The organism is Haloarcula sp. S1AR25-4 (assembly GCF_031624555.1).
Lineage (GTDB): Archaea > Halobacteriota > Halobacteria > Halobacteriales > Haloarculaceae > Haloarcula > Haloarcula pellucida.
The window spans coordinates 160,867-215,675 of record NZ_JAMQOR010000001.1 but is presented as its reverse complement, the minus strand read 5'-3'; the positions used below and the strand labels follow the sequence as shown (position 1 = coordinate 215,675).

Sequence of the window (54,809 nt, the reverse complement as noted above, 5' to 3'; positions counted from 1 at the left end):
CCGATACCCCGCTGGCCAAGCTATTTGTGACGCCCGCCGGAAGGACTTGCTAATGCGTCTCAGTCGCGTGGCGACGTGGCTCTGTGTCCTCGTCGCCGGCGCCCTCCTGTTTACGGCCCCCGCGGCCGCACAGTCGCTAAACCGGGCGGCTATCGACGACTTGAACGAGCAACTGCTGTACGTCGCGTTACCGCTGACGCTGTTCGTCGAACTGACGCTCGTGTACGCTATCTACCGGTTCCGGAACAACGACACCCCGAAGCCGACCATCGACGACCCCGCACTGGAGATAACGTGGACGGCGGCGACGGGTGCGATTCTCGTCTTCGTCGGTCTCTCCGCGTTCTTCGTGCTGTCGAACCCCTACATCACGCCCGCGGCCGCCGGTCCGACCGAACCGGGCGGCGAACTCCAGAACGACATGGAAGTAGAAGTACTCGCCTACCAGTGGGGGTGGGAGTTTCACTACCCCGACTCGAACGTCACCACGCAGTCCCGTCTCGTCATCCCGAAAGACACGGACGTGCGGTTCACGCTCAGGTCGGCCGACGTCATCCACTCGTTTTACGTCCCGGACCTCGGCATCAAACAGGACGTCTTCCCCGGACAGGCGACGGTCGCGCGGACGAACGCGACACGGACCGGAGCCTACCGGCTCTACTGCGCCGAACTGTGCGGTTCCGGTCACAGCCGGATGCACGCCACCGTCCTCGTGTTGAACCAGTCCGAGTACGACGAGTGGGTGGCCGACCGTCGCTCTGGCAACGCCACGGCGTCGGTGAGCGGCACGGATACCCAGACCGCACGCGTCGCCGCCCGCCCCTGAGTCACTGCAGATAGCCCAGTTGTCGGAGGTGTTCGTCGGTGTCCGTCTCGGCTTCGCGTTCCGGCGGTACAAGCGTCGGTTCGAACGTCCGCTCGTCTACGGCCGTCGTCTCCGCCCACGGCACGCGCCTGACTTCCGGGACGGGCACGGCATAGCGGTGCATGTACATCCCCCACTCGCCGTAGGCGTTGCCGTGGTCGGCGCTCAGCACCACCCGGTTGGCGTCTAGGTTCTCTAGCAGCAGTTCGACCTCGTCGAGCACCCAGCGGAGGTTGTCGAGGTACGCGTCCCAGACCCTCTCGTAGTCGCCGCCGTTCTTGAGGTACTCGAATGGTTCGCCCTCCCACGGTTCGAGCGTCTCGCGACCCTCCGCGATGGCCCGTGCGGTGAACGGGTGGTGTGGCTGTTCGTAGTGGACGACGAGGCGCTCAGGGTCTCGCTCTCGTCCGACACTGATGGCGCGTTCCGTCACCGGTCGGGGGAGCGTCAGTCCGACCGGCGGCGGGTCGGCGTACTTCCAGGGCTGGTCGACGTAGTCGAAGTCCTCCGGACGTAGCGTCTGCCAGTTCGTAAACGAGATGCCACGGCCGGTCTCGGGGAACTCCCGGTTCCGCAGGACGCGTTCGGTGAACGCGTTCGCCGAGACGAGCGCCGTCTGCTCGACGTCCGAACGGTAGCGCTCGGTGAACGTCTGGGCGATCCACTCCGCAGAGGCCGACCCCACCGACCAGATGGCGTCGACGTCCTCGACGAAGTCGTACTCCGGGGCCACCTCACGGAGCGCGTCTACCCGGCACGTATCGAGGATGACGAGCGCGTCCCAGTCCCGTTCGTAGACGTTCGTCCCGACGGGATATCGGGACAGGACCGACATGGCGGCCCCGACGTACTGGTAGTAGGCCCATTTGAGTGGTGATGGCACACGGCGAACTCCGCACAGGCGGAGCATTGTAAATCACAGAAAACATCACCTAAGCCGAACTTATCGGCGTACATTCTCTCGAAGGCAATTCCGTGCCGTGGTGAACGGCATCTCCGGGCTCTCGCGTCGTAAGGTACCTGTAAGACCGCCAGCAAGGCACCCGCGTACCCAGCCCCGAGACGTGTCACAACCCACATTATCGCGAGCCACCTACGTCGTCACATGATAGCTGTTCGTGAGCGTGTCCCTGCATTGACCGGGCTGTTGACCGTCGTCTCGCTGGCCCTCGTGTTCGGTGCGGTCCTCGGCGCGATTCCGCAGACGGTCCTCCCGCGCGCGCCCGACGCGGTCCTCGCAGCCATCCCCCACGTCAACGCGGCCGTGAGTGCGACGGCCATCGTCACCATCCTCGCGGGTATCAGTGCGATTCGGAACGGACGGGTCCGTCGACACCGCCGGCTGATGCTCTCGACGTTCGGGCTGTTCGTCACGTTCCTCGTCCTCTATCTGTACCGGATTACGCTGGAGGGGCCGACGGACTTCACTGGCCCGGCCGTCGTCGAGTCGTACGTCTACTTCCCGGTGCTGGCTATCCACATCCTGCTCGCCATCGTCGCTATCCCGGCCGTCTACTACGTCCTCCTGCTGGCCGCGAGCTATCCGGTGTCGGAACTCGGCCGGACGAACCACCCGCGGGCCGGCAAACTGGCCGCGGGACTGTGGCTCGTCTCCTTCTCGCTCGGTATCGTCGTCTACGCGATGCTGTATCTCGTGTGGTGAGTGAACACTCGTCGATAGCTAGCGAACGACGCGTTACCGCTCGGGACGCCGCCCGAGCAGTATCGCACTCACCGTTCGCAAAACCGGAGACCGGGGCGCCGGCCGCTTTCTTCGTCAGTCGTCCGCGACCGTCGGTTCTTCGCCGATTTCGGGACGAGTGACCTCTCGGTCGGTCTCTTCGCCCTCGATGTCGTAGGGGTACTCGCCGGTCACACAGCCCAGACAGAGGTCGGCTTTGCTCGTCTGCAGGGTCTCGGCGATAGCGTCGATAGAGAGATACGACAGAGAGTCGGCTTCGATTTCGTCGCAGATCTCCTCGACGGACTGATCGCCGGCGATGAGTTCCTCGCGGGAGGCCATGTCGATGCCCATGTAACACGGCGCGACGATGGCCGGCGCGCCGATGCGGACGTTGACCTCCTCGGCGCCGGCGTCTTTCAGCAACTGGATAAGTTGGGTCGAGGTGGTCCCACGGACGATGGAGTCGTCGATGATGGTGACCTTCTTGCCCTCGATGGTCGACTTGATGGGGTTGAGTTTCAGGCGGACGGCCCGCTCTCGCTCGTCCTGTGTCGGCATGATGAACGTGCGGCCGACGTAGCGGTTCTTCATCAGGCCCTCGGCGAACTCGATGTCCGAACCGGCGTCCTGTGCGGCCTCGGCGTACCCGGAGGCGAACGCACGCCCGGAGTCGGGTACCGGGAGGACGACGTCGGATTCGACGCCGGACTCTTTCCAGAGTTTGCGGCCCAGTTCACGCCGGACTTCGTACACCAGACTGCCGTCGATGGTCGAGTCCGGGCGCGCGAAGTAGACGTGTTCGAAGAAGCAGTGGGCCGTGTTCGCCTGTTCGACGAGTTGGTAGGTGTCGTAGCCGGTGCCGTCGGGGTGGAGGACGACCAGTTCGCCCGGCTCGACGTCCCGGATGAGTTCCCCGTCCAGCGTGTCGATAGCTGCCGACTCCGAGGTGAGGACGTACCCATCGTCCAGTTCACCGATACAGAGCGGTCGGTTGCCCTGCGGGTCACGGACGCCGAGTACCGTCTCGTCGTGCATGATGGTCAGCGAGTACGACCCGTGAATGCGCTCCATCGTCCGCTTGACCGCGCGGACGAGGTCCTCCTCTAAGAGGTTGCGCGCGAGGTCGTGGGCGATGACCTCGGTGTCGCCGTCGCTCGTGAAGGCGTGGCCGAGGTCGGCCAGTTCGTCGCCTATCTCGTCGGCGTTGACGAGGTTCCCGTTGTGAGAGAGGCCCAGCGACCCGGACTTGAACGAGACGGAGAACGGTTGGGCACAGCAGGTGTTGACGCTGCCTGCCGTCGGGTAGCGAACGTGACCGATACCGTTCGACCCGTTGAGCGATTCGAGGTCTCCGGGGCCGAAGGCGTCGCCGACGAGTCCCATCTCGACGTGGCTGTGTTGCTGGAAGCCGTCGTGGGTGACGATGCCGGCCGACTCCTGGCCGCGGTGCTGGAGGGCGTACAGGGAGTAGTAGAGGGGGCGGGCGGCGTCACGGTCCTCGAGAGAGATGCCGACGACGCCGCACTTCTCGTGCATTGTAGTTGAGGGTTATTCGCCGGCTTTCGACTGCCACTCGTAGTCTCGTCGCTTGGCGGATTTACCGAATCCGCACGACGAACAGACCTTCTTCTTGGTGTGATACGACTTCTCGCCACACCGACGACACTTCGTGTGTGTCGTGGTGTTCTTCTTACCCTGGCTCGGGGTTCCTGCACCAGTCATGGGTTAATCGAGACGACGTTATCCCCGCGTATAATCGTTGTGTCTTCGTCTTCGATGACGAGGTTCATGTGCTGGTCGTACCCAGTCAGCGTCCCCTCGAATATCTCGCCGCCCTTGAGTTGTACAGTGACCTCCTCGCCGAGCGAGGCTTCGAGAACGTCAAGCGGTCGTCCACTCATGTTCGGTTGGGATAGTGACTGCCGCTTAAACGTACCGCTTGCGCGGCCTCAAACGGGACACGTGCTAGACAGAAGCGCGCGATAGCGGACAGACCTGTCTACGCGAGGTCACTTTCCGGCGAGTCGTTCGGGGGTTCCCCGGCCGTGTCCGCCTCGACGGGTTCGTGGTCGGGTCGGTCGCCCGGGACCGCCGACGTCGTCGCCGTCCGCTCGCCGGCGACGAGTGTCGGCAGCACCAGACGGGCGAAGTGAAAGACCAAGACGAGCACCAGCGGACCGAGGAAGAGACCGTACCATCCAAAGAGCAGTGGGCCGAGGATGTAAGCGATCATCACGAGTCCGACGTGGAGGTTCCGGCCCGAGACGTACGGTCGGAGGAGGAGGTCCGGGACGATATCGACGAGCACGACGGTCAGGACGACAAACGCCGTCGGGAACCAGAGCGGTTCGTCCGCGACGACGGCGCGCGCGAACAGACCGACGGCGACGGGGGCGTACACGAGTTTCATGCCGACGACCGGGATCAGACTCGCAGCGCCGGCGAGGACGCCTACGAGCGCCGGGTACGGGATGCCGGTCGCCGGCGCGAAGGCGTTCAGCACCGTGTAGACGACGACGGCGACGATGGCGACGACGAACGCGTTGAGGATGTTCCCGAAGTAGACGCTCCCGAGGTCTTCGTCGACGGCGCGGACGTACGCGTCGAAGGTGCCTGTGCCGTTCCCGAACGTACCCCGAAGCCACCGGCCGAGCCGCGGCCCGTCACGGAGGAGGTAGAACGCGACGGCGAGCGCCAGAAACAGGTTGACGAGCGCCGTCCCGACCAGCGGGAGGTACGCCAGTACGCCCTCGGCGAGCAACTGTCCGGCGTCGATCACGTCCGGGTTCCGGAGCAACATCTCCGGGTCCTGTACGACCGCCGAAACGTCAAGATAGGGGTCGATACGGTCAGCTAGCGGTCCCAGATCGACCGTCTGTGCGAGACGGCCAAGTTCCTGTGCGGCGACGGCGAGCGTGTAGCCCACGAGGAGAACCACTGGCACGGCGAGCACACAGAGGGCCGTCGCCGCGGCGACCGTGGAACGGAGTCGTGGCTGCAAGCGTCGGTAGGCCGGCCGTGCCACGTAGTAGAGGAACACGCCGAGGACGAACGTGCCGACGTAACTTGCGAGCACCCACGCCACGACGGCGGCCGCGACGAACCCGGCGACCCACCACGCCGCCCGGCTCCGCGAGAGCGGCACGTCCATGCTATGGTTCGGACCTCCTCGCCGTCGGGAGACGCGTCGCTGGCGAACGGACGGGGCGACAGGAAGCGGCGCCGGTCATACGTCGATATCGCCGATGCCAGCGGTTCGTTATAGCCCGGGTACCGGTCTGTCACCGGGGTAAGGGTCGGTTATACTGTCGGCTGTACGTTCGTGACGATGGTCGTCACCCGGAGTGGCGAATCCGTTCGAACTGGTACAGCCGGCAGTATCAGACCTCGACGCTGAACGGTGCGTGGTCGTCGGCGCGGACCGCGAATCCGGCGAGCAGGTCCGCGACGCCGTCTAAGTCCTCGGGGTCGATGACTTCGACGGGCGTGTGCATGTATCGGTTCGGCAGGCCGACGTTGGCCGCCGGGATACCGCCCCGGGCGGTGAAGAACGCGTCGGCGTCCGTGCCCGTCCTGATGCCCGCGGCCTGCAACTGGACGGCTACCTCCTCGTCGGCACCGGCCTCGCGAAGCGCCTCGACGACGACGGGGTGGTTGGCGCTCCCGCGAGCGACGACCGGCCCGCCGCCGAGTTCGATGCCGTTCGAGCGCTTCCCGGGCGAGTCCGGGGCGTCCGTCGCGTGGGTAACGTCGACGGCGAGGACGGCGTCCGGGTCGAGGTCGAAGCCGACCATCTTCGCGCCCTGTAGCCCGACCTCCTCCTGTACCGTCGAGACGGCGTGCACGGTGGCGTCGACGCCGCGCTCCGCGGCCCGGCGCAGGCCCTCCGCGGCGGCCCAGATTCCGATTCGGTTGTCCATCCCGCGGGCGGCCAGCCGACCGTTTTCGAGTTCGCTGAGGGTCTGCTGAAACGTCACCGGATCCCCGCGGTCGACCAGTTCTTCGAGTTCGTCGCCGTCCTCGGCACCCACGTCGACGTGCTGCTCTGCCACCTCGGGGACGCTCTCGTCGTCGGGGTCTCGGAGGTGGATAGCCGTCTGCCCCACGACGCCGGACAGTGGCCCGTCGGCGGTGTGGACCGTGACGTGTTGCCCGCGAGAGACCGTCTTGTCGGAGCCGCCGATGCGCTCGATGCGGAGGAACCCGTCGTCGGTCACGTCGCGGACGATGAACCCGATCTCGTCGCCGTGACCCGCCAGCGCGACCGACGTGTCGTTGCCGTAGAGGGTGGCGACGGCGTTCCCGTAGTCGTCGGTGCGTACCTCGTCGACGAACTCGCGCACGTACTCTACCCACACCCGCTGACTGTCGGCTTCGTAGCCGGATGGGGCCGGTGTGGTCAGTAGCGATTCGAGGAAGGTCCGTCGTCGGTCGTCCATACCCGGCCTATGCCGCCATCTGTGAAGAATTACGGGGCCGCCACAACCGATAAGAGCCGGGCCGGCGAAGTATCAGCATGGCGAAATTCACCCTCCTCGAACTGCATCTGGACGGCGCCGAGTTCACTGCGAACGCACCCGGCGTCGGAAACGGCGAGACTGCCGAGACGGCCGCCGACGAAAGCGAGGCGAGCGACTCCGGTGGTCGGGGCGGGGTACTCGCACTGGTCGTCCTCCTCGCCCTCGTCGGCGTGGCCGTGGCCGGCAAGAAACTGCTCGGCGGGAGCGACGACGAGGACCTGCCGTCCGTCGATATGGACGACGAATAGGGTCGAGGACACCCCCGCAGGTGGGGAGAAGGACTATGCCGCCCCGTCCCCTCCTTCGGGTATGGGATTATATCATAGCGTTCGCGCCGTCGCCGGCGCTTCTGGCGACGGTCCGATAGACTGGACCGCCGTCGCCGAGGCCGCGAAGTCGGCGACGGATCCCGGCGACCTCGACGTATCCGCCACGGAGCGACAGGGGTACGCGACGGACGTCCGGGACGCCCGGGATCGCGTCCGGGAAGTCGGGCAACTCGACTTCGACCTCCCCGAAACAGTCGAGATTCAGCACCGACACCACTGGATAGACGCCAACGTCGCCACCTTCGAACGAGTGATGGCGCCTATCGAACAGCAGGCGGAGTTCATCCCCGGCGTCGCCCGCGTGGTCAACACCGGGTCGATGGCGTTCGCGCTCTCCTTTCTCGGAAACAACGTCCTCGGGCAGTACGACCCCCTCTTGCTCGCCGACGGCGACGACCACGCCCTGTACTTCGTCCGGCCGAACATCCGGAAGGTCGCCGACCAACTCGACGTGGACCACGACCGGTTCCGCCGCTGGATAGCGTTCCACGAGGTGACACACGCCGCCGAGTTCGGGGCCGCGCCGTGGCTCTCCGACCACATGGAGGAGACGATGGAGGAGGCCATCGACCGCCTCACGGACGGCAATCTGGACCGCGATTCGCTGGGCGAACTCGACACGACGATGACCGCCGTCGAGGGGTACGCGGAGTTGCTGATGGACCGGGCCTTCGACGACGAGTACGACGACCTGCGGCGGAAGGTCGACGAGCGACGACAGGGTCGTGGCCCGGTCGCCGAACTCGTCCGGCGGGTGCTGGGCCTCGGCATGAAACGACAGCAGTACGAACGCGGGAAGGCGTTCTTCGAGGCCGTGGCCGACGCCCGAGGCGTCGCGGCCACCGGCCGGGTGTGGGACTCCCCGGAGACGCTCCCGACCGACGACGAGATAGCGACCCCGTCGCTGTGGATAGAGCGCGTCGACCCGTAAGCGTCCCACAGGCTGACGAGCGAGAGTCCCACCGCGATACCACGGCTTACCGCCCGAAATCCCACCATTACATAGTCACCACTTCGAGTAAGCGAGGCCCGGATGCACCTCGTCAGTCGTCTCGCGTCCGGAATCGCTGGGGACACCCCGGTGGCGAGCGGTCAGTCTCGGCTGGAGGTCGACATCGTCGAGTCGGTTCGCGAAGTGTGTCGCGACGAGTGGAACCACGTCGTCGAACACGCGAGTCGCGGCAGCGTCTTCCACCGCTACGAGTGGCTCGACGCCGTCGAGGCCGGCCTCGACCGCACGCCCCGACACCTCGTCGTCAGGAAAGACGACAACCTCGTCGGCCTCTTTCCGAACTTCGTCGCGCCCCTCGACGGGGCGGACCGGGCCCCGTTCCGGCGGCTGACCTCCGTCGACCCCGGGTTCGGCGGGCCGGTGATGACCACGGATACGGACGCCGTACTCGCGGAACTGCTCGACGCGGTACCCGACATGCTGTCGCCCCGCACCATCGTCCACGAGATACGGGCGCTGGACCCAAGTTACGTCCGGTACAACACGGCGTTGCAGGCCCACGACTACGTCCCAAACCGGCGACGCTGTCGGTTCTTGGTGCACCTCACACGGGGGTACGACGACGTCCTCGCTGGGATGAGTCGGTCACGACGCCGGGGCATCGAACGGGGACGCGAAACAGACCGACTGGAGATCGTCGAAGAACCGGTGACGTGGGACACGCTCGAGCGATACTACCGGACCTACGAGCAGGTGATGGCTCGTATCGGCACTGACCCGTTCCCGTTCCGGTTCTTCGAGGAGTTGCTGGACATGGACGACCGGTTGCTCCTCGTGACCGCACGCGTCGACGGGAAGTACGCGGGCGGACTGCTGGAGATAGTGGACGAGGAACAGTCGTCGGTCCACGGCTACCTCTCTGCCGTTCCGGAACGGTACTTCGAGCACCACACGTCCGAGCGCCTCTACGATTACGTCATCCGATGGGGCATCGCGAACGGGTACGACACCTACGACCTCGGGACGACGAAACCAGACTACGAGAACGGCGTGTTCCGGTACAAGGAGGGGTTCGGCGGACAGGCGATTCCGACGCTCGTCTGGGAACGCGGCGTCAGTCCCGTCTGGGATGTCTTCGCCGCCGGTCGTTCACTGTACCTCAAACACGTGGGATGACGTCGCTACTCGCGATTCGAGCGCCGTCCGTCGCCGTCCGTCGCCCGCGTGAGGCCGTCTTCGTCCGATTCGGAGCGCCGTCGCTGTGTTCGGACACCGGGTTTCGGCCCGCGGTCGGTCGTATCCTCGTAGGGAGTCTCGGCGATGCTGTCGGGGAACGTGAACTCCGCGAGGAGGCGCCCGACGGCGGTCGTGCCGACAGCGACGCCGACGACGAGCGGCAGTTCCGCACCACCCCAGAGCGTGACCAGCGCCATCGACCCGCCCACCAGCACCGCGAAGCCGATTTTCAGTCGCTTGAGGAACTTCTCGCGGTCCGTTCTGGTAATCGAAGGACCGACCATCAGCGGCCCCGTTTCCTGTCGCTTTCGTCTCGGTGTGTCATCAGTAGAATCCTCGTTCGACGTCTTCCTCGATGACGTCCTCGAACTCCGTATCGAGCAGTTCCTCGGCCTCCTCGAAGGTATCGGTCAGCGAGTCCATCCGCTCCGGGCGGTCGTACTGGTCGAACTCCATCGGGCCGTAGGCCGGCGAGTCGACGGCGTCGAGGACGTCTTCGAGCATGGCGCGCGGCGTCGTCGGCGCGTCGGCGTGCGTCTCGAGGACGGTTTCGAGGTTCTTCGCCTTCTCCTCGGCGTCGTCCTCGTCCTCGGGGGCTTGCTGGACGCCGAACAGCCCGGTCCCGTCCTCGGGGAAGAGGGGGTCGATGTCCTCGTCGATACGGCGGGCTACCCGCGTCCCGACGCCCTGCACCTCGAAGGGGTTCTTCGCGTACGTCTTTAGCTGGTAGACCCCGGAGGAGGGGTGGCCGATGTACAGGTCCTCGCCGATACCGTTCGCGCGGTCGCCGCCGACGGCGCGCCACCCGCCGGGGTCGGCGTTGCTGTCCATCACGTCCTCGATGATGTCCTGCCAGTCACGAACGCGCATTGTCGGTCGGTGGTTGGTCCCGCGTCAGAATGAAGGCATCGGTCTCCGCGATACGCCGCCGGTCACGACCCGACGGGAGAGAGCCGAACCCCTTTACGCAAACACCCGGAGCTAGCAGTATGGAGAGCGAGTCGAACGTCCTCGGTGGCGACCTCGAGAGCTGTTCGCAGGACCCGGTGACCGGGTTCATGCGGGACGGCTACTGCTACCCGCTGCAACGTGACCCCGGTCGACACGAGATCTGTGCGGTGATGACCGAGGCGTTTCTGGAGTACAGCAAGGCGGCCGGCAACGACCTCGTCACGCCGCGCCCCGAACTGAACTTCCCGGGCCTCGAACCGGGCGACCGATGGTGTGTCTGCGTCCCGCGCTGGATCGAGGCCCACGAGGACGGCTACGCGCCGCCGGTCGTGCTGGCGGCCACGAGCGAAGACGTCCTCGAAGACGTCTCACTGGAGACGCTGCGGCGTTACAGTCACGAGAACGAGACGGAGGTCTGAAACGCGAGCTATCGCCACTCGGAGAGCGACGCGGCGGCGCTCGTCGGAACCGACAGCCACGCCTCGTCGGTCGTGACGTCGGCGACGACGAGGCGACGCTGGCCGTCCGTCTCGTCGACGGCGGCGACGACCTGTGGCGTATCGACCGGACGACTCTCGACCGACTCGGTTTCTGCGCTCATATCTGATCGTTCCCTCTCCGAATAAATGAATGTAGCGAAACTACATTGATAAGAAGACATTCGAGTGGAGCTGTCGCAGATAGTGCCCACTTCTTGCCGTCATCTACGTCAGAATGAAAAATTCACTCTGCACGACAGTATCGTCGGTTCGGCTGAGAGACGGCGGGGACCGTGCCCGACACCCACGAGTCAGCGCTCGGGTCGCCGTCGTCGCAAAGCGGAGTGACCGACAGCGTTTTTCCGGGCCCCGCCCTGACTCAGGCCGTGCAACTTCGCGGCCCCGTCGTCGAGGTGAGCGACCCGAAGACCGTGAACACGCAGTACGGCGAGAGCGACCTCTGTGAGGTGACGCTCCGCCCGGACCGCGGGGCCGGCGTCCCGACGACGGTCACGCTCTGGGGGAAGTGGACCGAGACGGCCGACGTCCTCGAACCGGGGATGGAACTGGCCGTCTACGACCCCGACGAACGGCAGTATCAGGGCGAGACGCAGTACTCCGTCGGGAGCGACGCCACCGTCGTCGTCGAACCGGACTTCCTCGTCGACGTGACGGACGTCCGGGCCTGGGTGCAGTGTCCACGGATGTACTACCTCCGAAAACTGGACGGGGCCGACCTCGCGTATCCGCTCGTGAAAGGGACCGTCGTCCACGAGGTGTTCGGTGACCTCCTCCGGGGCCGGGACGTCGAGGCGGCCATCGACGACCAAATCGAAGCCGCCGGGCTGGACATCGGCTTGCTCGGCCGAGAGGCCGACGAGGTGGCCGGCGACGTGCGCGACCACGCGAAGGCCATCGAAGGATGGCTCCAGCAAGGGACGCTGACGGACGAGGACAGCGCGGCGACAGCCGCTGACAGCTCTGAGCGGGACTTCAGTCCCGCGGAGAGCGAGTGGCGCTCCGAGATGACGCTCATCTCCGAGCGCTACGGGATGAAAGGGCGGGCCGACGCCGTCCGCCGCGGGATGCCGGTCGAACTCAAGACCGGGAAGAACACGAAGCGAGAGCCGCGCTTTCAGGACAAGATTCAGGCGACGGCGTACGCGCTGATGCTCGGCGAACGGGCGGCGAACTCGCTGGACGCGAGCGCCGTGATGGCCGGTGACGGCGGGACGACGACGCCTATCGAAGCCGCCCCCGACACCGGGACGCTGCTGTATACGAAAAACGCCGCCGTCGACCGGAGCGAGGAGAGCGGCGACCTCTCGCCGGCCAAGGAGTTCTCCATCGGGTCAGGTCTGCTGAACTACGTGATTCGGACCCGCAACGCCATCGCGGCGATGGAACACGACACCGGCGTGCCGACGGGCTACGAGGCCAACGCCAAGTGCGAGTACTGCTTCGAGCAGGACACCTGTATGGCCGTCTCCGGCCGTCTCGACCAAGAATCGAAGGCCGGACAGGTCGGCGTCGCCATCCCCGAAGCAGAGCGGGACTACTTCGAGCGGTTCTATACGGCCATCGAGGCCGAGCGACGGGCGGTCCACCGCGAGTACGCGAAACTCTGGGAGCAGACCGCCGAGGAACGCGCCGCTGACGACCGGGCGCTCGTCGACCTCGAACCGGTGGGACGGACGGAACTCGACAGCGGTCGCTGGGAACTCCGAGCGAGGGGTACCGGGGCCGTCTCGAAGATTCGGGAAGGCGACCTCGTGATGGCCAGCGACGGCGACCCGGTGACCGGGGACGCGGAACTGGCGCGGGTCGAACGGATTGGCGAGGCGCGAACCGCCTCGGAAGACGCGAACGGGGAAACCGTGAGCAGCGGCGAGGAGATAGTCGTCACCGCCGACGAACCGCTGGACCTGCGCCGTCTCGACATCTACCCTTCGGAACTGACCACCGACCGCCTCCAGAACGCACTCCACGACGCCCTGCTCACGCAACCGCCCGAGCAGAAGGACGTGCTGTTCGGACGACGGGACCCCGAGTTCGAGACGGTCGCGGAGACGTTCATCGACAACAACGAGGCCCAGAACGAGGCCGTCCAGTTGGCGGTCGGTGCCGAGGACTTCGCGCTGGTCCACGGCCCGCCGGGAACCGGGAAGACCTACACGCTCGCGCGGATGGTCCGGGCACTGGTCGACCGTGGCGACCGGGTCCTGCTGTCGGCCTTTACCAACCGCGCCGTCGACAACGCCATCGAGGCACTCGAAGAGCAGGGATTCACCGATATCGTCCGCGTCGGTACCGAGAGCGGCGTGCGCGAGGACATGCAGAACTACCGGCTAGAGCAGTCCGGCGACCCGGGTGAGTGTGCGGCGACACTCCAGAACGCGCAGGTGGTCGCGGCGACGACGGCCACCTGCGGTGGGACGGCCATGCAGAGCCAGTCGTTCGACGTGGCCGTCGTCGACGAGGCCGGCCAGTTGACCGAACCCGGGACGCTGGCGGCGACGACGCTCGCCGACCGGTTCGCCCTCGTCGGGGACCACCAGCAACTCCCGCCCGTCGTCCAGTCCGAGGACGCCACCCTCTCGACGTCGCTGTTCCAGCGCCTCATCGAGACGCATCCCGACGCCGGGGTGATGCTGGACCGGCAGTACCGGATGGCCCAGCACATTCAGGCCTTCGCCTCTAGAGAGTTCTACGACGGCCAGTTGCGCCCGGCGACCGGCGAGGTCGCGGGCCAGCGAATCGACGACCTCCCGGGCGTCTCGATGGACGCCCTGCCCGAGCACCTCCGAGACAGAGTCTCGTTCGTCGATCCCGGCGGGACCCAGACGGGTAACACCAACCCCGTCGAGGCCGACGCCGTCGCCGAGGTGGTAGCGGCGTATCGCGAGGCCGGCGTCCCTGCAGCGGACGTCGGCGTCATCGCGCCGTTCCGGGCGCAGGTCGCCGAACTCGACCGCCGACTGCCCGACGTGGCCGTCGACACCGTCGACCGCTTCCAGGGGTCGAGCAAAGAGGTCATCGTCGTCTCCTTCGTCGCGACGGAGACGCTGGAGGGGCCGATATTCGAGGACTACCGACGCATCAACGTCGCGATGACGCGGGCGAAAAAGGCCCTCGTGCTCGTGGGCGACGCCGACGCTCTCGGGACGGACGAGGTGTACGGGCGACTCGTCGAGTGGGCGGAGAGCTAGTGCGACCTTGCATAGGTAGCGCCGTGTTTTAAACCCCGTCGGCCGTGAATATAACGTATGACGGACTGCCCCGACTGTGGCTTCCCGCTGGCGGCCGAACAAGACCTATCCGATGGGACGCTGTTCTCCTGTAAGCAGTGTGGCACGCGACACATCGAGTGAGGCCGGCGTTCGGGGCGGTCGGCCGGTCGTAGCCGTACGGCGGCACGGAGACGGCCGGTTTCCGTGACCCCTACTCGTTGTCGCTGGCAGTGAGACGAGCGCGCTTTCGGGCCAGCAAGTCCGTGTACAGTCGTCTCCGGAGTTCGGCCCGGAGGTCGCTTGCCGTCGCCTCGTCGACGTCGTAGACGGTCGCGGACCCGCCGAAGATGCTCGCCGTGCTGGCGGTATCCGCGGTGACCGTCGCGAGGTCACGACGACGCTGGAACGGCGACCGACCGACGAACACCGTCTGGACACGGTAGTACGGCACGATCCGCGTCGTCTGTGACCAGAACCCCGAGCGCGTGGCCAGAACGTCGTCGTCCAGCACGAACCCACGATGGCGCCACCGGAAGTGGGCCGCCGGGGGGACGAGGACGAACAGACCGAGCAAGACCCACCAGAAGCCAGTCCCCAGACCGAACGTGTCGACGGCGTAGCCGACGCCGGTGAGGACGGCGGCGACGAACGCGAAGCGGAACGCGTACCGCCGACGTGCGCGGGTCGGCGGTCGCTCGAACTCGAAGGTTCCGAACGGCTCGATGTCGCGTGCGAGTTCGTACACCTCCTCGCGGGGAGCCATCGGCACGGCGACGCCCTGTGCGGACTGCTGGTTCCCGCCGCTGTAGCCCGCCGTCTCGACGACGAGGGTGGCCAGTCCGAACCGGCGCATCAGGACGTTCTCCTTGACCGTCACCGTCTGGACCTTCGACAGCGGGATGGTGCCGCTGTACCGCCGAACCAGACCACGCTGATACCGCAAGTCGTCGCCCTCCCGGAACAGGCGGAAGTCGTAGTACTCGACGACCGTGAGCACGACGCTGACCAGCAGCGCCGTCAGCAGGAACTGAACGAGCGTCAGCAGGGCGAGGGCGACCAGTCTCGGCGGCCCGAACGTCTCCAGCACCGACGGCGTCAGCGCCGGTTCGGCACCGACCAGCGTGAGGTTGAACCGGACAACGGCGGCGACGAGGTCACCGCCCAGCGGCAGGCCGGCGAGCGTCAGCACCGGCGCGGCCGGTCGGACAGAGACGACGGCGTAGGTCAGCAGGTCGCGCCACGAGAAGGCAAACAGGTCTGTCACCTCGTCGTGCTCGGTCGGCCCCGAACCGGCGGGCTCGTCCGTCGACGTCTCGGTCGTCGCCGCGTCTCGCTCGTCGCTATCGCGGCCGTAGCGCTGGACGAGGCGGCGGAGTCGGTCGGCCTCCTCGGGGGCGACGGCGTCCAGCGAGGCCTCGGTGGTGCTCCCGCCGGCCGTCTCGAAGTCGACGACGGTCAGCCCCAGCAATCGATTCACGACGCCCTGCCGGAGGTCGACGTTCTGAATCCGCCCGAGCGGTATCTCGCGCGACTGGCGGGCGAACACGCCCGACTCGACGGCCAGCGTGCCGCCGGTAATCGCATAGCGGAACCGGTAGTACCGAACCAGCGCGAACCCGCCCGTGACCGTCGCGCCGAGTGGAGCGAGCGCGGGGCCGACCCACGACGGCAGGCCGATCGTCCCGGCCAGCGCCGTCCCGACGAAGAAGCCGAAGACGGCGCCCTGTACCACCGCACGGCCGACGCGCCGGACCGCACTTCTGGGATGCAGTCGTCTCATACTGCGTCGGTGGCCTCGCTCTCGCTGGCGAGGTCACGGAGACGCTCTCGTAGTTCCGTCGCTCGCTCCGGGCGGAGGCCGGGGATGGTGATGTCCGCGCCGCGCGACCCGGCGGTGTAGACGACGACGCTGGCGAGGCCCGCCGTCCGCTCTATCGGACCGCGGGTCGTGTCGACGTGCTGGACCCTGACGTAGGGGACCGACGTATCCCTGCGGGTCAACACGCCGCGAACGAGAAACAGCGCGTCGTCCTGCAACCCGAAGCGCCAGATTCGATGTGCGAACGCCGCGTGTACGGTGCCGAGAACGACCAGTAGCGCCCATCCGACGGCCGCCAGTTCCAGCGGTAACGAGAAGAACAACCGGTCTACCAGTACCACGAGTCCCAGCAGTACGGACGCGGAGACGACTGTCCGGCCAGCCCACAGCAGTCTGACTCGCGGGTGCAACGACTCCATACTGCCACCGTAGGGCGAGACGTGGATTAAGTGTGGGGCCACGCAGGGACCGACCTGCTGAGGTCTGGGAGACGACGGCACCCGCGATATACCACGGCTGACACCTCGCTACAGAACGGCGTCGACGTCTCACCGGGGCGATAGAACACTCGCCAGTCACCGGAGCGCTACCGGTGACGACAATGCTACGTATTCGACAATTACCGTGACACCGTCTGCAGGGCCTGAGAGTACTCGTTGCTACCGATACCTTCGAGACCTATAACTATGTGACAGCGTCGTGTCTTCACGTTCGGGCGACACGCGTCGCCCAGATTCAGATGCCCGACCAACAGCCAGAGACAGGATTGACACGGCGCGATGCGCTCAAGCGGGGCGTAGCGACGAGTGCCGTACTCGCGGGAGGGGTCATCGCCGGGGGGCGGGCCTTCTCAGCGCGGACGGCAGCGCATCCGAAACCACAGAACCACGAGGTAGTGTGGGGCGACGATATCGACTTTCTCGATGGGGTGGTCCAGACGTACGCGACGACGAACCCACAGGGGAACCTCTCGTCGCTCGGTGTCTACATGGACGCCGACGCACTGGCGGCGTTCGACGAGGACGCACTGGACGCACATCTTGCGCTCCCCGCGTCGGTGGAGACACATCAGTTCACGTTCGTGGGCTTCCACTACAATCCGGAAGGTCATCCACCGCCGGACGTCTACACCGTCCCTCACTACGACTTTCATTTCTACACGGTTCCAGAAGAGATGGTCGAGACCATCGTCACCGGCCCGGCGACGTTCGACATTCCGGACGCACAGATGCCGACGGACTACCAGCGCCTGCCGGTGATAGATGCCGATGGCGACGGCGAACCCGACACGCCGCTCGTCGAGGGCGAGATGGGCGAACACCTCGTCGACACGACTGGGGCCGAGTTCCGGCCCGACGGGTCGTTCACACACACGAACATCTACGGCGCGTACGACACGGACGGCGACGGCACCGGGCAGTTGACCTTCGTCGAACCGATGGTGACGACAGAGTTCATCGACGGTCTCGACGAAGAGCAGGTCGTTCAGATGAAGACACCGGAAGTGTACCCCGTCGCGGATGTCTACCCGACAACCTACGTCATGCAACCGGGAGGTCGCGACGACCTGTACGTCTCTATCGAGGCGTTCACCGAGTTCGACGGCGCGGACGAGTGAGTCGCAGTCGGCTACCGACGCCACCTCTATCGGAGGGGCCGACCCGTCTCACACCCGTTCGTTGACGTCTTCGGCGACCCGCTCACCGGGGCGACGCAGGTGACCGCTCTCCACCTCGTAGACGTACCCCGTCACCGTCACGTCGTCGGGAATCAACTCGTGGTTCCGCAGGTACTCGATCTGTGCCGCACAGGCTTCGTCGATGTCGTCAGTCATGCGTACCCACTCCGCCACCGAGTGGTCGCCGAGGTTCAGGTCGGGGAGCGACGGGTCTATGTCGACGTCGTCTAGGTCCCCGCCTGCGGCGGCCTCTAGTCCCGCGACCACGTCCTCGTCACTGGCGCTCATCATCCCGCAGTCGGTGTGGTTGACGACGATAATCTCGGTCGTCTCGAAGAACTGCGTCGTCAGCGCCGCCGACCGGACGACGTCGTCCGTCACCTTCCCGCCGGCGTTCCGATATATCTGTGCGTCCCCGAGCGAGAGTCCGAGGGCCTCCTCGACCGGGATTCGCTCGTCCATGCAGGCGACGACGAGCAGTTGCTTGTCCGTCGGGATGCCTTTCCGTCGACGCCGCGCCCAGTCGTCGCGGGCGTCGACGTCGGCGTCGACGGACTCGTGGACGTGTCCGGGTTCCGGTTCCGCTCGGTCCTCACCGTGTGTGTGATGTGGCATTAGTCAGCACTACGGTAGCTGACGCCACCCGTCTTATCATTTGGGCAACTAGTACCGGCATCTACGACGCTCATACTGGTGGCTGTAACAAACTGAAGTAATTCGCCACCCCGAGGTGGCGAATATCTTTACGAACTTACAGCCACCAGTATCAGTCGTCCGTCGCGACAGACCGGTCGGCGTCGTCGCCCTCTATCTCTTCGAGGACGCGCCGATGGAACTCTTCGAGGACGGCTGACTCGTCTTCGGCGAGGACGACGTCGCTGGCCATCAGCGTCGCGAGTCCGAACGCGCGGGGCGACGGCGAATCGACCCGCGTCGAGACCACGTCGACGGCACCGCGTTCGACGTCTGTCAATACGTCCTCGATGCCCGCGACGTTGAGTTTGTCCGCCAGAATCTCCCGGTAGGTCTCCTCAACGACGGCGAAGTCGCCGAGGTCTTCGGCGAACCCGAGGAGCATCTCCGAGGACACCTGCTGTTCGCTGGCGGACTTCTCGTAGCCCTTGTACCGCTTCAGAATCATCAGCGAGCGCGTGGCGTTGATGCGGAAGTACCGCTGTAGCAGGTCGGTCCCCTCGAGGCTCGCTCGCAGGTCCTCGCGCACGTCGTCGGGGTCGATACCTTCGAGGACGCGCTGGATGTCGACCTTGCGGTTCAGCGGCATCGAGAGGGTGAAGCCGTTGTCGGCGACGGCCACCTGCACGTTGGCGTTGGCCGCTTGTGCCACGCGGTAGGCGAGCAGGCGCGAGAGCCCGTCGTTGAACCGCCGCCCGTAGTTCGAGTGGACGTAGTAGCGCCGTTCGTACTCGTCGTGGTCCATCGCCTCCTCTATCACCAGCCGCTCGTCCGTGGCGACGCTCTCTGCCCCGGCGTAGGCCACCTGCTCGCGAAACATCCGCGCGATGGCGCGGACGCTGTTCTCGTCGAGGGGGAAGTCCCGGAGCCAGTTTCGCACCTCGGACATCCCGCCGCGTTCGAGTTTGCCGAGCAACTCCCGCTGGAAGGTGAGTATCTCACCGCCGAGGTCGTACGACAGCGGCAGGCGCTCGGAGAACCACGAGGGCACCGTCGGCCGCGCGCTCGTCGGGTCGACGTACACCTTCGACCCCCGGCGATAGCGGTACTCGTAGTTCGACCCGCCGAGGACGAACACGTCGCCTTGCTCCAGTGTGTCCAGATACGCCTCGTCTAACTGACCCACCCACTCGTCGCCGCCCCGGACGAAGACGTCACAGGTGAACGAATCGGGGATGGTCCCGATGTTGGTCATGTAGATGACTCGGGCGAGACGGCCGCGCTTGCCGACGAGCGGTTCGCCCACGGCGTATTCCTCGTAGTGGTACTCCCCGTCCGGCGGGTCGTTCGTGTCCCGCCAAATCTTCGCATAGACGTTCCGGTCCGCCATCCCAGGGTAGTCCGCAGTGAGATAGCGACAGAGCTGTTCCCACGACTCGTCCGTGTAGTTTCGGTAGGGGTAGGCCCGCCGGAGCGTATCTTTGAGGTCCTGTTCCGGGCGAACCTGGTTGATTGCCATCCCGTAGACGTGCTGTGTCGCCACGTCCTGTGCGTTCTCGGGGATGAACACCCGGTCGACGAAGCCGTCCTCGGCTTTCTGTAGCATCACCGCACACTCGACGAGTTCGTCCCGGTCCAGCGCGACCACGCGGCCCTCGACTGTCTGTCCGAGTTGGTGGCCCGCGCGGCCGACTCGCTGGAGGAGCGAGGCCACCGATTTGGGAGAGCCTACCTGTACGACGAGGTCGATGTACGGCATGTCGATGCCCAGTTCCAGACTCGTCGAGGTGGTCACCACGTCCAGTTCGCCGTCTTTCAGCGCCTGCTCGATGGCCTGTCGTTTCTCCTTCGACAGGGACCCGTGGTGACACCCGGAGTTGTCCTCGTCGTAGTCGCCGAAGTTCTCTCGGAGGTTCTGGAGGACGCGTTCGGCCCCCGAGCGCGTGTTCGTAAAGACGAGCGTGTTCGTGTGGTCCTGAATCTGCTCGTGGAGTTCGCGGTAGAAGCGCTCGGTGACGACGTCGCCGGGCGTGTCGATGAGGTCGTCCGTCGGCGTCGTCAGTTCCACGTCGAAGTCCCGCGCGAACCGGGTGTCGACGATTTCGTAGGGCCGTGGCTCACCGCCCGGTTCCTCGCGGCCGACGAGGAACTCCGCGACGGTGTCCAGCGGTTCGACCGTCGCCGAACAGCCGATTCGGGTCGGCGACCCCTCGGCCATCGCTTCGAGTCGTTCCAGCGACACGGAGAGGTGGGTCCCCCGCTTGTTCTCGGCGAGGCTGTGAATCTCGTCGACGACGACGTACTCGACCGTCTCCAGTTTCGCCTTGAACTTCGGGGAGTTGAGCAGGATGGCGAGCGTCTCCGGCGTCGTGTTCAGGATGTGGGGCGTCGTCGAAAGCATCGCCTGTCGCTCGCTGTCGCTCGTATCGCCGTGCCGGATGGCGTGGCGGATCTCCACGTCCTCGCCCTTCTCGTCGAGTTTCTCGGTGATGCCCGCTAGCGGCACCTCCAGATTCCGGTGGATGTCGTTGGCCAGTGACTTCAGCGGTGAGACGTACAGACAGTAGACGGAGTTGTCCAGTTCGTCCTCGCGGGCCTTCGCGAACAGTTCGTTGATGATGCCCGTAAAGGAGGCGAGCGTCTTACCCGACCCCGTCGGCGCACAGATGAGGGCGTTCTCGCCGCCGTGGATGAGCGGGATAGCCTCCTTCTGTGGCGGGGTGAAGAAGCCGCCGTTACCGGGGACGAACTCGCCGAACTGCTCGACCCACCAGTCCTGTACGACGGGCGCGAGACAGTCCAGTACGTCCGCGTCGTCGATGGCGACCGCACCCGGGTCGAAGTCGGGGTCGGTCGCCGCGAGGCGCTCTCGTCCACCCATTGTCGGCTCTGGTGATTCGGTAGGACTGCGGGGGGAAGTGGGTTCCGCCACGATAGCTAGACACCGGGGTTAAGATCGGATTAGTCCCGCCGGCCGAACAGTCAAATCCACACCGGAGTCTCCACGAGATTCATTACGCTGGGATTCAGTGAGTCGTACATGTCCCTGCTGCCCTCGCGTGGTCCCGACGCGAGCGCGTCACAGGACGGGGAACTCCAGATCGTCGGTGTCGACGACGACGTCTCCGCTGTCCTGGACGCGCTCTCTTCTGAGACGGCCCGCGAGATACTCAACGCCGTCTACGACGACCCGGGAACGCCCTCCGAACTCGCCGACCGACTGGGGATGTCTATCCAGAAGGTCTCCTACCACCTCGAAAAGCTCGAAAACGAGGAACTCATCGCCGTCGCCGGGACCCAGTACTCCGAGAAGGGCCAAGAGATGAAGGTGTACGAACCGCCCGAGGACCCCCTCGTGCTGTTCGTCGGCACGCGAGACCGGAAGCGGTCGCTCAAGTCGCTCGTCAAGCGCCTGATGCCCGCCGTCGGTATCCTGACCGCCGCCAGTCTCGTCCTCCAGATACTGCTCGGCAACGTCCCGTTCCCGTTCGGGATGGGCGCCTCGGGGGACGGTGCCGAGTCAAGCGGGGCGGACGGCGGGTACTCGGTGTCCTCACAGGGCGGGAACGCGACCGAGACGCCGACGGCTGTCTCGACAGAGACGGAGGTCGAGACGACCGCTGGCGGCGACGGCGGCGGTATCAGCATCGCCGAAGCGACGGAGACGCCGACTCCGGCCCCCACCGAGGTGGCGACAGAGGAACCGGCTTCCCTCGATATGGCGACGGAGGTGGCGACGACGGCGGCCGGCGGCGGGTTCGAGATCGAACCGGGACTGGCGTTCTTTCTCGGCGGCCTCCTCGTCGTCGCTATCGTCGCGGTGACGCTCGCCTACGCCGACTACTGACCGGATTCCGGTCGCTCAAAACTCGTTTTGAGCCTCAGATGGACTTTTTATATACCCGGTACAAGCCTAAATTGCGCCGTCGCGGGGCGACCCGGTTCACCCGATTCCGCCCTGATCCGGTGGCACGCTCCCCTGTCACCGCCCCACCGGTCCCCGTTGGCGGCCATCCGCTGCCCACCCCTCCGCTGACGCGGCCCTGAGCGGTCCCCATACCCTCCCCCACTCAACCGCAGTCCGCCCACCCCGCTGACGACACCAATACCTTTGCTTCTCCGAGCGGTGGTCCCGCGTATGCGACTGACGTTTCTCGGCACCGGCAGCGCTATGCCGACCGGTCACCGCGCCCAGTCTGGCTATCTCGTCGAGAGCGACGGCGACGCTCTGTTGATCGACTGCGGTAGCGGCGTCCTCAATGCGCTCGCCCGCACGGACCGTGGGTACGAGGGCGTCGACACCGTCCTGCTCACTCACCACCACCTAGACCACGTCTCGGACCTCGACGTCCTGCTGAAAGCCCGGTGGCTGGCCGGCGAGACCGACCTGACGATAGCCGGCCCGCCCGGGACCCGGTCGCTCGTCGAGGACCTCCTCTCGGTCCACGAGTACATGCAGGACCGCCTCGATTTGACGCTCCGGGACGTCGACGGCCCCGTCTCGCTCGCCGGGTTCGACCTCGACCACTTCGAGACGAGGCACTCGATGCAGTGTTTCGCCTATCGGGTGACGCCCACCGCTGACGGCCCGACCATAGCGTTCAGCGGCGACTCGGAGGCGTTCATCGACCTCGTCGAGTTCGCCGACGGCGCGGCCGTGTTCGTCCACGACTGCTCGTTTCCCGACGACGTCGACGTCTCGAACCACCCGACGCCGGCGGCACTCGGCGATGCACTCGCCGGAGCAGACGCCGACATCGGCCGCGTCTATCTCACGCACCTCTATCCGCATACGGAGGGACGACACGAGGAGATGCTGTCGTCGCTCGGCGAGGCGTACGACGGCGACGTGCGGTTCGCGGAGGACGGCCTCTCGATAACGGTCGACGAGCGGTGACTCAGACGCGCTGGAGTGTGACCCGGAAGTCCGCCCCGCCCATCTCGCTCTCGCCGACGCGTACGCTCCCCCCGTAGGACTCGGTCAGCGCGCGGACGAAGCCGAGACCGAACCCGCTCCCGGAACTGTCCGGCCCCTTCGCCCCCATCTCGAAGATGCGCTCGCGGATGTCCTCCGGGACGCCGCTGCCGTCGTCCGCGAACCCGACGACGACTTGCTCGGTCCCGAGTTCCTCTTCGTAGACGCGCATCCGCACGTCACCATCGTTGTGGACGGCAGCATTCGAGACGAGATTCGCAAACACCGAGTCGAGCAGTTCCCCGCCGTACACTCGGTAGTCGAACGCCTCCGAGTCGAAGTCGACCGACAGATTCTCGTAGTTCCCCGCAACTTCGGTGACCGTCGTCCCGAGTAACGCTCCGAGGTCACGCGGTTCCGGTTCGTCCTGTGCTTCGAGCGTCGAGACGAGGCTCCCGACGCGTTCGATGAGGTCCGCGGAACTCCGGGCCGCCCGCTGTATCTTCTCGACGTACTCCTCGGTCTGCCCGTCGACGTCCGCCGCGACGGCGTCTGCGAATCCCGCGATGACCTGCAAGTCGTTACCGAGGTCGTGGCGCAGGAGGCGGTCGTACATCTCTATCATCTCCTTTCGCGTCTCTAGGTCCTGCCGTGCGCGTTCGAGATGTTCTCGGGAGCGAATGTTGCTGATGGCCGTCCCGGCGTGGGAGGCCAGAATCTCCAGCGGGCGACTCTGTTCTTCGCCGAAGGACTCGACGGACGTAGAGCGAGTCACCAGTATCGCCGTCACTTCCCCGCCGACCTGCGTCGGGACGGCGAGCGTGGCGGTCACGTCGGAGTCGGTGGTCATGCCAGCCTCGTCACCGGTGGCGATGACAGTCTCGCCGGCCTCCAGCGCTCGGACCGCGACGGCGCTCGGCTGATCGCCCGCCGCCAACCGGGGGTTCGTGCTGTGGACCACGCGCGGGTCACCGTCACGAACCTCGACGAAGGTCGAGTAAGAGAACTGAAAGAGCAGCGACATCGCTTCCAGTGTCAGCGAGACCACCTCTTCGACGGTCTCACACCGATTGAGCGCCTGACCGTACTTGTTCAAGTCGGCCACCTGTCGCGCGAAGTCCGGTTGTTCTTCGAATACCATCCAAGCCACTCCCGCGGAGTGTATACCCGTTACAGGGTAGGACAGGGAAAAACCGTTTCGGGCGATTACAAGATACGATACTCCGAGCCGATGACGGACGACCCGCAGTCACGACGCAGTGTCAGTCGAGGCGGTAGCGAAGGAGTGCGGCGATACCGCCGAGGTTCGACAGTTGCTGTCCGGGTGCGAACTCCGCGGAGAAGACGGTCACCGACCCGCCTTTCTGCTCGGTGGTCTCGATGATGTGGTCGACGTCGACGTCCCAGTCGCCCTCGCCCGACCGTTCTTCGCGCAGTCGGTCGTCGAGTACCAACAGCGTCTCGATGGCGCCGAAGTCGGCGGCTTTGGCCACTTCGTCGGGGCCGTAGGCCACCTCACTTCCCTCACCGATGCGGGCCATGAGTTCGTCGATGAGGTCGGCCTCCTCGGCGATTCGGGTCTGTTGCTGGACGTCCTCGACGGCGCCACGTTTCAGGACTTCGTGGACGCCACGGTCACCGACAGCGGCGGTGTCGACGACGGTAATCTGCGCTGCGATGTCCGGAATCTCCTCCTCGAAGTAGTCCAGCGCGTCCTGTTTCGTGAATCCCGGTCCGGCGAGGATGTAGGCGTCCACGTCCTGCCGTTTGAGGACGGCGGCGAGTTCGGCGAACAGTTCGTCGCGGGGCCGGGCGTAGTCGCCTTTCCCCGTCGTCGACGTGATGGACGCTCGCTCTTCGGTGCCGTACTGTGCGACGGTGTGGACGTGGGCCTCGCCTTCCTCGACGGTGGCGATAGCCACGTCGGGGTTCTCGGTGGCTTCGACGGCTTCCTCCAGTCGGTCGTTCTGGTCCGGTTTCCAACGCTTCTCGACGGTCAGTTCGGTGTGTTCCTCGACGTTCAGCGTGTGGTGAAAGCCCAGTTGGTCCTCCCGGGAACAGTCGACGATTTCGCCGCCGATTCGGAGGCGGTTCGCGAACTTCGCGAACTCGACGTCGGTGACCTCGATTTTCAACCACATCGGTTCGCGCTCCCCGCCCTTGTCACGGAGGGTGTCGTCGTTGCGCTGGATGCGGCGCGTGGTGTCACCGGAGACGTGGTCGCCGGGTTCGACGACGTGCGAGAGGTGCCAGAGGTCGTCGAGCGTCTCGGGGACCACCTCGACGCGTTCGCGACCCTCGCCGGTGGCCTGCCGGCTTTTGATCTGCATACCGAGTGGTGGGCCGCCCGTCCACAAGTGCCCTGCTATTCACACTGCGGGCTGGCCGGTAGTCGCGTCCTCGTCCGTCTCGCTCGCGATGTCGACGTCGGCGACGCCGGCCCCGATGGCGTAAGCGCCGGCGACGTTGCCATAGAACACGACGAACGGTACCAGTAGTGCGCCGACGCCGGTGGCCGCGACGGCGCCAGCGAGTAGCTGTGCGAGGACGCCGATGGCGACGAAGACGAGCCATCCGATCGCGTAGCGCCGGTCGCCCGCGACGGACCGGAGGTCACCGGGCGAGAACGCCGCGCCGAACCGACCCGTCCGGGCGTAGGCGGCGACGCCCGCCGGAAGGAGGTACAGTGCGGCGAGCAACAGCACCAGCGTCACGGACAGCACCAGCAACGCGACCAGAACGCCCCCGGCGGCGAGCAGTCCGGTTCGTGGCCCGGTCCCGCCCTCGACGATGGTGACGGGAACGAGGAACAGGAACGCCGCGACGGCGATGGCAATCACGGGGACCAGCAGGTACACGAGCGAGATGACGAAAGCGACGACACCGTCTACGAGGAGGTCGCCCCACTCGTCGAACACGGGTGGGGCTTCGGTGTTGCCCGCCGCCACCTGTCGAACGACGCGGACGAGGTAGCCGTACACGAACAGGAGCGGGACGAACAGGAACCCCAGCAGACTCAACACGCCCCCGACGAGTAGCGTCTCGACTTTCTTCTCGCCGTTCCACGGAAATCTGAGTGCGTCTTCGAACATGGGTATCACCGTCACCGCCTCCGTCAGCGGCGCGAACGAGAACGCTCGTCGTCGGCCCGGCGTGGCAGTAACGAACGGAAGTACGCCTGCCGAAGGGATAAAGACGGGCTGAAAAGACACTACGAGTAGCCTGCCAGATTCGGACACGCTCGATAGCTACTGGTCGTCACTTGGACACTGACTGTCACAGAAAATCCGTTCTACCGCGCCTCGACCGCTCAGGCTGCGGGTTGGCTGGCCGGGGCGTCGGGCCCCTCCTCGACGGCGGGCATCTCCCGGACCGCCGAGCCGATCGCGTGGGCCCCCGCGACGTTCGCGTAGAACGTGATGAAGGGGGCGAGGATGGCACCGATGACCACGACGTTCAACAGGCCGATGACGATGCCGCTCAGGAGACCGATACCGACGGCGACGAGCCACCCGGTGGCGTAGGTTCGGCTGAAGGCCATCGGGCGGAGTTCGGCGGGCGAGAACGCCGCGCCGAGACGGTCGGTGCGGACCCACGCGACGACGGCCGCCGGAATCACGTATGCGACGAGCAACGAGACGGCGGCCACGAGGAGCGCCGTCACGACGGCGATGAGACCGATCGCCAGCCCCGTCCCGCCGTTGCTCCCGCCGATGCCGGCGGTGACGCCGGTGGCGAACAGCGCCACGATCGCGATGACCGTGGGCAGCAGCGCGTAGACGAACCCGATAGCGAACGCCTTCAGTCCGTCGACGAGCATCTCACCCCAGTCGTCGAACTCCGGGGGTTCCTCTACGCCGCCGAGTACCTGCCGGAGCGTCCGGACGACGTATCCCAGCACCAGGAAGGTGGGGACCACGAGGAAACTGACGAACAGTAGTAGCCCGCCGATGGCGATGTTCTTGACCGCGCTGTCGCTGTTTCGTGGGTAGTTTAGGGCTTCTTGAAACATTGAGGCTCCAGATACACGGCCGAGGACCGCCGATCGTGGCCTCTGTCTGTATCTACGTATAATACGACCAACAAGTATATAAGCCTGCGTGAGCCGTGCTACTCGTCGACCATCCGACTCCCGCCCGGCGGGAGGAACTCCTGAATCTTGTCCGGGCTGGCGACTTTCCGGACGAACGTCTCGTCGGCGAAGCGGTCCTTGAACTCCCGGTAGAGGCGCTTGGCGATGTCGTTCTGGGCGTACTGTCCGGGTTCGACGGTGATGCTCGTCGCCGCGTTCGGTCGGATTGCGGCGGGCGGGCCGCCGATGACCTGTGTTTGGTCCTCACAGGTGATGCCGACGGCGACGCCGACCGGCGTGTCCTCGAAGTAGGTCCGGTCACCGCGGACGGCGAACCCGCCCTTCTCCAGATACTCGCCGCTCTCGGGGGTCTTCGACACCTGTTCTGGGTCGACCATGTACACGTCGCCCGCGAACTTCCCGTCCTTCCAGACCGAGGAGTACGAGACGGCGAACTGCGCCGCTTCCTCGAGCGAGGATTCGGGGAAGTCGACCTCTTGAGCGGGTTCGCTCGGCCCCGTCGCCTTCAGCACCGTGACCGGGCCACCGTGGGCCTGTGCGTGGAAGAACTTGTCACCCCGCTCGCAGTACTTCTGGACGAGTTCCTCGTTGTCGTCGGCGTCCCGGCCGCCGATGACGAGGTAGCCGTCGGAGGTGTGGAACCAGCGGAACTGCTCGTACCACTGCTCGTTGTTGCGGATGGGGATAGAGGGTTCCGAGAGCCAGTCGGTGGGTTCGTCGTCGTCCGCCTCGTCCGGTTCCGGGGCCGCGTCGGTGTCCTCGGCCTCCCACTCCTCGCGGCGCTGTTTCACGGCTTCGAGGTCCTCGCGCGTGTCCTCGATGGCCGCCATCGCGCCCTCCTTCTTGCCCTCGATGCGCTTGGCCTCCTGATACAGTTCGTCCGCGTTCTTCTCGACGCCCTGACTGGCGTCGACGGTGACGCGGGTGCCGTCGACGTCGAGCGTGACGGTCCCCTCGCTCCCGTCGACGCCGACGACGGCTTCCGCCGCCGCGATACCGCGTTCCGCTCCCTCCTCGAACGTGGCCTCGATTTCGTCCCACGGCACGTCGTCCTCGCGGGCCTGCTGGACCGTCGAGATGACCTCGTCGACGAGGTCGTAGCGGGCGTACAGCAGTTCGGCCTTCTCGCGTTCGGCCTCGGCGTCGGCCTCGAAGTCCTCGATAGCGCCCTGCTGTTGCTGGATGATGTGCTCGTACTTCGAAATCTCCGCCTCGAAATCGGGGCGCTGGGTCTCGCCGCCCTCGACCTCTTGCTCCCGCTGGAAGTTGAAGAAGTAGTCGTCCAGCGCGTCGTTGAACGAGTCGAACGGCTCGCTGTACCGGTGGTCGTACTCTTCGAGCGGGATGGGCGTGACGTCGACGCGCTGGCGGTTCTCGTTGGCGGTTTCACCGCCGCCGTTTCGTTGCTCCGCTGGAGCAACGCTCTCCTCTGTGTCCTCGGCACCGTCGGGCGTGTCGTAGTACACCCGAGGATCGAGGTCACCGGTCCGCAGTCGCTCGCCGAGGTCCGTGACGATTTCGTAGAGGCGTTCGAGTTGCTCGTCGGTCACCTCATCGACGGGGACGTTGTAGTCGATGTTCGCCCGCGTACACAGTTCCTCGCCGTAGAGGCCGCCGAAGTTGAGTTGCGTCGCCAGCGTCCGAACGATGTCCGAGTCGGACTCCCGGATCCGGGCGACGAACCCCTCGTAGTCGACGGTCAGGGGGTTGAACCGCGCCGACGGGAACTCGTAGGGCGTCCCGGGCGCGACGGTGCGTGACTTCAGGCGTACCGTCTCCAGACAGTCGATGACCTCGCCGTACTCGTCTAACACCGCGACGTTGCCGTCGCCGAACAGTTCCGCGACGATGGTCGTCGACCCGTCCTCGCGGTCGAACTCCAGTTCGACGATGCGGTCGAACTCGAACTGCTCGACGCGGACGAGGTCCGCCCCGGAGAGGCGGTTCCGGAGCATCATCGCGAAGTCCGGCGGCCGGCCCGGGGCGTCCGGAACGTGTTCGGCCGCCGCGACGTGGGCGCGTTTGACGTCACCGACTTCGATGATGAACTCCACCCGCCCGCGGTCGAAGTCCCGCATCTTCAGTCTGACAAGGTCGTCCTCGGCGTAGAGATACGCCTTGTCGAGTTTCGCGCCCTCGTAGTCGGCGAGTTCGCCCTCGAGGGCCGCGAGGTCGACGCTCGTCAGTTCCCGCTTCGTGTCCATGTCGGTGGCTGTCGGCGGCGACGCAAAGGCCTGTCGGGACCGGCGGACGACGGGGACCCCGTGACAATCTGGCCGACAGACGGCGAGCGTCCGAAACCGATCACAGCCACCCAGTCGATGGCCGGATATGGACGAGCCGCGGTCGGAACCTCTCGCTCGACGGCGTGGGCTGTCCGGGCGTCCCGGAGTTGCAGGGGGACGTGAGCCGTGTCTGTGGACCGCCCAGCGGGACGGACTCCGGGTTCGGTATCGTCACGAATCCGACCGAGGACGACCCCGGAATCCTCAGTCTGCCGCGTGCCTCGCTCACGTTTCGGTTCTTCAGGGACCAGCAGACGACGCTCTCGGGCCTGAAGCCACCGTGGTCACTCCAAAAGTACGTCGACGGACGGTGGCACACGGTCAGACGACGACCATCCGCACGGAAGACGGGTTCCTCGCGACCGGCGGCCGTAGCCAGCGCACGTGGCGACTCACCGTGGACAACGACGTCACGGCGCGGCTGGACCCCAGAGCCGATACCGGCGGCGTCCGACTCGACGGCTCGGTCACTCGTGTTCCCGTCGCCGGTCTCGGCGGCGGCGTCTACGCCTTCGTCGTCGCCGGGTGGGCAGACGAGGGAGAGGCGCGCCGACCGATAGCCGTCGGGGCACGGTTCCGCCTCCGCGGCCCGCCGCTCGCGCTCTCACACACCGAGGCCGTCGAACGAGTGGACCATAGCGGGGCTACCGTCACGGTCGACGCCGACCCCGGTCTCGGCGACCCGGTGACCTACGTCCTCTCGTGCACACGACGAGCGGCCGATGCCCGGCAGATGCTCCCCGAGGAGGCGGTCACGAACCCCCCGGTTCGCAACCTCCTCGCCGCGTACGACCCGGCCGTCGAAGAAGTCGTCCTCCACACCCGCCGGCACCCGGCGTATCCGAACCCCGTTCTCGGCCCGGTCACGATGCGTGACACCGGGTTCGAGATACGTATCCGGGGCGAGACGACCGCCGGCGAGTGAAAACGACACGCGTCGCTACGCGGTGTCCTCGGCGATTGCCTCGCCAGTTTCCAGTCCGCTCCGTACTGCCGCGTGGAGGCGCGGTTCGTCGGCTACCCAGTCGCCGGCGAAGTAGAGGTCGTGATCGGTGGCTCCCCGCAGCGCCTCGTGGTCGACGGTGGCCTCCGGTTGGGCGTACCGCCAGTGCTGATAGTCCGTCCAGTCGGGGTCGGTGAGTCGGTCGTCGTCCAGCAGGTGCGCGGTACGCTCGGCGATGGCCGAGAGCATCTGGTCGGGACGCTCGTCGTAGTTGGCGACCGACCACGGCTCGTTCATCTGGACCACCAGCAGCGACTCGCCGTCGGGGACGTGACCGTCCTTGCACTCCTCGCGGGCGACCCACCCGACGTCGTGGTCCTTGTCGGTGTTGACCGCGCCGTACCACGGGACGTCGAGTTCGAACGGGTAGTGGAAGACCCCCGTGACGACGGTGCGGTACGGCACCGACGCGATGGCCTGTCGGAAGTCCCGGCAGTCGTCGTGGTCCCACCGTGCCTGTCCGAGCAAGTCTGCCGTCTGCGGGGCCGGCGGGGTGAGGAGGACGGCGTCGAACTCACCACGGTCTGTCTCCTCGTCGTCGACGATTCGCCACCCGTCGTCCGCTCGGTCGAGCGTCTCGACGCGGACGCCGTTGTGGACGGTCGCGTCCGTCTCGGCGAACAGGCGCTTCGCGAGTTGCGTGATGCCGGCCTCGTAGGTCCACTTGCGTTCGTCTGCCTCCCGACCCTCGTCGATGCCGCCGGTTCGCTCGAAAGTGTAAATCGGTGCCTCGACGTCGACGAGACCGTCGGACGGGAGCGCCTCGGTCACCAGTTCGGTGACGCGGTCGTCGGCGTCCTTGAGGTAGTTCGCCCCGTACTCGTAGGTGCAGTCGTCCTTCCGCCGGGTGGCCGCCCGACCACAGACGCCGCGACTCTTCTCGAAGACGGTCACGTCCACCGGCGCGTCCCGGAGTGCGTAGGTCGCCGCGGCCCCGGCCGCTCCGGCACCGACGACAGCCAACCGCGCTATCATACTCGGACGGAGGGCCGACGCGAGTAAATAACCATCCCCACACAGGTCAGGTGTTCGTCGTCGCGGGGTTAAACCCGGCTGGCGAGCGTCCGGAGCGCGTCGTCGCCACCGACTGTCAGCGGGTCGCCGTGACCCATCGCCGCGATTTCGAACGGGGGGATTCGCGCCGAGAGGTCGGCGATGCTCCGCCGGAGACGATTCATGTCGTAGGAATCGCCCCAGAACGGGGTCGTCAGGTCGCCGTCGTCCTCCCAGACGAGATCACCGAGAAACGCCGCCGAGGCGTCCGCGTGGTGATAGACGACGTGTCCCGGGTTGTGACCCGGCGTGTGGTACGCGGTGAACCCGCCGATGGCGTCACCGTCGGCTACCGGTTCCAACACGAGGTCCGGCAGGGGAAAGAGTCGTCTGCTGGCCCGGTGGAACAGTCCCTTGTGGTGGAGCAGTTCGGGGTCGACGTGGCCTTCGAGCAGTGCGAGGTCGTCAGTTCCGACCGACACCGGCCCGTCGAACTCGGGGACGAGTCGGTTCAGACCGCCGACGTGGTCGAGATCGTAGTGGGTCAACAGGACCCGGTCGAGGTCCGCAGGGCCGTAGCCGACTGCCGCCAGTTCGTCCACGATGGTTGGTTCGTTCCACCACAGGCCCGTATCGACCAGCGTGAGGGCGTCACTCTCACCGTCGAAGGCACTCTCGTCGACGAGATAGGCGTTCGAAGCGAGCGGCGGAAACAGGCCGAGTTCCAGCAGCCACACGCCCTCACTGAGACGACGAACCATGAGGTAGACAGGGTCCGAACCGGCAAAACGGTGCGGAATCGTGTGAGTGTCTGCCTACCGAGAGGGTCGGTACCAGAGCCACCCAGCCCCCCGTACTCGGCGTCGACCGGGCCAGTGGCGTCCGATAAGGCCACCTTATCGGCAGCGTGCCAACGATAGCCGCTGATTGTTTATTGGACCGTGGTTTGTGACCGCACACCACATGCCCGACGAACTCACGGCCGGGTCGCTCTCCCGGCGCGACGTCCTGCGGGCCTCGGGAGGTGTGTTCGGTCTCTCGGGGGGCGGCACGAGCGCCGGCCCAGCCATCTCGTTTAGGCCCGACTGTCCCGACGCCACGACGCGGCCAGCGATGCGTGACTGCGAGGACGCGACCACGGCCGGGTGTGCGGACGAGCACCCGCGGACGAAAGAACTTCGAGACGAGGCCACGAGGGCGCTAGAGCGCGACTTCTCGACAGTCGGCGCGCTGCTCGAAGACGGCTTCGTCCCGTACTTCGACCTGCTGACCGACGGCGATTCCGGTGGCTGGTCACACTGGCTGAACCCACGCTACATCGGTGACGAGTCGATACTCGACGCCGGTCGGCCGGCCGCTATCATGGTCGACAACAAGTGGTGGCGCCCCCTCGGGGTGATGTTCGTGGCGACGCGAGACGGTGAGCAACTCGACGACCCGCCGTCTGTCTACGGCGGGGCCGACGAGGACGCCGACGCGCGCTGTTCGCCGTGGCACCACCACGTCGGCCTCCCGGGGCGATACGCGTGGTGGAAGTACCAGCAGGTGTGGGGCGACGGGGCCGAGACGGGCCTCCGACTGCCCTGCCGGACGCCCTGTATGATGCACGTCTGGACGCTCCCGAACCCGAACGGCGTCTACGCCCACGGTCCGCCGCCGCAGGGGAGTCGCGGCGGTCCGCCCGCGGAACCGGCGGGGTTCGAGACGTCGGCCACTCCCGGCGAGGACGAACTCGGCGTCGACGTGCTGGCCGAGGAACTACTGAACAGCACCGTCGCAGAACGGTCCCGACGACGAGACTCGTGACTCAGCCGTCGAGGAACTGCCGCCAGTCCCCGCCCTCGGCCAGTTCTTTCAGCGCCTCGGCGTGGTAGTCGACGAGCCGTTCGAGTCGCCAGCGAGCGACCGGCGCCCCGAGACGGCCGAAGGGGGCAAGTGGCACCGTAAACGTCACGTCGTCGATCATCACGGTCCCGCCGTCGACGGGCGTCTCCAAAGACAAGCTAACACCGTCTCTCAGAGCGTTTCAACTACGGCGAGAGTTATATCGAAATCCGGACCGAGATGCTCTCAAGCGCGCTGTTCGGGCGACGCTGTGAAATCAACGATGTGCTACACATGAGCGAATGCGACACGGTCTAATTGAGCGGCCTTGTTGAAAGCCTCAAGCGATGATCGGGTTCAGCAGCCGTGCTGAATAGAAGTCGCGTATCTTACAGGAACAGGAGATGTCGATTGGGAGTCTCTGCGTTGAGCGATGCAGGGAAGTCCCCGCTATCCGCTTGCCGACTTCACTAATCAAAACCAGCCGACAACCCTTACGCTAGCGGGCTAGCATCGTCACCGAACCCACACCCATACGTCTCTATGACTTCCGTAATGGTGACCTCATACGCATCGTACCACTCCGTCCACCGCTGTTTCGCGCGTTTGTGGTCCGCATCCACTCCAAACGACTCTAGCGCGTCCAACGACTCCCAGTAATAGACGACAAGAACCGCCTCACTATCTGGTGCATGCCACGTCTGCTTGCCCAGATATCCCTCTGTGTCCTCGGCAGCCGCTTGTATCGCGTCATTCAACTCATGAAACTCCGTATCGTACGCACCCGGAATAAGACGGAACGTTACTAAATACATCTGAATCACTCACCCACCCTCACGAACAAGACGCTTCTCCTCAAAGCCTACCCCGGTTAGCGATCAACAACCAGCTGGTTCTCGCCGAGGCGAGGTTTGGATTCTGGCCACCCTCGCCGGGAACTTCACGCCTATCCTTCGCAACTGAGAACGTTCCAATGAACACCCCTCTAAACCGGGTCCGAGTAGGTCCCGTGGTGAGCATCCGATGACAAGACACAATGGCCAGTCCGACAGGAATCGATTCGGAACCATCGCAGTCGGCGCAGCTGACACCGAGACGCATCCGCACAGAGATGGAACGAACGACGTCGTCCCGCCGATCCACCTCTCGACCACGTTCGAGTGGGCCAGCGGAGAGGACGGCAATGAACACGACTACTCACGCGAAAGCAATCCGACGCGGGCAGCCCTCGAAGCGCAGTTAGCCCGCCTTGAAGGCGGTGAGCACGGATTGGCGTTCGCCTCCGGAATGGCTGCCACATCGACGACGATGCTGTCGCTAGTCCCCCCGGAAGGCCACGTCGTCTCTTCGGACACCATCTATAGCGGAACCGAAAAACTGCTCACGGATCACATGGCCGGACATCTCGACGTTGACATCGACTTCGTTGACGCCCGCGACCCCGACAACGTCGCCGATGCCGTCACTGCAGGAACGGACTTGATCTGGGCAGAAACACCGTCGAACCCCTTGATCAGGTTGTGTGATATCCAGGCGATAGCCGACATCGCCGATGACCACGATACCCCGTTCGGCGTGGACAGTACCTTTGCGAGTCCGTACTACCAAGCCCCACTCGAACTGGGTGCTGACGTCGTCGTTCACAGCACCACCAAGTATCTCAACGGGCACTCAGACTCGATCGGCGGTGCCGTTATCACCGACGACAGTGAGGTTTCCGAGCAATTGGCGTTCGCGCAGCGGGTTGGGCTTGGGAATATGCTTTCGCCGTTCGACTGCTACCTCGTTGCGCGAGGTATCAAGACGCTGCCCGCGCGGATGGAACATCATGAAAAGAACGCGATGGAGGTCGCCCGGTTCCTCGAACGCCACGAGCGGGTCGCTAGTGTTCACTACCCGGGTCTTGAGAGCCACCCGCAACACGAGCTCGCGAGTGAGCAGATGTCGGGATACAGCGGGATGCTGTCCTTCGAGTTCGATGGGACACTCATCGAACTCGAGGCGTTCGTCGAGGGACTTAAGGTATTCACGCCGGGCGCGAGTCTCGGTGGGGTCGAGAGCCTTGTTGAGGTGCCGTCACTAATGATCCCCGACGAGTTCAGTCGTAGTGAGGCTTCAGCGGAAATTCCCGAGACGTTGGTCCGGGTATCTGTTGGCCTCGAAGACGCCGATGACCTCTGCGAGGATCTTCGGACGGCGCTACCGTAAGCAGAACCCGGTTCATCGTAGCCTGTCCACCAACCTGAGTAGCATAGCAAATAAAATCAGTATCCAGTAGGTTCACTATCAAAGAGAGACGTGTAGAATCCTGATTAGCTTTTAGTTGCGAATACAGCACCCCTTCGTATCGGATAGACGTCTTCGTCATTCGCTGACTCACGGCGCTTCACGCCGTTCGTCTGCCGCGGTCGCGAGCGACCGCGCGCCGCTCGCCCCGTCCTCACTCCAACCGCTTCGAGACGTAGGGGCCGTCTTGCACGTAGTCGAGTTTGTCCCGGTAGTACTCCCGGACGCCGATACCCGAGATGACGGCTATCTTCGAGAAGCCGGCGTTGCGGGCCAGTTCCTCGGCCTTGCGGAGGAGTCGCTTGCCGTACCCTTTGTGCTGGTGGTCGTCGTCGCCCGCCGACTGCCCGAGGCCGACGGCGTTCCCGTAGACGTGGAGTTCGCGGACGAGCGCGGCGTCCTCTAGCTCGCGGCGCACTGGGTCCGCCGCCGCGGACGGCGACGAGCGGCCGTCCGCGTGGGAGGGAAACCGCAGGCGACAGAAGCCCACGAGGACGTCGTTCTCGAAGTCCTCGAAGGAGACGAAGTGTTCCGTGCCGCCACAGGCCTCGTAGGTCATCACGTCGAGTTCCACGTTTTCGGCCACCTCGTCGCTGTGGCCGGCCTCCCGACAGCGGATGCACTCGCAGGTCCAGTCGTGGTTCTCCATCTCTTTCCAGGCCAACTGGCGGAGGTTCGACTTCCAGACGCCGCCTTCGATGAAGTCCGCCGGGATGTCGCGCTGGACCCGTTGGAGGCGGGTGTAGCGCGGAATCATGTCCTTGATTTCGGCGACGAGTTCGGCGGCCTCCTCGTTGTCCAGCGGGTCGAACTCCTCTTTCTGCCACCAGTCGTAGGTGACCGTCCCGGGGACGACCAGCGTCGGGTAGATCTTGAGGTAGTCGGGCTTCCAGCGCGATTCCGAGAAGATGCGCCGGAAGTCCTCCAGACACATCTCCTTGCTCATTCCGGGCTGGCCGGGCATCATGTGGAAGCCGACCTTGAACGCCGAGTCCCGGAGGCGGCGGTTCGCGTCGATGCTCGCCTGCACGCCGTGGCCGCGGTGCATCTCGCGGTTGATGCGCTCGAACGTGGTCTGGACGCCCACCTCGACTTTCGTCCCGCCGAGGCGAAGCATCCGGTCTATCTGTTCGGGGTCACACCAGTCGGGCTTGGTCTCGAAGGTGGTGGCGACGTTGCGCACGTCGGCGGTCTCGTTCTCGGCGATGACGTCCTCCAGATAGCTGAACTCGTAGTCGTCCTCGGCGAAGCTCACGTCCTCGGCTGGCTGGGGGTCGGCGTCGACGTCGAAGTCGTTCATCGCCTCTAAGGCCCGCTTGACGAACCACTCCTGGTAGTCGTGGCTCCGGGCGGTCATCGTCCCGCCCATGATGATGAGTTCGGCCTTATCGACCGGGTGGCCGATTTCGCGAAGTTGGTTCAGGCGCAGGGTGACCTGTCCGTACGGGTCGTAGTCGTTCTGCTCGCCGCGAGCGGCGGCCGGTTCGTGGCCGGTGTAGGACTGGGCCGAGGAGAACTCCGAGTCCGGGCCGCCGGGACAGTAGAGACACTTCCCGTGGGGACACCGCTCGGGCGAGGTCATGATGGCGATAGGCGAGACGCCCGACGCCGTGCGGACCGGTTTGCGCTGGAGCACCTCCTCTAGAACCTCGCGGTGTTCCTGTGGTGCGTAGTCCAGCAGTTCGGAGTTCTGCGGTACTTTCGGGGCCGAGAACTCCCGGCAGACGTCTATCTTCGCCGACTCGACCTCGTCGCGTTCGACCTCGCCGGCGAGGATGCGGTCGACCAGCTCCGCACACACCTGCTGGAAGGCCTCTGTCTCCTCGGGGTCCGGCGTCTCGGTGCTCATCGCTGTTGTCCGTTTTCGTCGTCTCGCGCGAATAAGCGTGTCGCTCGGGCGTGGGCGGTCCGCGCACGTCCACGTGGGTTTGAAGCAGCCCGAAACCGTACACTGGTGGTATGACCACGGAGGCCACAGAGTCCGAAAGCGCCGAGCGACCGACGTTCCGCGGCTGTGTGTTCTGTTACTCCGCCGAGTGGGCCTACTACGGAGCGAAGAAAGCCGTCGGAGCGGTTTCCGGTCACTCTTCCCAGTAGGCCATCTCGGCGTGCAGGTCCAGATACGTCGAGATGCTCCGTTCGTCGCTGTCGCCGCCGGGGGCCGCGCCGGCGTACAGCCCCACCATGTCCTTGTCGGGATAGACGGTGATGTCCGGTTCCGCCATCGTCGAGACCATCAACAGACGGAGTCCCTCGTCGCCAGCCTCGATTTCGTGCGCTGACTCTTCGCCGGCCGGGAGCGCGACGTAATCGCCGGGTTCGAGGGCGTGTGCCTCCGCGTCGGGACCGAGCCACAACGTTCCCGACCCCTCCCGTACGAACATCGCCTCCTCGTTGCCCTCGTGATAGTGACGAAGCCACAGCCGTTTGCCGGGGGCGACGTCGTACAGACTCGCGCCGATGTCCTCGCCCCCGGCCGGGGGCGCGAGTTGCTTGCGTCTGAACGCTCGCTTCCCGTGGTCGTAATCGGTCCAGTCGATGTCGTCGACGTTGACGGGGCCAAGAGACATATCGTCACCTCGTATCGCCCCGATAAAAAGTTGGCGTCGTTACAGGTCGTCGCTGAGCGTCGACAGCGTCGCGTCGAGGACGGCAGACTGCTCGCCGGCCAGATACCGGATGGAGCCCTCGCGGACACTCCGAGTCGCGACGCCGCCTTCCGGCACCGCCTCCGCGACGGCGTCGGCCAGTTCGTGGAGGTCCACGTCGGCGTCGGTACGGACGTACAGCGTGTCCGTCGCGACGCCCACGACGGCGTCGACCTCGGCGCGGATCTCGCGGTGGAGTTCGTCGAGCAGGAGCGTCTCCGGTGGGAACTCGTACTGATGCGAGAAGGCGTCGGTGTCGAGGACGGCTATCTCGCTGTCCGCGACGGTCTGGACGTCGATGTTCGCGCGGGCCGTCGAGACTTCCGTGTCGACCTTCTCGCGGAACTGCTCGGCGACGTGGCCGGCGAGGCCGCCCACGTCGTCCTCGTCGTCACCGAACACGAGGTCCGTGATGAGTTCGCGCTTGTCCTCGTAGGACTGGTAGTACGCCTCCAGCGCGACGGCCTCGCGCAGTTGCGTGACCGCCGTCTCGTCGTAGCCGGCCTCGCTGGCGGCGTCGAGGTAGGACTGCGGCGTGTCCTCCCAGACGCTCACGGCGGGCAGGTGGCGCAGGTCGTCGCGCACGTCGTCGTTGACGTGTGCGGCGACGTTCGCGGCCAGCGCCGTCGCAGTCGTCTCGGGCGCGTCGGCAAGACTCGGTGAGACGACCGCGTCCACGGCGTCGGTCACGGCGCCGTCGACGTCGATGTCGTCGATGACGACGGTCGGCGCACCGTAGACGTTCAGCAGTTCGAAGCCGTCGAGGCTCTCGCGGGTGCCGCCGGCGGCGACGAAGACGAACAGCGGCAGCGTCTCGTCGTGACGAGCCCGGTTGTCGAGCATCGTCGTGGTGTCTTTCGTCGCGTCGTCCATGTCGTAGACGCCGCCTTCGAGCGGCCGGCGGTCGAAGTAGTGGTACTGGGCGTCGGACCGTCGGTGCTGGTCGGTGACCAGCGGGAGGGCCGCGCGTTCGAGCGCGCTCCCGGCGAGGTAGCCGTCGGCCGTGTTCGCGTGGCGGACGATGACCGGGCGGTCGGTGAGGACGGCCTTCCGGACGTGGGTCGCCACCTCGACGAGGTCCTCGGAGAGGGCATCGACCGTCGAGTCGTCCGTCAGGGGGTCGACAGCCTCGGGTCGGGCCTCGTCGTCCAGCGCGTCTGCGAGTCGCTGCTCGACGGCGTCGCGCTCGTCCGCTTCGAGGACGGTGAGGGCTGCCGTCTCGACCTGAATCTCCCCGCGTCGGCGGCGAACCTCGCCCTCGAATCGGGCCACGTCGCCCTCCTCGACGTCGGGGTAGGCGCGGACGCCCGCCTCGACGAAGGCCGCACAGTCGACCGTGCCGGTCTCGTCCTGCAGTTCGAAGACGGTCGGTCCGGACGTCTGGCGGATGCCGACGACTTCGCCCTCCAGTCGGACGTCGTCACCGACGTGGTCGTCGAGGGTGCCGACGGCGACGACCGACAGGGCCTCGGTTGCTGCTTCCTCGGCGGCCGCTGTGGCGTCCTGTTCGTCGGCCTCGACGACGGCGGTTGCCCCGCCGGTCGACGCGGCGCTCGTCCCGTCGCTCGTTGCGTCGTCGCTCCCCTGTCCGACCGTGCCGCCCGCACCGTTCACGCGGTCGGCGTCGCCGGTCTGACTGACAGCACCGGCAGACGTCTCGTCAGCATCGACAGCCGCTTCAGCCGAATCATCGGCGGGCTCGTCGACGTCTTCGGAGGTCGCTTCGGGGGACTGAGGCGACTCCTCGTCCCCGTCAGCGTTTCCCGACTGCTCTGGGGCTTCGGTCGTCTCCTCGTCTTCGTCTTCGAGGAGCGTCGAGTGCCCCACGTCGGGGTCGTCGACGAGGACGCCGCGGAACTCGCGCTCGGACTGGCGGATGGACCAGCCGAGGTCCACGTTGCCGTTGTCACGGACGTTCTTGACCTGCACGAACACTTCGTCGCCCGAGTCCCAGTCGAGGGAGTCGAGGCGGCGGTCCAGTTCGCTCCGGTGGAGGAGGCCGGTGACGCTGTCACCGATGTCGACGAAGACGCCGAACTCGGCGAAGCCGTCGACGCTGCCGCGGTAGTATCGACCGACCGATAGCTGGTCGGGACTGGTGCCTCTGAACTCGAATACGGCATCCTCCTCGTGGAGGTCACAGATGCGTCCGTCGACGGACGTGCCGCAAATGATACACGAACCCATTGCCCGGACGAAGCGCTTCGGGCCTAAAACTGTTGTCGAATTACGCGCGAGGGTGAGGCCGACTCTCAGTCGAACAGCTCGCTCTCGGATTCGAGCAGTTCGAGCCCCTCAGCGACCGCTCTGGCCTGTTCGGGGAACAGCGCGACCTCTATCTCGCTGCCCTGTTCGTCCTCGAAGGCGAGTTTCACGCGCTTGTCACCGTACTCGCGAACGTCGACGCCCTCGACGTCGTACATCTTGATCGTCGCCTGCTTGTTCGACGGGCCGACGTTCTTGAACGCGCCGTCTTTCAGTTCGAGCATGAACTGCTCGATGTCGAGACTGAGCATGCCGACACTGCGCGGTGCAGACGCCTAAAACCCCGCACTACCGAGGAGCCAAATCGCCGCGTCGAACCCGCGAAACCCGTAGCCAAAGACGATGGCAGCGGGCAGGGCGGCCACGACGGCCGCGATACCGATCCGCAGGTCGTGGATGACTGCTGTCCCGACGACGTAGAGGGCCGCGCCCCACGCCGTCACGAGCACCCGGAGTTCCGGCGACGGAAGGCCGGCCAGCAGGCACGGCGCCATCGCGTAGCACATGACCTGTACCGTCTCGCTGACGCCGCCGCGGTCCGGCGCGACGGGCAGCAACAGGAGCGTCTGGAGTGCCGCCGTCAGGTGGACCGTCGCTGGCGTGACGAAGACGATGACGGCGAGCAGTGCCAGTACCGCGATGCCGGGCGTGAAATCGCCGATGGCGGGGTAGAGGAACGGCCCCGTGGAGACGAGGCCGCGCCGCGCGAGGTCGACGACGAGGAACCGACTCGCCTCCTCGACGAGGACGACCATCGCCGCGAACACCAGCCCCGGCGCCTGATCACCGGGCGCAACGCCGGTCCGGAAGAACCGCCGCGGCCGGATCAGAATCTCGGCCCACGCGCGCAACAGCGCACTCGGCCCCCTGTCGCGCCCGCCCGTCGGGTTCTCGACCCACTGTGTCACGAGCCAACGTAGCGACTGAGCGAGTAAGACGGTTGCGAGTCAGGGTCGTCGGCGCGGTTGCACTCCGGTCAGTTAATCGTCTGCCCCGACGTTCTCCGTGCTCTCGAAGCACGGCGGGTCGGGTTCGATGTTGGCGTACTGGACCGCTTCCTCGCCGAGCGTCGCGACGCGGTCCTCGACGTCGGCGTCGACGATTTCGCCGTTCTCGACGCTGTTTCTGGCCTGTGGGATGGCGGCCTGATGCGGGATGACCCAGCAGTTCAGCGCCCGACACACCGACCGGAGGTGTTCGAGCGCGGTGATGGGAAAGCTCCCGCCGGCGACGGCGAGCAGGCCCACCGTCTTGTTCTCGAACTCGTCGAATCCGCAGTAGTCGAGCGCGTTCTTCAGCGGTGCGGAGTACGACCCGTGATACACCGGCGTCCCGAGGAGGATAGCGTCGGCTTCGCGTACTGCGTCGGTGAGTTCGGGAGCGTCACCCGCTTTTCCGTCGTCTGCGTCGAAGACGGGGAGGTCGAACTCACGGAGGTCGAGCAGTTCGGTCGTCGCGCCCGCCTCTCGCGCCGCGTCGAGTGCGCGTTCGACGCCGACGCGCGTGTAGCTATCGTCACGGAGGCTGCCGGCGACACCGACGACGTGGGGTCGGGACATGTATAGGGCGAGTCGCGCGTCGAGTAAAGGGATAGCGGAACGGTACTGGTCGATGAGTCTGACAGATTGCCGACGCCCTCGCCATCGGTGACGCGGCCAGGAGAGGTGGTCTGCTGGTCGTCGGCGTCACGAGGGTCCCGAGCTCGACGGAGCACGACAGTCTGCCGGTTTCAGCCGGTCGTCAGCGGTCCAGCGCGACGACAGTCGTCCCGTCTGTCTCGCCGACAGAGACGAGGGCGTCCTCGGCGAGGTCACCGACGAGGTCCCGAAGCCACTCGCGCCCGTACTCGCCGTCGGGTGCGTAGTCGACGCGGACGCGGGGACCGAGGTCGTCGAGGGTCAGTTCGTCGTACTCGTTGAGGACGTTGATCACGCGCCCGCGGAACTGCCGACGGCTCCCCTCGAAGCTCGGCTGTGTGGGGACGTCGGGTGCGGTGAAGTCGCCGGTCTGGTAGGCGTGACACCACTCGCGCCACGGACACTGCGCGCCGTCGCAGTCGGGCGTCTTCTCGCAGGCGACGCCGCCGAGTTCCATGACGGCGTTGTTCCAGACGCGAGACTCGCCCTCGGGCATGAGTCGCTGGGCGACCGTCTCGAAGGCATCGTCGTCGTCCGGGACGCCGAAGGCGCGGTATAGCACGCGCTTGACGTTCGTGTCGACGACTGCGTCCCCGTTGTTGAACGCGAAGGAGGCGACTGCGTTGGCGGTGTAGGGACCGACGCCCATCAACTCCGAGAGGCCGGCCGGGTCCCGGGGCCACTCGCCGTCAGCGGTGGTTTCACCGTCGTTTCGAGGGCGGTCCGACGGACCGACTTCGCCCTCCACGACCTGTCGAGCGGCCTCGTGGAGGTACTTCGCTCGGTTGTTGTACCCCAGCGAGTGACTGGTCCAGAAGCCGACCACGTCGCCCCGGTCGGCCGCCGCGAGAGCCTCTGCGGTCGGCCAGCGGTCCAGAAAGTCCCGCCACGCGTCGACGACGCGGTCGAGTTGGGTCTGCTGGCTCATCACCTCGGAGACGAGAATCTCGTAGGGGTCCTCGGTCTGTCGCCACGGGTACTCGCGGTGGTCGGTCTCGTACCACTCGACGAGCGCCCGCTGGATCGCTTCGAGGTCCGCGGGCACCTCACCCGGAACGTCCGTCGCCGACTGCTCGCTCATTGCCCACTCGTTCGTCCCGTCCCGGTTTGTGTGTGGTGGTTACGGTCAGTCGTCGTCGGTCGTCGCCCACTCGAAGGCCGACGCCTCCCACCCGTGGTCGTCGCGGTCGAACACGTCCGCGAAGACGAACATCGCGCCGTCCTCGTAGGTGGTGTCGACGTAGAGCCGCCACCCGTGTGCCTCGGCGATCGTCTTGACGATGGACAGACCCAGACCGGTGCCGCCCTCGCTGTCGGTGTGGCCGTACTCGAAGATGTCGTCGACCGCGTCCTCCGGGATGCCGGGCCCATCGTCGGCGACGTAGAAACCGTCGCTCAGCGTCCCCAGTTCGACGGTCGCTTCCTCCCCGACGTGGTCGATGGCGTTTCGGAACAGGTTCTCGAAGGCCCGCAGGAGGCGGGACCGGTCGGCCTCGATGGGGCGACTCTCCGCCACCACGATGCTGGCGTCCTTGCTGTCGACGTTCGCCCACGCGTCGCGGGCGACGTCGCCGAGGTGGACGCGCTCTGTCTCCTCGACGCTCGCGCCCTCGCGGGTGAGCGTGAGGACGTCCTCGATGATGGACTCGATGCGGTCGTGTGCCCCCTCCAGTTTGTGTACGTGACGCTGGAGGGCGTCCGTCTCGACGCCGTCCGCGGCCAGCGTGTCGAACTGCGCCGAGAGCAGATTGGCGTGGCCACGAGCGACCGTCAGCGGGTTCCGCAGGTCGTGTGACAGCGTCGAGGCGAACTGGTCGAGGCGGTCGTTCTGACGTTGGAGTTCGCGTCTCGACCGCTCTGTGGCCTCCCGCGCCTCGTGGGCCTGGCGCAGCTGCTCTCGTGTCCTGTCACGCATCCCCTCGACGGCGGCGTAGAGCCTGCCCACCTCGTCTCGTCGGGCCGTCGAGAGGTCGGCGTCGAGGTCACCCTGCTCCATCGCTCTGACTCGCCGGGTCAACCTCGTGAGCGGCCCGACCGTCCACCGAGTGAGGAACAGACCGACGGCACCGAGCGACAGGACCGTCACCGCGAGTATCGCCGCCGCGGTCAGCCCGACGACTCGCGTCGGCCGGGCGAAGACGTCTCGCTCGGCGGCCGTCGCGACGACCCACTGTGTGCCGTCCACCGGCGCGTACGCCACCACGGCGTCACCGCGCGTCGCGGTCACCGCTGTCCCGTTGGTGACCGCGTCCATCCTCGATTCCGGGGCCGTCTCGGGGACGATATCCGAGTCGCTCGCGAACACCGCCTCGCCCGCCTCGCCGAAGACGGTCAGCGGCGTCGACCCGCCGCTCAACCGTCGCTCGTCCACCGTCCCGACCACGACGAGGACGGCATCGCGGCCGGGAACGGGACTCGCGAACGCGAGCGCCGGACCATCCGAACTGTCGTAGGCCCGTTCAGAGTGGACGACGCCGTCGTCGCCGTCGTCGCCGTTCGCCGCTGCCACGACCGGCCGCCACGCCGGCCCGGTTCTGGCGAGCAACCCACCCTCTACGGACTCGTTCGTACTGACGGCGACGGTGCCCCGCACGCCTGCCGTCTCGACGTAGTGGACCGCTGTCACGCTGTCGCTATCCGTCGTAGGACCGTTGCGGAGAAACCGACGTATTCGTGTCTCGTTGTCCGACTGGAGCGCTGCCGCGTTCGAGAGGGTTCGGGTCCGCACGCGGAGCGCGTCGTGCCACCCGCCGACCGCTTCGGCCTGAACCGTCGCCGTCGTCCGCAAGTCGCCGATCCTCTCGGACTCCGTGGTCTGGTGGGCGATCCCGTAGCTTGCGACGCCGGTCGCGGCGACGAGGAGGACCACGACACCGAACGCGACGGCGACGGTGCCGCCGTATCGACGGCTGATAATCGCGAGACTGCAGCCGTCTCCGAGACGGGCGTCAGCGCTGTCGCTCGACCGGTCGTCTACGTCCCCCGAATCCCCGTTCTGGCCGCCTATCCGGCGACCGCCGTCGTCGCGTCCTGTCATGCGAACTCGCACACACCGGGCCCCCGACCCGAGCGTTACGTGGTTTCACATCCCCTATCACGTATAAGATTTGGTTTTCTAGGACCGATACTAACGGTGGCTCTCGCCCCGTCGAGTCGCAAAGCGTTTCCGCGCGGTTCGCCTTCGACCGGACATGACTCTCGAAGACCTTCAGGACGACGTCGAGGAGCGATACGCCGAGTTCGGCGAGGACCTCTCCGTCTCGCTCGACGGCGAGACGCGCAACGAACTCGCGATGCTGTCGGTCGCACTCGACCCCGAGGACGCCGACGAACTCGTCCATCGGGCGGTTCACATGCTGTTCCAGTCGATGGTCGATCGCGGGCAGTTGGACTTTCACCTCCGCTCTAGCTACGACGCCACGTACGACGAGTACCTCTCGGGGATGACCTTCGACGAGATGACCGGCGGGAACCAGTTCCCGCAGGCAGAGGACAACGACGACCGGCGCTATCAGTTCTGAACGGCCTAGGCCAGCATCGCGACGACAGTCAGACTCGCGCCACCGAGGACGACTGAACTCCAGAGCGCGACGCGGGAGGCGAACTTCCGGTTGGGCCCGGGTGCCGTCAGCGCCGCCTTGACGACGATACTGGCCGCCGTGGCCACGAGAATCGCGACCATCGCCGTCTGCTCACCGATAGCCCCGCCGCGGTACAGGAGGACCGCGGAGGTGGTCGCGCCCGCACTGGAGACGAGGCCGCTCAGCGCCGAGGTGACGTAGAGTCCGGCCGTGCCGAACCGCGCGCTGGCGACGCCCCCGACGACGACGACCAGCAGGAACACGCCGCCAAAAGCGAGCGCATTCTGCAGGGAGAACGGACTGTCGAGTTCCATGTCGACCGTCTCGCCCCAGTCCGCCGTGTGGGCGGCGACCACGACACTCCCGACGATGACCGCCGAGAGCGGGACGACGGCAGCCAGCAACAGGCCGTGTTCGAACGAGAACACGACGGCGATGAGGAGGTTCCGAAGCGCCATCGCGGCGTCGGCGAGCAGGATTGCCGCGACGGCGTACGACGTCGCCTCTGGCCGCTGTCGGACGTGATCGAGCATCGTCCCGACGACGGCCGTCGAGGAGGCGAGGCCGCCGAAGAAGCCGGTGATGGCGATACCGCGGCCGCCGTAGCTCTGGACGACGGCGTAGTTGACGATGCCGATGCCCGCGACGAACACGACCATCAACCAGATAACCCGGAGTTCGACGGTGATGTCGAGCAACCCGCCGGGCACCGCCACCGGGTCGGCGGGGAGCAGCGGATAGACGACGAACGCGATGATAGCGAACTCCGTCGCGGCCCGCAACTCCTGTCGCGAGAGCCCCCACGCGAAACTGTGCAGTTCGCGTTTGAGGACGAGCAACAGCGACGAGAGCACGGCGACGGTGACGCCTTCGAGCGTGTAGCCGCTCGCGATGAGCGCGCCCACGCCGTAGGCGACCAGCATCGACACCGACGTCGTCAGCGAGAGTCGGTCGTCCTCCTGCAGGAGTCCCTGTACGGCCAGTAACACGCCCTGAACGATGACGAGAACACCGCCGACGACGAGGAGAACCTCGCTGCCGACGATGGTGAACACCGCCGCGAGGAGACTGATGAGCGCGAACGTACGGATGCCCGCCGTCTTCTGTGACCACTCCCGCTCCAGCCCGAGAAACATACCCAGCGCGCCCGCTAAGAGGATGCGAAGAACGGCCGTATCGACCGGAAACGACGACAACTGTATCGGAACGCTCACACAACCGCTACTCGGCCGGAGGGTAAAGTATTCGGGTCAGCGACAGCACACCTTTTTGCCGGGCGGGGTGAAACCGGGAGTAATGGCACAGTACGACGTGGACGTAGACTGGCCACGTGCGTTCTGGATCGGATTCGGCGTGATTCTCGCAGCCACGCTCCTGTTCGTCCTCTACACCTTCATCGGGACGTTCGTGTTCGGTATCTTCCTCTACTACGCGACGCGCCCGCTCTACCGGCGCGTCTACCGTCGGGTGCGCCAGCGAACGATCGCGGCGATGCTCTCGCTGTTCCTCCTTGCCTTTCCCGTCATCATCCTGCTGTACTACACTATCGCCATCGCGTTACAGGAGTTCGACCGGTTCGCAGACACCGCTGACATCGGTCCGTACGCCTCCTTCGTGGAACCGTACCTCGACGTCTCAGACCACGTTCAGAACCCACAGGCGTTGCTCTCTGACGCCGCCGGTCCCGGTGCGATCGTCGATACGCTCGGCCAGTTCGTCAACTACCTCGGGTTCGTCGGGACCGGGTTGGTCCACGGCTTCGTCATGTTCGCCGTCGCGTTCTACCTCCTCCGTGACGGCCCGCGACTGGCCGAGTGGGCGAAGAACTTCCTAGACCACCGCGGCGTCTTAGACCGGTACTTCCACGAGGTCGACCGGAGTTTCCACAAGGTATTCTACGGGAACATCCTCAACGCCATCGTCACCGGCGCTATCGGTGCGATTTCGTTCAGCCTCGTCGACGTGGTCGCGCCGGCCGGGGCGTCGGTGCCGTATCCCGCGTTGATCGGGCTTCTCGCTGGGGCCGCGAGCCTCATCCCCATCATCGGGATGAAAATCGTCTACGTGCCGATGGCCGCGTATCTCGGGATACAGGCGGCGCTCGGTGGCGGCGAGTGGTGGTTCGTCGCCCTCTTTACGGGCGTCGCGTTCGTCGTCGTCGACACGATTCCCGACCTCCTCGTCCGCCCCTACGTCTCCAGCGGCAAGTCGTTCTCTATCGGCCGGTTCGGCGCGCGCGACACCGAGGAAACGGCCACCGCGGGGCTCCACACGGGGACGCTAATGTTCGCGTACATCCTCGGACCCTTCCTCTTTGGGTGGTACGGCATCTTCCTCGCACCGATGCTACTGGTCTTCGTCGTGCAGTTCGCCCGGTTCGTCCTCCCGGAACTCATCGAGGGCGAACCGGTTCGTCCCAGAGCGGTCGACCCGACGAACCTCATCGGTGAGGAAGTGGGCGACCCGGAGACGGATGCACAGATCGATGCCGAGAACGAGACCACGGCGTCGGAGCCGACCAGCGAGTCACCGTCACCCCCCGGGTCCGACGATCCAGAGGTCGGCTAAGCCGTCTTCAGAGGTCGACGTACTGGTCTTCCCAGTCTCGCCGGGCATCGATTTCGCGTCGGCCGCGCCGCGTCAGCGTGTAGAAATTCGTCCGGCGGTCACGCTGTCCCTTCTCGACGAGCCCTTTATCGACCAGCGTATCGAGGTTCGGATACAGCCGGCCGTGGTGAATCTCTTTCTCGTAGTACTCTTCGAGGTCCTCCTTTATCGCGAGTCCGTGTGGCTCTTCTCGGCCCGAGATCACGTAGAGGAGGTCACGCTGAAAGCCTGTCAAGTCGTGCATCGATACGGTCTAGTTGTACATTATTGTCTGAATCGCTTAAATGTGTCGAATCGGAGGTTTTTGTTCTCCCCCTCTAGCTTAGGTCGAGTTATCGGCCGTATGTAGCGTCTTGTAGACAGAATTTCCGCTTCCCTATTTCGAGTCAAGATTACATCATACCGTCAAAGGTGATGCCAGCGGTATTATTTATTGTCGGGCCCAAGGGAGTGTATGCCTGAAGAGATTCTGTTCGAAACCGAGCAGCGAATGGGGCGCGAAGCCGTCGCTGACTACCTGCGTTCGCTCGCCGACTCCGTCGCTGCCGGCGGCGACGTGACGCTCAGTTCCGGTGATCGGTCGGTGTCGCTCGACCCGCCCACCGAGGTGGAGTTCGAAGTCAAAGCAGAGCGTGAGGGCCCCGTCGACGGACCCGGTGAACTGAGTATCGAAGTCGAACTGGAGTGGCCCGAGGACGCTTCTGGCGACGACGCGACCACTGGCGAGTTACGCATCGAGTAAACGGCCCGCCCACAGAAGTGACTCCCCGGCGTCGTCCAGCGAAGTAAGTGGAAAGCGGTCGCGAAAAACGCGACCGCTTGCCGCCCTGAATTGGTCCCCGCTGACGCTTCGGCCCTCCAAGCGAAGCGTCACTTGACAGAATGGGAGTGATGAACTTAAAAGTACCGGCACCCGCCCAGTGGTGTTAGTTACCGAACCTTATTCAGCCGGAATAATCGCACTCAGATGTGCTCTTCTTCCAGTACCCACCCCAGCGCTCGCTTGTAATATGTGAACATCATCCGGATCCGTTCGTGACGCATCTCTTCGCTTTCTAACTGTTCTGCGAGGAACTCGTACTGCTCGCGTACTTCGGATTCCGAACGCATGGCCTCGCCTACGGACCGCTCGCGGAACAAACTTGAGGACGGCGAGCGCAGAGACGAGTATGAAGATTCGCGGTGACCGCGAGTGTCGGTCCTGTGGGGCCCGCTGGTCGTACTACGACACCGGGAGCATCGCCTGCCCCGAGTGTGGGAGCGTCCATAGCGTCGGTGTCGACGAGCGCACCGAACACACCGACGCGCCGGTCTCGCTCGACCTGACACCGATACGGAGCCGTATCGACGAGGCGTCACTCGACGACGTCGCGAGCAGCGCCGCCGAGACCTGCCGCGAGTACACTCGCAAGCGCGGGTTCATCGACACCGGCACGCTCAAACCGCTAGACGAGACGTACGTCGCCGCCGTCGAACTCCAGTACGTCGCGAGCGCTATCGGCAGAGAGATGCGCCCGAGCGACGACGCCGAACTGTACTTCTACGACCTGTTGGGCGGGGCCGACGACGGAGACCGTCCGGACACCGACGAGGTGCCGACCGAACTTCAGTCGGCCTTCGGGCTCGCGATGGCCACCGCCGTAGAGCGCTATCAGTCCGACGTCCGCCAGTATCTCGACGACCATCCCAACGAGCAGGGACGACAGCTATCGGGACGTATCCGCGACCACCGAAAGCGAATCGAGGCGCTCGACGGCGACGTCGACCCCGCGGACGCCAACCGCCTGCTCCACGCCGTCCGTGACCTCGGCCGGTTCGTGGGCGACGGCGACGAGAGCGCCTACGTCACCGCCGACAACTGGCTCACCGGCCTGGACGAGTCGACGCTGTGAGCCCGGTCGGCCGAGTCAGCGAAAGCGCTGGAGCAACTCACAATCGAGACAGTTCTCCGGCACCGACTGCCGCCAGTCCACCCGTTCGATGGCCTCGCCAGGGAGACCGGGGTCCGTCGTGAGCGCCGTCTCTGCCGGCGTCGCTCGGTAGGTGCCGAAGTGAAAGCCGGTCTCTCGTACTCCGTCGGTCAGTGTTACTTCGGTCACCGCAAGCAGTTCGTCCGGCGTCACGGTGACGCCGGTCTCCTCGCGTACTTCGCGGACCAGTGCCGTCTGCCGGCTCTCGTCGGGTTCGACGCCGCCACCGGGGAGTTTCCACGTCTCGTCCTCGTAGACGAGGAGGAGTCGGTCCTCGGCGTCTTCGACGAGCGCACCGACGCCCCACCGGAGGCCGTCCTCGACGCGGTTCTGGAACGCCGCGAACGCGGGTGCCTCGACTGTGCGGGTGACCCGCCGGGTGTAGACGCCGTCGTCCGCGAAGGCGGCGAGCGAGGGCATTCAGGGGAGGTCGACGTCCACGTCGTGCTGGAGCCCCGCGGCTTTCACCGTGTTGTAGAGGAGCATCGCCCGCGTCATCGGGCCGACGCCGCCGGGGACGGGCGTGATGGCGCCCGCAACCTCCTTCGCGCTCTCGTACTCGACGTCGCCGACCAGTTCGTACCCCTTCTCCGTGTCGGCCTCGACGCGGTTGATACCCACGTCGATGACCGTCGCGCCCTCGCCAACCATGTCGCCGTCTATCATCTCGGGGACGCCGGCGGCGGCGACGAGGATGTCGGCGTTCCGGGTCTTCTCCGCGAGGTTCTGGGTCCGGGAGTGACAGACCGTCGTCGTCGCGTTGCCGCCCGGTGCCTTCTGGATGAGGAGGTTCGCCATCGGCTTCCCGACGATGTCGGAGCGACCGACCACGACGGCGTCCTTGCCCTCGGTATCTACGCCAGCGGACTCGACGAGCTTCTGGATGCCGTGGGGCGTACAGGGCTTGTATCGAGCGTCGCCGGCGACGAGACGGCCGACGTTCTCCGGGTGGAAGCCGTCGACGTCCTTCCGTGGGTCGATGGCCCGCAGGACCTCGCGGTCTGAGACGTGGTCCGGGACCGGCATCTGGACGAGGATGCCGTTGACGTTCTCGTCTCCGTTCAGGTCGTCGATGGTGTCGTACAGTTCGCTCGCGTCGGCGCCGGGGTCGATGTCGATGTCGATGGCCTCGATACCGACTTCGGCGCAGTCGTCCTGCTTCATCGAGACGTACGTCTCGCTGGCCGGGTCGTCGCTCATCAGGACCGTCGCAAGCGAGGGCTGGACGCCCGCGTCGGCGAGTTGGTCGATAGCCGTCGAGAGGTCCTCACGTACCGACTGGGCGACCGCGTCACCGTCGATTATGTCTGTCATCACGTGGAGAGGGACACTCGGAGGGCAAAAACGTCACTATGCCACACTGGATACAGACGCCTGTACGCCGTTAGGGACACGCTTCGGTGTCGAACTGTCGACGCTCGCGTCCCTGTCGAACGGGCGTCGTCTCGCCCCCCGGGACGCGCACGAGCATCGCCTGCCCGCCGTAGCCGTGGGTCTCATCGTGACCCCGAACGGCGACACAGCCCACGTCTTCGGGGACTGTGACCGTCTCGGAGCGCGTAAACGGCGCCGTCGAGTGGGCGTGCAGGAGGTCACGGCGACCCAACTGCTCGCCGTCGAGCGTCTCGACCTGCCACCAGTTCGCGTAGCCGTCCTCGCCGTCGTCGTCGTGATAGAGGGTCACGTCGAACCGGTACCGGCCATCGCTCTCGTCGGCGAGTTCTACGGCGGTGACGTTCGCTTCTCGCAGGTCGAGGTCCGCGGTGGGGTCGGTAGTCGTGGGCCCGTCGCCGCCGGTCACACGCTCGTCTGTCGACGCCTCGCTGCCGGAGCGACCACAGCCAGCCAGCCCGGTCAGGAGTGTCCCGCCTGCCGCGAGGACGGTCCGACGGGTGGGTGCCATATCGGTCGCTGGGGGCCGGGAGACAAAAAGAACTGTGTGGGCCGCTCAGTCGTACAGCGTGTACTCGTCGGTGAGTTCGTCGACTCGCTGGCTGACCTCGGCGACGACGTCCTCGTCGTGGGGGGCGTCCACAATGTCGTAGATGAGGTCCGCGACTTCGCGACAGGCGTCCTCGTCGAAGCCACGCGTCGTGAGGCCGGGCGTGCCTGCGCGGATGCCCGACGGGTTGAACGCGGAGCGCGTCTCGCCGGGGACGGTGTTGGCGTTGAGGACGATGCCGGCTTCTTCGAGACTCTCCTCGACTTCCTTGCCCGTGGTGTCCGGGTGGGACGGGCGGAGGTCGACCAGCACGAGGTGGTTGTCCGTGCCGCCCGAGACGAGTTCGAGGCCGTGCTCTTTCAGCCGTTCGCCCAGCGCCTTCGCGTTGTCGACGGTCTGTTCGGCGTAGGTCTCGAACTCGGGTTCGAGCGCTTCACCGAAGCCGACGGCCTTGCCGGCGACGTTGTGCATCAGGGGACCGCCCTGCGAACCCGGGAAGACGGCGCTGTCGATGTCGTCTGCGTACTCCTCGTCGCACATGATGATGCCGCCGCGACCGGCGCGGATGGTCTTGTGCGTACTCCCGGTGACGAAGTCGGCGACGCCGACCGGTGACTCGTGGACGCCCGCGGCGACCAGCCCAGTGATGTGGGCGATGTCGGCGAGGTGGTAGGCGTCGACGGCGTCGGCGGCCTCCTGAATCCGCTCGAAGTCGACCTCGCGCGGGTACGCGGAGTAGCCCGAGACGATGATGTCCGGGTCGTACTCCTCGGCGTGTTCGTGGAGGCCCTCGTAGTCGATGTAACCGCTCTCCTCGTCGACCTCGTACTGCTCGACTTCGTAGACCTGTCCGGCGAAGTTCGCCGGGTGGCCGTGCGAGAGGTGGCCGCCGTGGGTCAAATCCAGCGAGAGAATCTTGTCGCCAGGTTCGAGGACGCCGAGATAGACGCCCATGTTCGCCTGTGAGCCGGAGTGGGGCTGGACGTTGACGTGTTCTGCGCCCCATAGCTCTTCGGCCCGTTCGATGGCCAGTTCCTCTACGTCGTCGGCGTACTCACAGCCGCCGTAGTAGCGCTCGCCGGGGTAGCCCTCGGCGTACTTGTTCGTGAGTTCCGAGCTCTGGGCCTCCATGACGGCCTCGGAGACGTGGTTCTCGCTCGCTATCATCGCCAGCGTGTCGTTCTGCCGGGCACGCTCACCTTCGAGGGCGTCTGCGACGGCCGGGTCCGTCTCGCGGACGGTGTCGTAGGTCATGTGCCATCCTCCGGACCCGCCCGTCAATAATCTACCCTTTGTCCGAGAGTATGCCACCAACTGACAGGACAGGGGCGGAAAGACCCCCTCCGAGACCGTGCCGAACCATGTTCCCGACGTGTAAATGCGGTTACCAGTATGTATATAATCCAGAAGGACGCAGTGGGTATCACATGGTCACCTGGGGGGTGACAGATGCGAGTACTGGTGGGACTGAACTCGCATCTGTCAGCGACGAGGAGCCAGTGTGCTCGACAGCCCTGCTAGAACAGTTAACGAACCGACGGCAGAAAAGCGGGGAGGCGATACCGCGACCGACGGACGAGTGTTACAGCGGCGAGGCGGCACAACTCCTCGTGCCGTGTGACGACGTCACCGTGACGGCGCTGGACTGTAACGCACAGTACACGCTCGCGACGGCCTCCGAACTGCCGGCCGGGTCGTTCCTCCTGAGCGGGACGACCGAGACGACCCCGGACGCTGCTTCGGGCGACCCACTGGCCAGCAACGCCCTCCGCCTGTACGTGCGGTTCGACGGTCCTGCATCGCTTCGCCCGACCTGTGACGGGACCGTCCTCTCGCTGTGGGAGTCGAAATCCGTCACCGTCGGGTCCAGAGAGACGACCATCGGCCTCCCCCGCGTGCAGGTCCCCGAAACGGCCGCTGGCCTCGCGACGGGCATCTCCTATCTGAGCGCGGCCCACCACACCACCAGCCCCTCGCGTTCGCATCCGAATCAGCGGGACCACCCGCCACTCCTGACGACCGGCGAGACAGTGTCGATTCCCGACAGTATCGCGGAACAACGGCCGACGACGGGTATCGAACTGCGTCTGCCGTCGACCGTCGAGTCACTGTTCGTCGCGGCGCCGCTCGCGTACTACCTCGGTGCGGAGGTGTGCGTCGACGACCGTGAACGGCCCATACTGACCGCTACAGGAACCGACGTCAGACACGAGTTCAGTCCGCTTCCGACGTTCCAGAAAGAAGTCGCGTCGTTGCTACAACAGGTGTTCTACCTCGACTGTCTCGTCCGTCGGATGAGTCCCGAATCGGCTCCGGAACTCCTCGAGGCGTGTTCGCTCGACCGGCAGTCGGTGCGGACACTGTCGCCCGCGGGCAGACTGGAG

56 protein-coding genes and 1 pseudogene (1 of these 57 running past the window's edge) are annotated in these 54,809 nt (G+C 65.8%); 20 read left to right on the top strand and 37 right to left on the bottom strand.

Annotation, left to right across the window (positions count from 1 at the left end; all coding sequences use genetic code 11):
- Positions 1-52 precede the first annotated feature (52 nt).
- Positions 53-826: a cytochrome c oxidase subunit II gene (coxB, locus tag NDI85_RS01220; RefSeq protein ID WP_188995243.1), complete on the top strand. Its 774-nt coding sequence runs from the start codon at positions 53-55 to the stop codon at positions 824-826.
- A 1-nt stretch (position 827) separates the two neighbouring features.
- Here coxB and NDI85_RS01215 read toward each other — a convergent pair whose 3' ends face one another.
- Positions 828-1,748 (bottom strand): hypothetical protein, encoded by a 921-nt coding sequence (locus NDI85_RS01215; protein ID WP_188995245.1) that lies wholly within the window; start codon positions 1,746-1,748, stop codon positions 828-830.
- A 222-nt stretch (positions 1,749-1,970) separates the two neighbouring features.
- Between NDI85_RS01215 and NDI85_RS01210 the strand changes: the two genes are divergently transcribed.
- A complete protein-coding gene (locus NDI85_RS01210) occupies positions 1,971-2,528 on the top strand; it encodes a DUF420 domain-containing protein (RefSeq protein ID WP_310914687.1) in 558 nt (185 codons plus the stop codon).
- A gap of 114 nt (positions 2,529-2,642) precedes the next feature.
- Here NDI85_RS01210 and purF read toward each other — a convergent pair whose 3' ends face one another.
- The 5 genes from purF to NDI85_RS01185 form a co-directional block, all read right to left on the bottom strand.
- Positions 2,643-4,085, bottom strand: coding sequence for an amidophosphoribosyltransferase (purF, locus tag NDI85_RS01205; RefSeq protein ID WP_188995249.1), 1,443 nt, complete (start codon positions 4,083-4,085; stop codon positions 2,643-2,645).
- A gap of 12 nt (positions 4,086-4,097) precedes the next feature.
- Positions 4,098-4,271, bottom strand: a complete 174-nt coding sequence (locus tag NDI85_RS01200; protein ID WP_004517916.1) for a 50S ribosomal protein L37e — start codon at positions 4,269-4,271, stop codon at positions 4,098-4,100.
- The gene (locus NDI85_RS01195) at positions 4,268-4,450 is read right to left on the bottom strand and encodes an LSM domain-containing protein (protein WP_166970488.1); all 183 of its coding nucleotides are present in this window, start codon (positions 4,448-4,450) and stop codon (positions 4,268-4,270) included. The genes NDI85_RS01200 and NDI85_RS01195 overlap by 4 nt, the downstream gene beginning before the upstream one ends.
- Positions 4,451-4,548: 98 nt before the next feature.
- Positions 4,549-5,700, bottom strand: a complete 1,152-nt coding sequence (locus NDI85_RS01190) for an AI-2E family transporter (RefSeq protein ID WP_310914686.1) — start codon at positions 5,698-5,700, stop codon at positions 4,549-4,551.
- A gap of 229 nt (positions 5,701-5,929) precedes the next feature.
- A complete protein-coding gene (locus NDI85_RS01185) occupies positions 5,930-6,988 on the bottom strand; it encodes a M20/M25/M40 family metallo-hydrolase (protein WP_310914685.1) in 1,059 nt (352 codons plus the stop codon).
- Between the two features lie 77 nt (positions 6,989-7,065).
- Between NDI85_RS01185 and NDI85_RS01180 the strand changes: the two genes are divergently transcribed.
- From NDI85_RS01180 to NDI85_RS01170, 3 genes are all read left to right on the top strand, one after another.
- Complete coding sequence (locus NDI85_RS01180) at positions 7,066-7,317, top strand: hypothetical protein (RefSeq protein ID WP_188995269.1); 252 nt, start codon at positions 7,066-7,068, stop codon at positions 7,315-7,317.
- A 61-nt stretch (positions 7,318-7,378) separates the two neighbouring features.
- Positions 7,379-8,329: a zinc-dependent metalloprotease gene (locus NDI85_RS01175; protein WP_188995270.1), complete on the top strand. Its 951-nt coding sequence runs from the start codon at positions 7,379-7,381 to the stop codon at positions 8,327-8,329.
- A 102-nt stretch (positions 8,330-8,431) separates the two neighbouring features.
- Entirely contained in the window at positions 8,432-9,526 is a 1,095-nt protein-coding gene (locus NDI85_RS01170; RefSeq protein ID WP_310914684.1) for a GNAT family N-acetyltransferase, read from the top strand.
- Positions 9,527-9,531: 5 nt separating this feature from the next.
- Here the strand turns inward: NDI85_RS01170 and NDI85_RS01165 are convergent, their stop codons facing one another.
- Together NDI85_RS01165 and NDI85_RS01160 are read right to left on the bottom strand one after the other, a co-directional pair.
- A complete protein-coding gene (locus tag NDI85_RS01165; RefSeq protein WP_188995274.1) occupies positions 9,532-9,870 on the bottom strand; it encodes a hypothetical protein in 339 nt (112 codons plus the stop codon).
- 40 nt (positions 9,871-9,910) lie between these two features.
- On the bottom strand, positions 9,911-10,456 hold the full coding sequence (locus NDI85_RS01160) for a hypothetical protein (protein ID WP_188995276.1): 546 nt from the start codon (positions 10,454-10,456) through the stop codon (positions 9,911-9,913).
- 119 nt (positions 10,457-10,575) lie between these two features.
- On the opposite strand from NDI85_RS01160, the gene NDI85_RS01155 reads away from it, so the two are divergent.
- Positions 10,576-10,956, top strand: coding sequence for a DUF2237 family protein (locus tag NDI85_RS01155; RefSeq protein WP_188995278.1), 381 nt, complete (start codon positions 10,576-10,578; stop codon positions 10,954-10,956).
- An 8-nt stretch (positions 10,957-10,964) separates the two neighbouring features.
- Here the strand turns inward: NDI85_RS01155 and NDI85_RS01150 are convergent, their stop codons facing one another.
- A complete protein-coding gene (locus NDI85_RS01150) occupies positions 10,965-11,138 on the bottom strand; it encodes a hypothetical protein (protein ID WP_188995279.1) in 174 nt (57 codons plus the stop codon).
- A gap of 264 nt (positions 11,139-11,402) precedes the next feature.
- Between NDI85_RS01150 and NDI85_RS01145 the strand changes: the two genes are divergently transcribed.
- Positions 11,403-14,225, top strand: a complete 2,823-nt coding sequence (locus NDI85_RS01145) for an AAA domain-containing protein (RefSeq protein ID WP_310914683.1) — start codon at positions 11,403-11,405, stop codon at positions 14,223-14,225.
- Between the two features lie 232 nt (positions 14,226-14,457).
- Here the strand turns inward: NDI85_RS01145 and NDI85_RS01140 are convergent, their stop codons facing one another.
- Both NDI85_RS01140 and NDI85_RS01135 read right to left on the bottom strand, forming a co-directional pair.
- Positions 14,458-16,026 carry a PH domain-containing protein gene (locus NDI85_RS01140; RefSeq protein ID WP_310914682.1) on the bottom strand — a complete coding sequence of 523 codons (1,569 nt, stop codon included), beginning with the start codon at positions 16,024-16,026 and terminating at the stop codon, positions 14,458-14,460.
- Positions 16,023-16,484: a PH domain-containing protein gene (locus NDI85_RS01135; protein WP_188995290.1), complete on the bottom strand. Its 462-nt coding sequence runs from the start codon at positions 16,482-16,484 to the stop codon at positions 16,023-16,025. Before NDI85_RS01135 ends, NDI85_RS01140 begins: the two co-directional genes overlap by 4 nt.
- 320 nt (positions 16,485-16,804) lie before the next feature.
- Here NDI85_RS01135 and NDI85_RS01130 point away from each other — a divergent pair, with 320 nt between their 5' ends.
- Entirely contained in the window at positions 16,805-17,683 is an 879-nt protein-coding gene (locus tag NDI85_RS01130; protein WP_310914681.1) for a hypothetical protein, read from the top strand.
- Between the two features lie 48 nt (positions 17,684-17,731).
- Here the strand turns inward: NDI85_RS01130 and NDI85_RS01125 are convergent, their stop codons facing one another.
- Positions 17,732-18,358: a carbonic anhydrase gene (locus NDI85_RS01125; RefSeq protein ID WP_188995294.1), complete on the bottom strand. Its 627-nt coding sequence runs from the start codon at positions 18,356-18,358 to the stop codon at positions 17,732-17,734.
- A gap of 151 nt (positions 18,359-18,509) precedes the next feature.
- Positions 18,510-21,257 carry an ATP-dependent helicase gene (locus tag NDI85_RS01120; protein WP_188995296.1) on the bottom strand — a complete coding sequence of 916 codons (2,748 nt, stop codon included), beginning with the start codon at positions 21,255-21,257 and terminating at the stop codon, positions 18,510-18,512.
- A gap of 159 nt (positions 21,258-21,416) precedes the next feature.
- Between NDI85_RS01120 and NDI85_RS01115 the strand changes: the two genes are divergently transcribed.
- Both NDI85_RS01115 and NDI85_RS01110 read left to right on the top strand, forming a co-directional pair.
- Positions 21,417-22,223, top strand: a complete 807-nt coding sequence (locus tag NDI85_RS01115) for a helix-turn-helix domain-containing protein (RefSeq protein WP_188995298.1) — start codon at positions 21,417-21,419, stop codon at positions 22,221-22,223.
- A gap of 291 nt (positions 22,224-22,514) precedes the next feature.
- A complete protein-coding gene (locus NDI85_RS01110) occupies positions 22,515-23,273 on the top strand; it encodes an MBL fold metallo-hydrolase (protein ID WP_188995300.1) in 759 nt (252 codons plus the stop codon).
- Between the two features lies 1 nt (position 23,274).
- Here the strand turns inward: NDI85_RS01110 and NDI85_RS01105 are convergent, their stop codons facing one another.
- From NDI85_RS01105 to rqcH, 5 genes are all read right to left on the bottom strand, one after another.
- Positions 23,275-24,432, bottom strand: a complete 1,158-nt coding sequence (locus tag NDI85_RS01105; RefSeq protein WP_188995301.1) for an ATP-binding protein — start codon at positions 24,430-24,432, stop codon at positions 23,275-23,277.
- Positions 24,433-24,553: 121 nt separating this feature from the next.
- Positions 24,554-25,621, bottom strand: a complete 1,068-nt coding sequence (locus NDI85_RS01100; protein WP_188995303.1) for an mRNA surveillance protein pelota — start codon at positions 25,619-25,621, stop codon at positions 24,554-24,556.
- A 39-nt stretch (positions 25,622-25,660) separates the two neighbouring features.
- Positions 25,661-26,383, bottom strand: a complete 723-nt coding sequence (locus NDI85_RS01095) for a DUF4013 domain-containing protein (RefSeq protein WP_310914680.1) — start codon at positions 26,381-26,383, stop codon at positions 25,661-25,663.
- A 218-nt stretch (positions 26,384-26,601) separates the two neighbouring features.
- Positions 26,602-27,303: a DUF4013 domain-containing protein gene (locus tag NDI85_RS01090; RefSeq protein ID WP_188995305.1), complete on the bottom strand. Its 702-nt coding sequence runs from the start codon at positions 27,301-27,303 to the stop codon at positions 26,602-26,604.
- A 98-nt stretch (positions 27,304-27,401) separates the two neighbouring features.
- Entirely contained in the window at positions 27,402-29,588 is a 2,187-nt protein-coding gene (gene rqcH, locus NDI85_RS01085; protein ID WP_310914679.1) for a ribosome rescue protein RqcH, read from the bottom strand.
- Positions 29,589-29,979: 391 nt separating this feature from the next.
- On the opposite strand from rqcH, the gene NDI85_RS01080 reads away from it, so the two are divergent.
- Positions 29,980-30,594 (top strand): hypothetical protein, encoded by a 615-nt coding sequence (locus NDI85_RS01080; RefSeq protein WP_310914678.1) that lies wholly within the window; start codon positions 29,980-29,982, stop codon positions 30,592-30,594.
- Positions 30,595-30,609: 15 nt separating this feature from the next.
- Here the strand turns inward: NDI85_RS01080 and NDI85_RS01075 are convergent, their stop codons facing one another.
- Positions 30,610-31,647, bottom strand: a complete 1,038-nt coding sequence (locus tag NDI85_RS01075; RefSeq protein WP_310914677.1) for an FAD-dependent oxidoreductase — start codon at positions 31,645-31,647, stop codon at positions 30,610-30,612.
- 68 nt (positions 31,648-31,715) lie between these two features.
- Positions 31,716-32,426, bottom strand: coding sequence for an MBL fold metallo-hydrolase (locus NDI85_RS01070; protein ID WP_310914676.1), 711 nt, complete (start codon positions 32,424-32,426; stop codon positions 31,716-31,718).
- Positions 32,427-32,628: 202 nt separating this feature from the next.
- Between NDI85_RS01070 and NDI85_RS01065 the strand changes: the two genes are divergently transcribed.
- On the top strand, positions 32,629-33,471 hold the full coding sequence (locus tag NDI85_RS01065) for a hypothetical protein (protein ID WP_188995315.1): 843 nt from the start codon (positions 32,629-32,631) through the stop codon (positions 33,469-33,471).
- A gap of 1 nt (position 33,472) precedes the next feature.
- Here the strand turns inward: NDI85_RS01065 and NDI85_RS01060 are convergent, their stop codons facing one another.
- On the bottom strand, positions 33,473-33,661 hold the full coding sequence (locus NDI85_RS01060) for a hypothetical protein (RefSeq protein ID WP_310914675.1): 189 nt from the start codon (positions 33,659-33,661) through the stop codon (positions 33,473-33,475).
- Here NDI85_RS01060 and NDI85_RS01055 point away from each other — a divergent pair.
- A pseudogene (locus tag NDI85_RS01055) lies at positions 33,642-33,764 on the top strand (IS1595 family transposase); the annotation flags it as partial. The gene NDI85_RS01060 and the pseudogene NDI85_RS01055 overlap by 20 nt on opposite strands.
- A gap of 219 nt (positions 33,765-33,983) precedes the next feature.
- On the opposite strand, the gene NDI85_RS22265 reads toward NDI85_RS01055, so the two are convergent.
- Complete coding sequence (locus tag NDI85_RS22265; RefSeq protein WP_188995317.1) at positions 33,984-34,304, bottom strand: monooxygenase family protein; 321 nt, start codon at positions 34,302-34,304, stop codon at positions 33,984-33,986.
- Positions 34,305-34,512: 208 nt separating this feature from the next.
- Between NDI85_RS22265 and NDI85_RS01050 the strand changes: the two genes are divergently transcribed.
- Positions 34,513-35,697 carry an aminotransferase class I/II-fold pyridoxal phosphate-dependent enzyme gene (locus NDI85_RS01050; RefSeq protein ID WP_310914674.1) on the top strand — a complete coding sequence of 395 codons (1,185 nt, stop codon included), beginning with the start codon at positions 34,513-34,515 and terminating at the stop codon, positions 35,695-35,697.
- Positions 35,698-35,929: 232 nt separating this feature from the next.
- On the opposite strand, the gene NDI85_RS01045 is transcribed toward NDI85_RS01050, so the two are convergent.
- Entirely contained in the window at positions 35,930-37,624 is a 1,695-nt protein-coding gene (locus NDI85_RS01045; RefSeq protein WP_310914673.1) for a tRNA uridine(34) 5-carboxymethylaminomethyl modification radical SAM/GNAT enzyme Elp3, read from the bottom strand.
- A gap of 110 nt (positions 37,625-37,734) precedes the next feature.
- Between NDI85_RS01045 and NDI85_RS01040 the strand changes: the two genes are divergently transcribed.
- Positions 37,735-37,872 (top strand): hypothetical protein, encoded by a 138-nt coding sequence (locus tag NDI85_RS01040; protein ID WP_166970551.1) that lies wholly within the window; start codon positions 37,735-37,737, stop codon positions 37,870-37,872.
- On the opposite strand, the gene NDI85_RS01035 is transcribed toward NDI85_RS01040, so the two are convergent.
- The 7 genes from NDI85_RS01035 to NDI85_RS01005 all read right to left on the bottom strand — a co-directional run bounded on the left by NDI85_RS01035 (position 37,857) and on the right by NDI85_RS01005 (position 45,362).
- Positions 37,857-38,345 (bottom strand): cupin domain-containing protein, encoded by a 489-nt coding sequence (locus NDI85_RS01035; protein WP_166970553.1) that lies wholly within the window; start codon positions 38,343-38,345, stop codon positions 37,857-37,859. The genes NDI85_RS01040 and NDI85_RS01035 overlap by 16 nt on opposite strands.
- Before the next feature lie 39 nt (positions 38,346-38,384).
- A complete protein-coding gene (locus NDI85_RS01030) occupies positions 38,385-40,610 on the bottom strand; it encodes an OB-fold nucleic acid binding domain-containing protein (protein ID WP_310914672.1) in 2,226 nt (741 codons plus the stop codon).
- A 65-nt stretch (positions 40,611-40,675) separates the two neighbouring features.
- Complete coding sequence (locus tag NDI85_RS01025; protein WP_188995327.1) at positions 40,676-40,939, bottom strand: hypothetical protein; 264 nt, start codon at positions 40,937-40,939, stop codon at positions 40,676-40,678.
- A gap of 24 nt (positions 40,940-40,963) precedes the next feature.
- Positions 40,964-41,596 carry a YIP1 family protein gene (locus NDI85_RS01020; protein WP_310914671.1) on the bottom strand — a complete coding sequence of 211 codons (633 nt, stop codon included), beginning with the start codon at positions 41,594-41,596 and terminating at the stop codon, positions 40,964-40,966.
- A 72-nt stretch (positions 41,597-41,668) separates the two neighbouring features.
- A complete protein-coding gene (locus tag NDI85_RS01015; protein ID WP_310914670.1) occupies positions 41,669-42,247 on the bottom strand; it encodes an NAD(P)H-dependent oxidoreductase in 579 nt (192 codons plus the stop codon).
- A gap of 181 nt (positions 42,248-42,428) precedes the next feature.
- On the bottom strand, positions 42,429-43,406 hold the full coding sequence (locus NDI85_RS01010) for an A/G-specific adenine glycosylase (protein WP_310914669.1): 978 nt from the start codon (positions 43,404-43,406) through the stop codon (positions 42,429-42,431).
- A gap of 45 nt (positions 43,407-43,451) precedes the next feature.
- Positions 43,452-45,362, bottom strand: coding sequence for an ATP-binding protein (locus NDI85_RS01005; RefSeq protein WP_188995335.1), 1,911 nt, complete (start codon positions 45,360-45,362; stop codon positions 43,452-43,454).
- Positions 45,363-45,516: 154 nt separating this feature from the next.
- Here NDI85_RS01005 and NDI85_RS01000 point away from each other — a divergent pair, with 154 nt between their 5' ends.
- Positions 45,517-45,846, top strand: coding sequence for a hypothetical protein (locus tag NDI85_RS01000; RefSeq protein WP_310914668.1), 330 nt, complete (start codon positions 45,517-45,519; stop codon positions 45,844-45,846).
- Positions 45,847-45,851: 5 nt separating this feature from the next.
- Here the strand turns inward: NDI85_RS01000 and NDI85_RS00995 are convergent, their stop codons facing one another.
- Complete coding sequence (locus NDI85_RS00995; RefSeq protein WP_188995339.1) at positions 45,852-47,120, bottom strand: MgtC/SapB family protein; 1,269 nt, start codon at positions 47,118-47,120, stop codon at positions 45,852-45,854.
- 82 nt (positions 47,121-47,202) lie between these two features.
- Between NDI85_RS00995 and NDI85_RS00990 the strand changes: the two genes are divergently transcribed.
- On the top strand, positions 47,203-48,474 hold the full coding sequence (locus NDI85_RS00990) for an AI-2E family transporter (protein WP_310914666.1): 1,272 nt from the start codon (positions 47,203-47,205) through the stop codon (positions 48,472-48,474).
- 7 nt (positions 48,475-48,481) lie between these two features.
- Here NDI85_RS00990 and NDI85_RS00985 read toward each other — a convergent pair whose 3' ends face one another.
- Complete coding sequence (locus tag NDI85_RS00985) at positions 48,482-48,757, bottom strand: PadR family transcriptional regulator (RefSeq protein ID WP_166970575.1); 276 nt, start codon at positions 48,755-48,757, stop codon at positions 48,482-48,484.
- Between the two features lie 210 nt (positions 48,758-48,967).
- Here NDI85_RS00985 and NDI85_RS00980 point away from each other — a divergent pair, with 210 nt between their 5' ends.
- A complete protein-coding gene (locus NDI85_RS00980; RefSeq protein ID WP_188995343.1) occupies positions 48,968-49,255 on the top strand; it encodes an amphi-Trp domain-containing protein in 288 nt (95 codons plus the stop codon).
- 221 nt (positions 49,256-49,476) lie between these two features.
- On the opposite strand, the gene NDI85_RS00975 is transcribed toward NDI85_RS00980, so the two are convergent.
- A complete protein-coding gene (locus NDI85_RS00975) occupies positions 49,477-49,623 on the bottom strand; it encodes a hypothetical protein (protein WP_188995345.1) in 147 nt (48 codons plus the stop codon).
- 59 nt (positions 49,624-49,682) lie between these two features.
- On the opposite strand from NDI85_RS00975, the gene NDI85_RS00970 reads away from it, so the two are divergent.
- The gene (locus NDI85_RS00970; RefSeq protein ID WP_188995346.1) at positions 49,683-50,405 is read left to right on the top strand and encodes a TFIIB-type zinc ribbon-containing protein; all 723 of its coding nucleotides are present in this window, start codon (positions 49,683-49,685) and stop codon (positions 50,403-50,405) included.
- Between the two features lie 15 nt (positions 50,406-50,420).
- Here NDI85_RS00970 and NDI85_RS00965 read toward each other — a convergent pair whose 3' ends face one another.
- From NDI85_RS00965 to glyA, 4 genes are all read right to left on the bottom strand, one after another.
- The gene (locus NDI85_RS00965; protein WP_310914665.1) at positions 50,421-50,903 is read right to left on the bottom strand and encodes an NUDIX hydrolase; all 483 of its coding nucleotides are present in this window, start codon (positions 50,901-50,903) and stop codon (positions 50,421-50,423) included.
- Entirely contained in the window at positions 50,904-51,797 is an 894-nt protein-coding gene (locus NDI85_RS00960) for a bifunctional methylenetetrahydrofolate dehydrogenase/methenyltetrahydrofolate cyclohydrolase (RefSeq protein ID WP_310914664.1), read from the bottom strand.
- Between the two features lie 70 nt (positions 51,798-51,867).
- Positions 51,868-52,386 (bottom strand): hypothetical protein, encoded by a 519-nt coding sequence (locus NDI85_RS00955; protein WP_310914663.1) that lies wholly within the window; start codon positions 52,384-52,386, stop codon positions 51,868-51,870.
- Between the two features lie 45 nt (positions 52,387-52,431).
- On the bottom strand, positions 52,432-53,679 hold the full coding sequence (gene glyA / locus NDI85_RS00950; protein ID WP_188995354.1) for a serine hydroxymethyltransferase: 1,248 nt from the start codon (positions 53,677-53,679) through the stop codon (positions 52,432-52,434).
- Positions 53,680-53,852: 173 nt separating this feature from the next.
- On the opposite strand from glyA, the gene NDI85_RS00945 reads away from it, so the two are divergent.
- Positions 53,853-54,809 carry the beginning of a hypothetical protein gene (locus NDI85_RS00945; protein ID WP_310914662.1) on the top strand. It continues 1,116 nt past the right edge of the window, so the window shows 957 of its 2,073 coding nt (coding positions 1-957); the start codon lies at positions 53,853-53,855; the stop codon falls past the right edge of the window.

What these genes read in the sequence shown, in the direction of transcription:
- rqcH (WP_310914679.1), bottom strand. Translation starts at nt 29,588, where the DNA reads ATGGACACGAAGCGGGAACTGACGAGCGTCGACCTCGCGGCCCTCGAG.
- NDI85_RS01035 (WP_166970553.1), bottom strand. Translation starts at nt 38,345, where the DNA reads ATGTCTCTTGGCCCCGTCAACGTCGACGACATCGACTGGACCGATTAC.
- NDI85_RS01095 (WP_310914680.1), bottom strand. Translation starts at nt 26,383, where the DNA reads ATGTTCGAAGACGCACTCAGATTTCCGTGGAACGGCGAGAAGAAAGTC.
- NDI85_RS01125 (WP_188995294.1), bottom strand. Translation starts at nt 18,358, where the DNA reads ATGCCACATCACACACACGGTGAGGACCGAGCGGAACCGGAACCCGGA.
- NDI85_RS01040 (WP_166970551.1), top strand. Translation starts at nt 37,735, where the DNA reads ATGACCACGGAGGCCACAGAGTCCGAAAGCGCCGAGCGACCGACGTTC.
- NDI85_RS00970 (WP_188995346.1), top strand. Translation starts at nt 49,683, where the DNA reads ATGAAGATTCGCGGTGACCGCGAGTGTCGGTCCTGTGGGGCCCGCTGG.
- NDI85_RS01170 (WP_310914684.1), top strand. Translation starts at nt 8,432, where the DNA reads ATGCACCTCGTCAGTCGTCTCGCGTCCGGAATCGCTGGGGACACCCCG.
- NDI85_RS00985 (WP_166970575.1), bottom strand. Translation starts at nt 48,757, where the DNA reads ATGCACGACTTGACAGGCTTTCAGCGTGACCTCCTCTACGTGATCTCG.
- NDI85_RS01200 (WP_004517916.1), bottom strand. Translation starts at nt 4,271, where the DNA reads ATGACTGGTGCAGGAACCCCGAGCCAGGGTAAGAAGAACACCACGACA.
- NDI85_RS01010 (WP_310914669.1), bottom strand. Translation starts at nt 43,406, where the DNA reads ATGAGCGAGCAGTCGGCGACGGACGTTCCGGGTGAGGTGCCCGCGGAC.
- NDI85_RS01180 (WP_188995269.1), top strand. Translation starts at nt 7,066, where the DNA reads ATGGCGAAATTCACCCTCCTCGAACTGCATCTGGACGGCGCCGAGTTC.
- NDI85_RS01165 (WP_188995274.1), bottom strand. Translation starts at nt 9,870, where the DNA reads ATGGTCGGTCCTTCGATTACCAGAACGGACCGCGAGAAGTTCCTCAAG.
- NDI85_RS01050 (WP_310914674.1), top strand. Translation starts at nt 34,513, where the DNA reads ATGACAAGACACAATGGCCAGTCCGACAGGAATCGATTCGGAACCATC.
- NDI85_RS01090 (WP_188995305.1), bottom strand. Translation starts at nt 27,303, where the DNA reads ATGTTTCAAGAAGCCCTAAACTACCCACGAAACAGCGACAGCGCGGTC.
- NDI85_RS01135 (WP_188995290.1), bottom strand. Translation starts at nt 16,484, where the DNA reads ATGGAGTCGTTGCACCCGCGAGTCAGACTGCTGTGGGCTGGCCGGACA.
- NDI85_RS01100 (WP_188995303.1), bottom strand. Translation starts at nt 25,621, where the DNA reads ATGCAGATCAAAAGCCGGCAGGCCACCGGCGAGGGTCGCGAACGCGTC.
- NDI85_RS00965 (WP_310914665.1), bottom strand. Translation starts at nt 50,903, where the DNA reads ATGCCCTCGCTCGCCGCCTTCGCGGACGACGGCGTCTACACCCGGCGG.
- NDI85_RS01070 (WP_310914676.1), bottom strand. Translation starts at nt 32,426, where the DNA reads ATGGTTCGTCGTCTCAGTGAGGGCGTGTGGCTGCTGGAACTCGGCCTG.
- NDI85_RS01115 (WP_188995298.1), top strand. Translation starts at nt 21,417, where the DNA reads ATGTCCCTGCTGCCCTCGCGTGGTCCCGACGCGAGCGCGTCACAGGAC.
- NDI85_RS01175 (WP_188995270.1), top strand. Translation starts at nt 7,379, where the DNA reads ATGGGATTATATCATAGCGTTCGCGCCGTCGCCGGCGCTTCTGGCGAC.
- NDI85_RS01210 (WP_310914687.1), top strand. Translation starts at nt 1,971, where the DNA reads ATGATAGCTGTTCGTGAGCGTGTCCCTGCATTGACCGGGCTGTTGACC.
- NDI85_RS00975 (WP_188995345.1), bottom strand. Translation starts at nt 49,623, where the DNA reads ATGCGTTCGGAATCCGAAGTACGCGAGCAGTACGAGTTCCTCGCAGAA.
- NDI85_RS00955 (WP_310914663.1), bottom strand. Translation starts at nt 52,386, where the DNA reads ATGGCACCCACCCGTCGGACCGTCCTCGCGGCAGGCGGGACACTCCTG.
- NDI85_RS01110 (WP_188995300.1), top strand. Translation starts at nt 22,515, where the DNA reads ATGCGACTGACGTTTCTCGGCACCGGCAGCGCTATGCCGACCGGTCAC.
- NDI85_RS01025 (WP_188995327.1), bottom strand. Translation starts at nt 40,939, where the DNA reads ATGCTCAGTCTCGACATCGAGCAGTTCATGCTCGAACTGAAAGACGGC.
- NDI85_RS01150 (WP_188995279.1), bottom strand. Translation starts at nt 11,138, where the DNA reads ATGAGCGCAGAAACCGAGTCGGTCGAGAGTCGTCCGGTCGATACGCCA.
- NDI85_RS01190 (WP_310914686.1), bottom strand. Translation starts at nt 5,700, where the DNA reads ATGGACGTGCCGCTCTCGCGGAGCCGGGCGGCGTGGTGGGTCGCCGGG.
- NDI85_RS01075 (WP_310914677.1), bottom strand. Translation starts at nt 31,647, where the DNA reads ATGATAGCGCGGTTGGCTGTCGTCGGTGCCGGAGCGGCCGGGGCCGCG.
- NDI85_RS01120 (WP_188995296.1), bottom strand. Translation starts at nt 21,257, where the DNA reads ATGGGTGGACGAGAGCGCCTCGCGGCGACCGACCCCGACTTCGACCCG.
- NDI85_RS00960 (WP_310914664.1), bottom strand. Translation starts at nt 51,797, where the DNA reads ATGACAGACATAATCGACGGTGACGCGGTCGCCCAGTCGGTACGTGAG.
- NDI85_RS01195 (WP_166970488.1), bottom strand. Translation starts at nt 4,450, where the DNA reads ATGAGTGGACGACCGCTTGACGTTCTCGAAGCCTCGCTCGGCGAGGAG.
- NDI85_RS01015 (WP_310914670.1), bottom strand. Translation starts at nt 42,247, where the DNA reads ATGTCCCGACCCCACGTCGTCGGTGTCGCCGGCAGCCTCCGTGACGAT.
- NDI85_RS22265 (WP_188995317.1), bottom strand. Translation starts at nt 34,304, where the DNA reads ATGTATTTAGTAACGTTCCGTCTTATTCCGGGTGCGTACGATACGGAG.
- NDI85_RS01030 (WP_310914672.1), bottom strand. Translation starts at nt 40,610, where the DNA reads ATGGGTTCGTGTATCATTTGCGGCACGTCCGTCGACGGACGCATCTGT.
- NDI85_RS01065 (WP_188995315.1), top strand. Translation starts at nt 32,629, where the DNA reads ATGCCCGACGAACTCACGGCCGGGTCGCTCTCCCGGCGCGACGTCCTG.
- glyA (WP_188995354.1), bottom strand. Translation starts at nt 53,679, where the DNA reads ATGACCTACGACACCGTCCGCGAGACGGACCCGGCCGTCGCAGACGCC.
- NDI85_RS01045 (WP_310914673.1), bottom strand. Translation starts at nt 37,624, where the DNA reads ATGAGCACCGAGACGCCGGACCCCGAGGAGACAGAGGCCTTCCAGCAG.
- NDI85_RS00980 (WP_188995343.1), top strand. Translation starts at nt 48,968, where the DNA reads ATGCCTGAAGAGATTCTGTTCGAAACCGAGCAGCGAATGGGGCGCGAA.
- NDI85_RS01130 (WP_310914681.1), top strand. Translation starts at nt 16,805, where the DNA reads ATGCCCGACCAACAGCCAGAGACAGGATTGACACGGCGCGATGCGCTC.
- NDI85_RS01185 (WP_310914685.1), bottom strand. Translation starts at nt 6,988, where the DNA reads ATGGACGACCGACGACGGACCTTCCTCGAATCGCTACTGACCACACCG.
- NDI85_RS01000 (WP_310914668.1), top strand. Translation starts at nt 45,517, where the DNA reads ATGACTCTCGAAGACCTTCAGGACGACGTCGAGGAGCGATACGCCGAG.
- coxB (WP_188995243.1), top strand. Translation starts at nt 53, where the DNA reads ATGCGTCTCAGTCGCGTGGCGACGTGGCTCTGTGTCCTCGTCGCCGGC.
- NDI85_RS01005 (WP_188995335.1), bottom strand. Translation starts at nt 45,362, where the DNA reads ATGACAGGACGCGACGACGGCGGTCGCCGGATAGGCGGCCAGAACGGG.
- purF (WP_188995249.1), bottom strand. Translation starts at nt 4,085, where the DNA reads ATGCACGAGAAGTGCGGCGTCGTCGGCATCTCTCTCGAGGACCGTGAC.
- NDI85_RS00990 (WP_310914666.1), top strand. Translation starts at nt 47,203, where the DNA reads ATGGCACAGTACGACGTGGACGTAGACTGGCCACGTGCGTTCTGGATC.
- NDI85_RS01160 (WP_188995276.1), bottom strand. Translation starts at nt 10,456, where the DNA reads ATGCGCGTTCGTGACTGGCAGGACATCATCGAGGACGTGATGGACAGC.
- NDI85_RS01140 (WP_310914682.1), bottom strand. Translation starts at nt 16,026, where the DNA reads ATGAGACGACTGCATCCCAGAAGTGCGGTCCGGCGCGTCGGCCGTGCG.
- NDI85_RS01155 (WP_188995278.1), top strand. Translation starts at nt 10,576, where the DNA reads ATGGAGAGCGAGTCGAACGTCCTCGGTGGCGACCTCGAGAGCTGTTCG.
- NDI85_RS01105 (WP_188995301.1), bottom strand. Translation starts at nt 24,432, where the DNA reads ATGGTATTCGAAGAACAACCGGACTTCGCGCGACAGGTGGCCGACTTG.